The sequence below is a fragment of the Enterococcus sp. MSG3290 genome, from assembly GCF_050555565.1.
Classification (GTDB): domain Bacteria; phylum Bacillota; class Bacilli; order Lactobacillales; family Enterococcaceae; genus Enterococcus_B; species Enterococcus_B faecium.
The window spans coordinates 2642844-2692500 of sequence record NZ_CP187862.1 but is presented as its reverse complement, the minus strand read 5'-3'; the positions used below and the strand labels follow the sequence as shown (position 1 = coordinate 2692500).

The following is a 49657-nucleotide window of genomic DNA, read 5'->3' as shown; positions in this document are numbered from 1 at the left end:
AAAAACAATTACTTGAGCAGATAAATCAGTTATTTGATGATACAATCAGTGAGAAAAATGCTTTTGCTATTATTCAAAAACTTTATGAAGACCAAATAATTACAAAAAAAGAAGGAAACTTGATGTTGAGTGCAATTGCAAAAAACACATTGAATTTCAATGAATATGAAGATCATACACGTGCTCGGATTCTCCGAGCATTTCTGGAACGTTTAAGTTATGAAGATGGGAAGTGAGATTAGATGGAAGAACTTTTTACTGAAAGAGCCCAAGCAGTATTAGAAATTGCACAAGAAGAAGCAAAACGATTGAAACATCAATCAGTTAGTTCAGAACATGTTTTACTAGCCTTAGTGGTCGAGCAAAATGGAATTGCTGGAAAAGTATTACGTGAAATGGATTTGAATGAAACGGAAATTTATGAAGAAATTGAACATCTGATTGGTTATGGTGGTATCCGTTCTTACCCTAAAGGAGTCTTTCTTCCATATTCACCAAGAATGAAACAAGTTTTTGCTTTAGCTAGCAGCGAAGTGAAGAAAACTGGTTCTCAAAAAGTTGGAACAGAACATATTTTGATGAGCTTATTAAAAGATGAAAGTATCATGGCTACTCGAATCATGATCAACTTAGGTATCAGCCTTTCAAAAGCCCGTCAAGTTCTGAAACAAAAAATGGGGCTAGCTGGTGATTCTGCTGGAAAAGGAATGAATCGTCGTAGAAATGTAAATGTACAAGATAAACGGCAAACACCGCAAGGAACACCTACGCTAGATTCATTAGCACGTGATTTGACGAAATTAGCAAAAGAAAACAAGCTGGACCCAGTTGTTGGTCGTTCGAGAGAAGTGAAACGGCTTATCCAGATTCTTAGCCGACGGACAAAGAATAACCCTGTACTGGTGGGTGAACCTGGTGTAGGCAAAACAGCCATTGCTGAAGGATTAGCTCAAAAAATCATTTTAGGTGAAGTGCCAGAAGACATGCAAGAAAAGCGCCTGATGATGCTTGATATGGGATCTTTGGTTGCTGGTACGAAATATCGCGGTGAATTTGAAGATCGAATGAAAAAGGTCATCGACGAAATCTATAATGATGGTCAAGTAATCTTATTCATTGATGAATTGCATACCTTAATTGGTGCAGGTGGAGCAGAAGGAGCAATTGATGCTTCGAATATCTTGAAACCGGCGTTAGCTCGAGGAGAATTACAAACGATCGGAGCAACGACCCTAGATGAATATCAAAAATATATCGAAAAAGATTCTGCATTAGAGCGACGTTTTGCTCGCATTCAAGTAGATGAGCCAACTCCTGAAGAAGCAGAAGTGATTCTTCAAGGATTGCGTACAAGATATGAAGAGCACCATGGAGTGGAGATCACAGATGAAGCTGTACGAGCAGCAGTCAATCTTTCTGTTCGTTATATCACTTCTCGTCAACTACCCGATAAAGCAATTGATTTGATCGATGAATCAGCAGCGAAAGTCCGTTTGGATCAAACCGATCACTTAACAAAATCAACTGTGATCAAACTAGAAATCGATGAACTAGTACAAGAAAAGGAAGCAGCGATCCAAAAACAAGACTTTGAAAATGCTGCTCAATTACGCAGACAAGAAAAAGCACTACGTAAAAAGCTGCAAAAAGTTTCTGCAATTGAAGCAAAACAGGAGCAAGGTTATTCTGATCGTGTAACAGAAGAAGATGTTGCTATAGTTGTATCGGAGTGGACTGGTGTCCCTCTACAGCAGTTGGAGAAAAAAGAAAGCGAACGCTTGTTAGAACTGGAAGGACTTCTGCATGAACGTGTCGTTGGTCAAGATGAGGCTGTCAAAGCAGTTTCACGTGCGATCCGCCGTGCACGAAGCGGATTGAAAGATCCTGATCGTCCAATTGGTTCATTCATGTTCCTTGGACCAACTGGTGTCGGAAAAACAGAATTGGCCAAAGCACTTTCAGAAGTCATGTTTGGGAGCGAAGATGCCCTGATCCGTGTTGATATGTCAGAATTTATGGAAAAATACAGTACAAGCCGATTAATCGGGTCTCCTCCAGGATACGTAGGGTATGATGAAGGTGGACAGTTGACAGAAAAAATTCGTCAAAAACCATATTCAGTGATTCTCTTAGATGAAGTGGAGAAAGCACATCCAGACGTTTTCAATTTACTTTTGCAAGTATTGGATGATGGTCATTTAACAGATTCTAAAGGTAGAAAAGTGGACTTTAGAAATACAATCATGATTATGACTTCAAATATCGGAGCGACACAAATTCGAGAAGAAAAAAATGTCGGATTCAATGTCCAAGATGTTACTAAAGATCACAAAGCCATGCAAAAACGTATCTTAGAAGAGTTAAAGAAAGCTTTCCGACCTGAATTCTTGAATCGAATCGATGAGACTGTCGTCTTCCATTCATTGAGTAAAGATGAAATCCATACAATCGTCCAAATCATGAGCAAAGCGATTATCAAACGATTGAAAGAACAAGATATTCAAGTGAAAATCACACCATCTGCAATCGATGTGATCGGGAAAGCTGGATTTGATCCTGAATATGGTGCACGTCCAATCCGTCGCGCACTTCAAAAAGAAATTGAAGATCGATTGAGCGAGGCTTTGCTTGGCGGAGAAATTCGTTTAGGTGACCACGTAACAGTAGGTGCTTCAAAAGGTAAGATCACATTGAATGTTCGCGGACCTAAAAAGGAAACAGTAGGTTCCCTATAGTTACTTGGCCTGTGTAGCTGAATTTTTATAATAGTAAGACTTGATTAAGAGGTTGTGACAAGATTTTTGTCACAATCTCTTTTTATATTTGGACAGAATATATCGAACTTTATTTTGATTTTTTGTGAAATAATTTTCAAAAATCCGACTTTAAATAGAAGAAGTATTGGAAAGTTTTTAGAGCTATGCTACTATTATGAAGTTGTAGGAGGAGAAAATTATGATCGAACTCATAACCACAGTAGAAACTATTGAACAAGCAGAACAGTTGCTTGCTGCAGGTGCAGATACACTATATTTCGGTGAAGAGCAATTTGGATTGCGTCTGCCTGCTTCATTTACACGAGAAGAACAGCGACAATTGGTAGAATTAGCACACAAGTATGGTAAAAAAGCGAATATTGCTGTAAATGGGATCATTCATCCTGAAAAAATGAAAAATGTACCTGAATATTTGGCTTTTTTAAAAGAAATAAACGTAGATGTGATCACAGTTGGTGATACAGGTATTATTTATACGATGAAAAAAAATCCTGAATTGCGTATACCGTATATTTATGATGCTGAAACATTAGTAACGAGCGCACGTCAAATCAATTTCTGGGCGAAAAAAGGCGCAGTTGGAGCAGTACTTGCTCGTGAAGTTCCTTTTGAAGAGATGAAGGCGATGGAAGAAAAACTCGATATTCCTGTAGAAACCCTTGTGTATGGTGCTACATGCATCCATCAATCCAAACGTCCACTGCTACAGAATTACTATAACTATACGAAACAAGACGAACAAAAAGATCGTGAAAGAGGTCTTTTTATCTCGGAACCTAAAAAAGAAGAGACACATTATTCTATTTATGAAGATAGTCATGGCACACATATTTTTGCCAGCAATGATCTGAATCTCTCGAATGAATTGAATGAACTTTATCAGCATCATTACTGTACATGGAAATTGGACGGATTATTTACTCCAGGCGAAAAATTCGTAAACATCACTCAACTATTCGCCGAAGCAAAAAAACAAATTTTAGAAGGTAGCTGGGATCAAGAAAAAGCGGAAAAAATGACTAGCGAAATCAGTAAATTGCATCCTGAAAACCGTGAATTAGATACAGGATTCTTTTATATTGATCCTTCTGCTATCAAATAAGGAGTATGATGAAAGAAATGACAGTAAAAAGAAAATTGAAACGACCAGAAATCCTAGCGCCAGCAGGAACACTGGAAAAGTTAAAAACCGCGATCCATTATGGAGCAGATGCAGTATATATTGGCGGGAATGCATATGGTTTAAGAAGCCGTGCAGGTAATTTTACTTATGAAGAAATGGCTGAAGGAGTTGCTTTTGCAAAAGAACATGATGCGAAGGTATACGTTGCTGCTAATATGGTCACCCATGAAGGAAATGAAGATGGAGCAGGGGAATTTTTCCGCAGTTTGCGTGATGTCGGTATTTCTGCAGTAATTGTTTCTGATCCAGCTTTGATCGAAATTTGTGCGACAGAAGCACCAGGTCTGCCGATCCATTTATCCACTCAAGCTTCAGCAACTAATTTTGAGACATTGGAATTCTGGAAAGAAGAAGGGTTGGAACGTGTCGTTTTAGCTCGTGAAGTTTCAATGGAGGAAGTGGCAGAGATTCGTAAAAATACGGATATCGAAATCGAAGCATTTATCCATGGTGCCATGTGTATCTCTTATTCTGGTCGATGCACATTGTCCAACCATATGTCGATGCGGGATGCAAACCGTGGCGGATGTTCTCAATCTTGTCGCTGGAAGTATGGATTGTTCGATATGCCTTTTGGTCAAGAACGAAACAGTTTAACTGATACAGGCGAAGTGGAAGAAGAATTCTCGATGAGTGCAGTGGATATGTCAATGATCGAACATATTCCAGAATTGATTGAAAACGGCGTAGACAGCTTCAAGATCGAAGGAAGAATGAAATCGATCCATTATGTATCTACGGTGTCAAATGTCTATAAAGCGGCTGTAGACAGTTATATGGAAGATCCTGAAAACTATGTCTGCAAGCAAGAATGGATCGACGAGTTATGGAAAGTAGCACAACGAGAATTAGCTACAGGTTTTTACTACAATACACCAACTGAAAACGAACAATTATTCGGTGAACGGCGTAAAATCCCAGTATATAAATTTGTCGGTGAAGTATTATCTTATGATGAGGCAACACAGATTGCTACGATACGTCAGAGAAACTTGTTTTCTGTAGGAGATGAAATCGAATTTTATGGTCCAGGATTCAGTCATTTCAGTCAAACCGTTGAAGTTATGCATAATGAAGAAGGCGAATCCATTGACCGAGCACCAAATCCAATGATGATTTTAACTATGCCAGTCGCACAGCCGGTGAAACCTGGAGATATGATCCGAAAACGTAAATAAGGAAAAAGCTGATATATCCCTGTTTTAAGCATCTTCGCATACAAAATCCAAGAAAAGTGTTACACTTGTTTTCTGTAGAAAAAGGATCGTTAAATAAAGGTTTTGATTGATCTCTTCAATAAGGAGGAACAAAATGCAAATATATGATTACATCGTAATTGGTGGCGGCTCTGGCGGTATTGCTTCAGCAAACAGAGCAGGGATGCATGGCGCAAAAGTTTTGCTGATTGAAGCGAATGAATTGGGCGGAACATGTGTCAACGTCGGTTGTGTACCTAAAAAAGTTATGTGGCAAGCAAGTACGATTTTGGAAACAATTGAACGAGATGCCTCAAGTTACGGTATCCAAGCAGATTTAAAAAATGTTGATTTCGCCGGTCTAGTAGAAAGACGAGAAAAATATATTGATTTTCTACACGGTGCTTATCAAAGAGGATTAGATAGCAATCATGTCGAGGCTATAAAAGGTTACGCTACTTTTATCGATAGTCAAACGATCGAAGTAAACGGTGAAACCTATCGTGCTCCTAAAATCTTGATCGCTACTGGAGGCCGTGCAAGTAAAATGACCATTCCTGGTGGAGAATACGCAATTGATTCAAATGGATTTTTTGAATTAACAGAGTTACCTAAGAGAGCAATCGTTTTAGGTGCTGGATACATTGCGGCTGAACTTTCAGGTGTGTTTCGTGGTTTAGGTAGTGAAGTCATGTGGGCATATCGAAAAGAAAGACCACTTAGAACGTTTGATAAAATGCTTTCGGACAATTTGATCCAAATGTACCAAGAAGCTGGAATAAAAACTTACGCACATCATATTGCTAAAGAAATTACTAAAAACAATGACGAATATACGGTGCTATTTGAAAATGGTGAAACCTTAACTGGTGATTGTGTACTTTTTGCCGGTGGACGTGTACCGAATACCGAAAAATTAGGTCTGGAAAATACAAATGTGGAATTGGACAAAAAAGGGTTTATCAAAGTAGATAAATACCAAAATACAACGGATGAACATATTTTTGCTGTTGGTGATGTGATCGGTAAATTAGATCTGACTCCTGTTGCAATCGCAGCTGGTAGACGTTTATCAGAACGTTTATTTAATGGAAAGAAAGATTCTTATCTTGACTATAAACTTGTTCCGACAGTCGTCTTTACGCATCCACCAATTGCAACAATTGGTTTGACAGAAGAAGAAGCATTGGAAAAATATGGCGAAAATGAATTGAAAGTTTATCGTTCACGCTTTACCCCAATGTACTTTGCATTAAATGATTATCGCCAAAAATGCGAAATGAAATTGATCTGTGTCGGAAAAGAAGAAAGAATCGTCGGCTTACATGCTATTGGTGTTGGTGTCGATGAGATGCTGCAAGGTTTTGCTGTGGCTATCAAGATGGGTGCAACTAAAGAAGACTTTGACAATACAGTAGCCATCCATCCAACAGGAGCGGAAGAATTCGTAACGATGCGATAATTTAATATTAACAGTTCCAACAGCTTTTTATTGAACAAACCATGTAAAACCAGAAAATCAGTATACTGATTTTCTGGTTTTTTGTTTTTTAGTTATTTATGTAAGATTGCTTCGATAATTCTCAAAACGAAATAAGTAGGGAAGTTGGAGATTTTGATTATCTTCGTAACTGACGAAGAGTAAATGAATCCATTTGGTATGCACTCTTAAGTTCAAAATTTTAAAAGAAATAGAAATGTATCGAAGAACAGATGATTAAAAAAGTGTGACTTTGTATAAATAAATTAGAAGAAGCAAACGAGGATGTTAAAAGAATACCATATAGTTACCAAACCAAGAAAGTTCTCGTCAAGTTCGCTGGTACGAATCAAATCAAGTGAAAAAAGGGACTGTGAAAAAAGTTGTGTCATAGTTAGTCACTTTTTCCGAACAAATGGTGTTCTCCTGCCAACTCCCAATCACAAGACACAATATTCATAAAACATGAGAAACTGTTTTTTGAACTTGTTCCTTGCGACTCGGAGCTAAACGGCAGACTCACGACCTCTTTCTTAAATGGTGTTCAATCAGCTGTCCTTCGGTATTAGCTCAAAAAACGGCAAAATATGAGGAACTATTTTTCCGTTTGTTTCTCTAATACTCAGGACAAAACGCTGATTTTACAACCTCCTGATAAACGGTGTTCAATCAGCTGTCCTTCGGTATTAGCTTAAAAAACGGCAAAATATGAGGGACTATTTTTCCGTTTGTTTCTCTAATACTCAGGACAAAACGCTGATTTTACAACCTCCTGATAAACGGTGTTCAAAAGCCAGTTTCTCGGTATTAAGCCAAATTTATGCAAAAATGTGGAAAGCCATTTTCACAAAATTTTTCTTAATACTCGAAACTAAGCGACTTTTTCACAACCTCTGATAAACGGTGTTCAAAAGCCAGTTTCTCGGTATTAAGCCAAATTTATGCAAAAATGTGGAAAGCCATTTTCACAAAATTTTTCTTAATACTCGAAACTAAGCGACTTTTTCACAACCTCCTGATAAACGGTGTTCAAAAGCTTGCATCTGCGGTAATAAGCCCAACCAAACGAAAAATATAAGGAGCTATTTTTATTTGGCTGTTCTTATTACTTGATGCAGGGCAGCTTTTTCACAACCTCTTCATGCTGTTAAATGGCTTGCATAATGATTGTTAGTAATAGCCCCAATACATAACTGGCATTGAATAAGACCATATTTTTGATGGAATAGCTGAAACTGATAGGCTGGGGTAACGTTTGCTTGAATTGATCCAAATGCTTCTTCACAATTGGCAAAGTCAAGAAGGTGACTAAGATCGGCCATTCATAGATACCACTCAACAGTCCCATCAAAATCACAAAATAACAAGCATACATCAATAGTTGGAATAACACTGTCCCTGCAGGGCGTCCGATATAAAAAACTAGTGTATAGCGATGATTTTCAATATCACGGTCAAGATCCCGCAAATTATTAGCCAACATGATATTGGCAATCGTAAACACCAAGGGTAAGGAAGCTAATACGATTGCTGCTATAGCCCAAAGATTTCCTACCAAAGCAAATTGTCCAGATGAAAAGTTGACTGTCAGATCATAGACATCTGAACCGAATGTATTGACATAAACGACCATGGCAAAAATTCCAAGGCCCATAGTCACCCCACTGAAAATTTCCCCTAAAGGCATTCGAGATAAAGGAATCGGTCCGAATGTATAGAATACTCCAATAAAACAACAGATAAATCCCATCAAAAGTAAAAGCCAACCCGTATTGAACGTTAAAATAACGCCGATAACAAAAACAAATGCAATCATAGCTAAAATCATGTTTCGAATCAATACAGGAGATAGATTTCTGCGGCCAATGACATTTTCTTCATACTTATATATTTCAGAATGAGCCTTTTCATAATCCATGTAATTATTGATAGCGGTAGTCGCTAAATCAAAAACTAGCATTCCAATAAAAAATAAAAAAGTGTTTAGCCAATGTATCTCATGAAAAAAAGCGATAGAGAATAATACCCCTACCGCAAAAGGAAATACACTAGCCACCTTTGTTCGTATTTCAACTACTTCTAAAAAGATTTTTAGTGTCATGGTTCGTACTCCTTATTTTAGTTCAGAACGGTCACCCATCGTGTAATGGGAGTCCTCCGATAATTTGAAGGTGTCTTTGATTGGATCGGTCACATATACTTTATCGTCTTTTGTCACGAAGATCGCTTCCGTCCCGTTATTCAATTCGCTTTCGACGTATTCCAGTCCTTTTTTCACACCCATTGAAAAGACTGCTGTAGACAACCCGTCACCATCAATTGATTTATCTGTTATGATCGTGACACTTGCGATATCATTGTCGAACGGATAACCCGTTTTTGGATCAAACAAATGATGGTATTTTTTGCCATCTACTTCTAAATAACGCTCGTAAATTCCAGAGGTAACTAATGTTTTGTTCCGTTCTTTAATAGAACCTAAAACAGATCCGCGAGCCATGTTCGGATCTTGGATGCCGACTGTCCAGTCTTGGTTTTCGCCTCTTGGGCTGTGGCCTAAGACATAGACATTACCGCCCAAGTCAACGATGGCAGTGGTCACTCCTTGTTTTTTCAAGACTTTCACTACTTCGTCCGTAATGTAACCTTTGGCGATTGCACCTAAATCGATGATCATTCCTTTTTCTTTTAGATAAACAGTTTTTTCTTTGTCATTTAGTTCGATCTTATGATAATCCACTAATTTCAATGCCTGATCGATTTCTTCTTGGGAAGGTTTTCTGGCGTCATCAAAACCGATTCGCCATAATTGTGTGATTGCACCAATCGCCATATCGAATCCGCCTTGAGAATCTTGACTATATTCGTAGGCCCGCTTGACTAACGTGTAGACATCATCAGAAACTTTTACTGGTTTGATTCCAGCTTGCTCATTCACTTCATCGATCTCAGAACCTTTTTGATTGATCGTGATTTTATCACCAAGTTCTTTTACTCGATCGAAGGCAGGTTTCAATGCTGATTCTTTGCCTTCATCATACACACGGATACGAACGTAAGTCCCTAACAAGAACTGTTCATCAGAATATGGATCTTTCAATATCTTGGTAGCTGCTGAACTTTCAGTGGTTGTATTTTTTGCTGAATCAGTGCAGCCAGTTAGCACCATAAAAGAGATGCCCAGTGTGATTAAGGAAAATAGTAGTTTTTTCCGCATTTTTTTCCTCTCTTCATTTTGAAAGGTGAGACGACTGCCTAATCTGGCTATCGTCCCACCCTCCAACTTTTATTAGTATGATTATGTGATTATTTTTCTGTTACGATATTATCTACTTCGATTGTTTGAGTGTCGCCTTTTTCAGCTGCATTCACTAATTGTTGTGCGTACATGATGAATGAATGTGAGCTGTGTGTAGCACCTGTAACAACTTCTACATTAGCAGGTGAGCCATCTTCTTCGCCCATTGCTTTGACGAATTCGTCGTTCAGAGTAGGGATGTAAGTTTTTGGTTCTGTACCGCTTTTTGCTTTCATATTTTCATTATATTCTGTATCATCTTGTTTTGATTTACCGTCTTTGTCGATATAATCAAAGTTTGATTCAGTTACTTTGCCGCCAGCAACTGTCATTTCGAATTGCACACGGTAGCCGTTAGAGTAGTTCTTTTCTTCAAGCTTGTAAGTGCCGTCTTTCAAATCAGCACCATTGTCGATTTCGATTGTATCTGTGTTACCAGCTTGAGCAGCTTGGATCAATTGTTGTGCGTAGTTTTGGAAGCTTTCAGATGAGTGAGTAGCTCCAGTTACGACTTCCACACCGCTTGCGCTTTGTGCTTTTAAGAATTGGTCATTCAACTCAGGAATGTATTTTTCTGGGTTTGTGCCAGATTTTGCTTCCATGTTTTTGTTGTATTCTGCATCTTTTGTTTTTGATTCGCCGTTTTCATTGACGTTATCATATTTTGATTCAGTGATTTTGCCGTCTTTTACAACCATTTCAAAGACTGCACGGTAACCATTTGAATAATTTTTTTCTTCTAATTTATATGTGCCGTCTTGCAAATCTCCGCCAGCTACAACTTTTGCAGATGATTCTGTTGTGCTTTTTGCAGTCGAAGATTGTGCTGTAGATGATTCAGAAGAAGAGTTTGAGCTTCCGTTGTCATCTGCGCCGCAAGCGCCTAACACTAGAGCTGAAAATGCTAATACGGCAAATCCAGTTACAAAACGTTTTTTCTTCATTTTAATACCCCACCATTCCATTTTTAGTCCACAATTTTTCTTTGTGATTCATTATACATTCTAATCTTTTTAGCCTATAAGTCAACTATTTTTGATAAATAACCCATGTAATATTTCAAACGTTTTCTTTCAGCAAATTTCGTGAAAAAACGCTTTATTTTAAAATTTGAAAAAAATCCAAAAGGAGTTAGACAAAAGAACAGAACATCTATATAATATATGGAGATTGTGTAATAAGTATCAAACTAAAAGAATTATCATATATTCATTATATAGATAGTCTATAAGGAGCGGATGATCAATGGCAAAGCAAAATATTGTCGTTGTAGGAGCAGGATATGCCGGTGTTTCAGCTACAAAATACTTGGCAAAGAAACTGAAAAAAGAAGATGTAGCAATTACTCTGATCGATCGTCATTCGTACCATACTATGATGACCGAGTTGCATGAAGTAGCTGGCGGACGTGTAGAACCAGAAGCAATCCAATACGATCTGCAGCATTTGTTTGCTCGTCAAAAGAATGTACAACTTGTCACAGACACTGTAATCGGTATCGATAAAGAACGAAAAATCGTCAAGACCAAATTAGGTTCCTATCCTTTTGATCAGCTGATCCTTGGAATGGGCGGAGAGCCGAATGACTTTGGTACACCTGGTGTCAAAGCACACGGATTCACCCTTTGGTCATTTGAAGATTCTGTAAGGATTCGGGAACATATTGAGAAGACAGTAGCAAAAGCTGCATTGGAACCAGATGATGAACTGCGTAAAGCCATGCTGACTTTCGTTGTCTGTGGTTCTGGATTTACCGGTATTGAAATGATTGGGGAACTGATCGACTGGAAAAATCGCCTAGCCAAAGATTATAAATTAGATCCAAACGAAATCACACTGATGGTCGTAGAGGCAATGCCGACGATCTTGAATATGTTGGATCGAAATGATGCTGCAAAAGCTGAACGCTATTTGCGTAAGCACAACGTGGAATTATTATTGAATGCACCAATCGTAGAAGTGGCTGCTGATCATATCAAATTGAAAGACGGACGCAACATTCCGACTCACACACTGATTTGGACAGCTGGTGTCAAAGGAACTTCTGACGCTGCTGACTTTGGATTAGAATCAGCACGCGGACAGCGGTTGATCGCCAATGAATATATGCAGGCAAAAGGCTACGAAGATAAAAACATCTATATCATTGGTGATTTAGTCTTTTATGAAGAATTCCCAGGAACACCGACACCGCAGATCGTTCAAGCTGCTGAACAAACAGGACACACAGCCGCAGCGAATATCGTGGCTTCGATCAAAGGCGGAGAAAAGCATAAATTTAAAGGAAACTATCAAGGATTTATGGTTTCTATTGGTGCCAAATGGGGGGTAGCTAACCTATTTGATAAGATCCATTTAAGCGGATTTTTAGCTATCGTAATGAAACATATCGTGAATTTGAAATACTTCTTTGATATTCGTTCTGGTTATTATATGTTCCAATATTTAATGCATGAGTTTTTCCATATCAAAGATGATCGCAACGTGACTCGAGGACATTCTTCTCGTTACGGCAACGTCTTATGGAGTGTGCCACTTCGTATTTTCTATGGTTTAGTTTGGTTCGTTGAAGCCTCCAAAAAAATCATTGGGAATGGTGAAGTGTTCAAACCAAGTACTTGGTTTGGTGAAGGATCATGGTTCACTGGAAACAGTGTGTTCCCTTGGACATGGGAATACAATGTAACAGATGTTGCCAGTGGTGCTTCTGCTGCTGGTGATGCAACCACAGCTGCCAGCGGAGCAGGGGCAAGTGCCGGAGAAGCAGCGACTCAAGCTGCACATTTTGGTTTGAGTTATGCATACGGTGAAGAACCAATGGCTGTGATTGAGAAGTCACCAGACTGGTTCACAAAGATCATGCAAGTGATCATGCCAAACAATGATGTAGCAATGTTCTTCCAAAAATTCATGGTATTCTTTGAAATTGCCTTGGCATTAGCATTGATTGCTGGATTATTCACATGGCTATGCAGTGCGACAACGATTGTATTGGTGATCACGTTCTGCTTATCAGGCATGTTTTACTGGGTAAACATTTGGTTCATTTTTGTTGCTTTCGCATTGATGAACGGTTCCGGACGTGCGATTGGGTTGGATCGCTGGGTAATTCCATGGCTACAACGTACACTAGGTAATTGGTGGTACGGTAGACCAAGTTCCCAGTACGGCAAGAAATAAATAGATAAAGAACGTTATTTGAATGCAAGATTTCAATAGAAAGGGGCTGAGACAAACCGTCACAGCCTCCTTTTTATGTAAAATTAAAGGAATAAGATGCCCGAGATAAGCCTCCATGAGCAAGACACAGGTGTCACAACCTCTGTTACAACCTCTTGTTATAAACGGTGTTCCAGAAGTAGCTTCTTCGAAAAATAAGCCGAAATTTCACAAAAACTTGAAAAGTAATTTTCGTAAATTCCTTCTTATTTCTTGAAGTTGCCCACTTCTGTCACAACCTCTTGTTATAAACGGTGTTCCACCTGCTGCTTCTCGGTAATAAGCCCAAAGAATTAGAAAACATGGAAAGCTGTTTTCTATTCTTCGTTCTTATTACTCAAAGCAAGACACAGGTGTCACAACCTCTTGTTTTTATGCTAAAATTGGGTGAGTTAATCTGGAAAAAGGAGAACAAAAATGAGCCTTAAAGAATTTGCTGAAAAAAGTCTGCTCAAACCTTGGGATGTTTTTATTATTTTGCTTTTGACTGTTCTTTCTTTTTTACCAGTCATGATTTTTGGTCTTCAGCAAAACACCGCAACAGCAGAAAAAGAAGCGGTACTGCGTGTGGATGGCACAGAAATCAAAACATTCCCTTTGATGGCTGGAGAAGAGAGCTACACATATACTTACAAAGATGAACACGGAGATTATAACTTGATCGAGATAGATGGCGATCGAGTACGGATAAAAGAAGCAGATTGCGATGACCAGATCTGCGTACGTCGAGGCTGGGCAACGAAAAATGGCGAAACCATCGTCTGTTTGCCACATAAATTAGTGATCGAAGTCCGTTCAACAGATGGAGGTGACGAAGACAGTCTGATTTATTAGACCTTCACACACCATGAGTAAATTACAAAAAATGATTTATATTTCGCTACTTGTTGCACAAGGAGTGATCATTGGTTTATTGGAAAATATGATCCCTTATCCTTTTTCTTTTGCGCCTGGTGCAAAACTAGGCTTAGCCAATCTAATCACGATCGTTGCCATTTTTACCATGAAAAAACGAGACAGCTTCTTACTACTTTGGCTACGACTATTCCTGACTACTTTGCTAGGCGGAACGATTTCCACATTCCTTTATAGTATGAGTGGTGCTTTGCTTAGTTATTTTGGAATGTTATTGGTCAAGCAATTAGGACCAAAACGTGTCAGTATCATCGGAATTAGTGCGGCCGGCGGTTTCATGCATAATGTCGGACAGCTTTTGATGGCTTCTTTCATTGCACAATCATGGACAGTCATGTTGTACTTGCCAGTCCTTTCAGTTTTAGGGATTTTATCAGGGATTGCAATCGGGATCGCAGCGAATTATCTTTTACGACATGTGCAGACACTTCAACGATTCCAAAAAGATTATGAGCAGGGAACCAAACAAAAATGGAGCCCAATGTTTACCAAAAAATAATCGTCACACAAGGAGTTTTTTTATGAAGCTACATCCAATGTGGGAAAACTATCCTGCTTTAAGTAAAGAATTGACAGAAACACTAAAACGGATGGAAGAAACTGTCCGCCTGAAAAACAAACCTGTCGAACAAGCAATCAAAGAAACGATCCATGCCGGCGGAAAGCTGTTGCGTCCTGCCTATCAGCTATTGTTCTCACAATTTGGACCAGAGCAAGATCGAGACAAAGCCATCGCTTTGGCAGCTTCTATCGAAATGCTCCATACGGCCACACTGATCCATGATGATATCGTTGATGAAGCGGATCTGCGACGTGGTCAGCCTAATATCCGTAGTCAGTTTGGTAATGTCGTTTCTGTCTATGCAGGAGACTATTTATTTGTCTGCTGTTTTAAACTATTGTCTGATTACTCCACTTCCTTGAAAAGTCTCCAATTGAATTCTCGCAGTATGGAAAAAGTATTGAATGGCGAATTAGGGCAGATGGATGATCGCTATAATTATGAACTTTCTGTAAAAGAATATTTGGAAAATATTTCAGGTAAGACAGCTGAACTGTTCCAATTAAGTTGTTCTGTTGGCGCTTTTGAAAGTGGAACAAGCGAGCGCTTCGCAAAAAAAGCAGGAGATATCGGACTTTCTATCGGGATGGCCTTTCAGATTATCGATGATATTTTAGATTATACAAAAGAGAGCCAGGAAATCGGCAAACCTGTACTAGAAGACATGCGTCAAGGGGTCTATTCTTTACCGTTGATCTACTCTTTGCAAAAAAACAAACCAAAGCTACTACCTTATTTAGAGAAGAAAGCGGCAATGACAGAAGAAGATGTCGACGCCGTACGCAAAATCGTTGAACATACAGGAGGCGTGGAAGAAGCTAGGAAGTTAGCGGCCTCTTACACAGAAAAGGCTTTGAAGGAAATAAAGAAATTACCTGCCACCTCTCTTCGAACAAAAGAGAATCTCTTTTCCCTTACCCAACTGATTTTGGATCGCAAAGACTGAATAGGGAAAGGTTCGATACGTAAATAAATTTCTCAGAAGGAAATCTACGTGTTTTTTGACAAATTGAATTGTAGTTCTTGTATTTATGATAAAAAGCAAAAATAAAGAGCAACGTCCGTTAGCGACGTTGCTCTTTTTTATCTTGAATATTTTTTTACCTTTTCGATTTCTTATAACTCATAAAAGTGATTCTTAAACCGATTACAAGTAATATAACGCCTGCGAGTGTTATCCAATTATTCGATTGACTTCCAGTTTTAGGAAGTGCTCTTTTTGATTTGTTTCCATTGTCATTGCTTGTTTTATTAGTTAAGTTAAAGTTCGTCCTGTTATCCGAACTTGTTTTTGAGAAGGAGACACTTGCATGACGTGTATCGCTTGTGGTAGACGACGTGTCTGTACTATCGCTTGAAGTTGATGAATCTGAGCTATCACTTGTGGTAGAGATTGTATCTGTACTGTCGCTTGAAGCTGACGTGTCCGTGCTATCACTTGTAGTGGTAGATGAATCTGAGCTGTCGCTTGTGGTTTTAGTACCTGTACTGTCACTTGAAGCTGATGAATCTGAGCTATCACTTGTGGTAGAGGATGTATCTGTACTGTCACTTGAAGCTGACGTGTCCGTGCTATCACTTGTAGTGGTAGATGAATCTGAGCTGTCGCTTGTGGTTTTAGTACCTGTACTGTCACTTGAAGCTGATGTGTCCGTGCTATCACTTGTAGTGGTAGATGAATCTGTACTGTCACTTGAAGCTGATGTGTCCGTGCTATCACTTGTGGTAGAGGTAGTATCTGTACTATCGCTTGAAGTTGATGAATCTGAGCTATCACTTGTGGTAGAGGTAGTATCTGTACTGTCGCTTGAAGCTGACGTGTCCGTGCTATCACTTGTGGTAGAGGATGTATCTGTACTGTCGCTTGAAGTTGATGAATCTGAGCTATCACTTGTGGTAGAGGTAGTATCTGTACTGTCGCTTGAAGCTGACGTGTCCGTGCTATCACTTGTAGTAGTAGTTGAATCTGAGCTGTCGCTTGAAGCTGACGTGTCCGTGCTATCACTTGTAGTGGTAGTTGAATCTGAGCTGTCGCTTGAAGCTGACGTGTCCGTGCTATCACTTGTAGTGGTAGTTGAATCTGAGCTGTCGCTTGAAGTTGATGAATCTGAGCTATCACTTGTGGTAGAGGTAGTATCTGTACTGTCGCTTGAAGCTGACGTGTCCGTGCTATCACTTGTGGTAGAGGTAGTATCTGTACTATCGCTTGAAGCTGATGAATCTGAGCTATCACTTGTGGTAGATGTATCTGTACTGTCGCTTGTGTCTGTCGTATCTGTACCATTGTCGCTGATAAATATTTCGTTAGGATCCCAACGATTGGTAGCTGCATCTAAAATCACATTTGTCCCTATAATCGTTCCGTCTTGGTTTTGAGTAATGCGGATAGTAGCATTAGGCGCAAGGATTGTTCCTTGAAAAGGAGCACTGATTGTCAAATCAGTCATCTCATTTCCAAAATTCCAAGAGATATTCGCATCCGAAAAATCTTCTGTTTCATGATTTGAACGATCATTGTATTTGATTGGTGACTGTACGTTCAATGCAGAAGAACTGTTGATGACATTAAATACAACTACTTGATCATTTGGATTGATGATTTGAAGTGGCGTATTCATCGTTAACACTTCTGCATCGATATTTACCAATAAAAACCCGGTATCTGATAAACCAGTTAAATCGATTGTCCGATTGTTCATGTCTGGAAAATCTGCAACAGTATATGTTTTAGCTGGAGTGATGGTTGCAAGATCATTTGCTGCTACATTCAATTTAGCAAATTCCTGCTCGAAATCAATATATTCATGCCCAGCACGATCTTTATAAAAATCATCTGGAGTTAAGTGATCAAGCCTGGATCCATTGACTGTAGGATGACCATCTTGAAGTGCTACATCCACGTTACTGCCAACGACAAATTTATTCATTCTTGTGCCACCTGTAGGTATGCCTGAAGAATTAGCGAAAGAATCAGTTTTTTGTATATAATTTATTTCTTGGTTCAATAAACCTTCATGAAGCTCTGTACCAAAATTATTTTTTGCATCAAGTTCATGTGTTGCTATATTTCCGTCTGTATGTGCATTCACAGTTGTCTTATTTTTAGCAAATACGTGGAATTGACTAGCAATTCCTAACAAGCCATAGTTACCAGTTAGATCATTATAAATATTCCCAGGGTCTTTAGGAATGTATGTTTCCGCTGAAACGGCCACACCATACGAAAAGATATTGAACAACAAAGCAACTAGGACTAGTAAACTTGCCCTTTTTTTCATTTTTCCCCTTCCTTTCCTTTCAAACATTTTCCTATTATACTCTTTTTCTCCTAGTCTTAAACTGTTCGTTTGAAAAATCATTGTTTATTTAAAGAATATTAATGAAACGTTCATATTGTTGCTTCTTGTTCAATTGATAGTTCGACACTATCTTTTTCTTTCAATCTCCAAACTATTGATGATGGTGACTGTTAAAGTGTAAAAAATAAGGGTGTGTAGTAACATATAAGTAGGTATCCTAGAATTAGGAAAAAGTAAGTAGGATAAATAAAAAGGAGGAAAATAAATGGATTATTTAGATATGCTATGCGAGAGTGTGGATCGGGCATACGATCGGTTTGAACGTTTGTTTGAAGGCGTCTCTATTGAGGAGGCCAATCGTTTTCCAGTGGAAGATAGAGCCCCGCAGATCAAATCAATGACTTGGCTGGCTTGGCATACCGCTCGAGAATTAGATTTCCAGATTGCTGATTTAGCAGGAACTTCTCCAATTTGGCATAGTCAAGACTGGGAAAGCCGGTTTCCGATGACGATAGCAGATAACGAACAAGATTGGAAGCATAGTCTGGAACAAGCAAAGCAGATCCAAGCTAATCAAATAGAAGATCTGCTAGGATACTTGCGAGGAGCTGCTGATTTTGCTATTTCTTACTTAAGAAGGCTGGAACCTTCCGAGCTAGATGAAGTAATTGACGAGAACTGGACACCACCAGTCACACGAGGAATGCGTCTCGTTTCTATTATTGATGATGCTGCTATGCACTCTGGTCAGGTGATCTATGCGAGACGTTTGTTGGGATTAAGAGATTAAGGCACTAGCTAAAAAAGAACTTACGGCAAAATAAGTCGCAAGTTCTTTTTTGTTTTTATCGTTACCCATGGTCTATCTATAAGATTGAAAAAGGAAGCGGCCTGCTATCTCTTTTGATCGTGTAAACTGATGACTCTCTTGTTTTTTGCATTGATTCATTTAAAGAAAGTGTACCATGCTTTATAGATATTTTTAGAATACCTTTTTCTAGAGGATAGAGAAACTGTCAGCTGATAGAATAAGGAGAGTCTTTTGAAGAGAATTCAGAAAAAAGGACACTGTATGAGATCAGGTGTCCTTTTGTGAAATCTGATAATTATTGCGTACGGATAGATGTGAGACTGATTTCGCCAGAAGACAAACTCATCTTCTGTTCATTTGTTTGGACGATCAGTTCGCCATGATCACCGATTTCTTTTGCAAGACCGACATAAGTCGTTCCTTTTTGATTGAACGACACGGTTTTTCCCAATACGAATGATTTTTCTTTATAGAAGTCCAACGCTTTTTCTGGGTGAGAAAGATAAGTGAACAATTCTTGCCAGATTTTGCTGATTAGCTGATTCCTTGTGACACTAGCTTGTCCGTCGGGAAATACAGAGATGGCTTTTTCTTGGAGATCAGCTGGAAAATGATTTTGAGGAACAGAAAAATTAAGCCCGATCCCAATGATGATATGACTGATCCTGCCGCTTTCCATATCACTGACTGCTTCAGATAAAATCCCACAGACTTTTTTTCCATCCATGTAGATATCATTGACCCATTTGATCGAAGCAGAACGACCGGTTACAGATTCAATGGCTTTCACACAGGCACTGGCTGCGATGATCGTATATTGAGGCAATTCATCAAACCGTTTGTCTGGATGGAGCAAGAGACTCATGTAGATTCCTCGTCCAGGTTCAGCGAAAAAAGGCCGTCCAAAACGTCCACGAGCTTGTTCTTGTGTATCAGCAACAAATAACTTCGAAACAGAATCTCCTTGAGCTGCTGCCAGTTTGGCATCTTTCATCGTAGATTCAGAAGTCAACATCGTTTGTACTTTCAAATCAGGAATAAACGACCGTAGCTCTTGCTGGATTTCTTTTGCATCTAGTACGTCAGAGGGCAGGTAATGATACCCTGTAGGCCCGTGCTCAAAACGATAGCCTGCCTTTTCCAATTCTTTGATGGCTTTCCAAATACTTGTCCGGGAAACTTCCAGTTGCTGTGCCAACTTTTCTCCGGAAAGAAAATCTGGTGTCTTTTTCAATAATTGAAGTACCTTGTCTTTCGTTGTCATGGCATCAAGCTCCTTTCTCATCCATTCTATCAGGAAGAAGGAGAGAACAAAATAGTTTTCGAAGAAACAACGGTTGATACATAAAGCAAAAACGAAAGAAGGAAAGAGAAAAAAGAAGAGGGTGGGCGTTCATTTTTTTGTCCCAGCCTCTTTCTGATTATGAAGATAAAAGTACTTGATCGTCTTTTAATGCCGTGCCGCTGTTTTGTTTGAACAACGCTAATAATTGGGGCACTGTGAGCTGCTGTTTTTCCTCTTGCTGGATATCTACGACGATCCTTCCTTGGTGCAGCATGATCAGTCGATTCCCATAGCGGATCGCGTCTTCCATGTCATGAGTGACCATAAAAGCAGTGAGATTCTGCTCAGTGATCAGCTTTTCTGTCAATTCCATCACCGTTTTGGAAGTAGCAGGGTCAAGCGCTGCAGTGTGTTCATCTAATAAGATCAGTTCTGGACGCTGTAATGTGGCCATCAATAACGTAATAGCTTGACGTTGTCCTCCAGACAGCAAACCGATTTCTGAGGATAAACGATTTTCCAACCCCAAATTTAGCCGAGCCAGCTGGTCTTTGAAAAATGTTCGGTCTTGTGGTTTGACACCACGGAAGAAGCCGCGTTTTTTTCCTCGTTTCATAGCAAGAGCAAGATTTTCTTCTACCGTTAAACGAACGGCTGTCCCTAGTTTAGGATCTTGGAATACGCGACTGATGGATTTCGAACGTTCGACAACAGATTTTTTCGTGATATTTTTTCCATTCAATAAAATTTGTCCCTGATCGACAGAAAATGTACCGGCGATGCTGTTCAGCAAAGTAGATTTACCAGCCCCATTTCCACCGATGATCGTCACGAAGTCGCCGGGATCTAAGGAAAGATTAATGCCTTTCAGGACATGATTTTCGTTGATCGTTCCTTTTTCAAAGGTATGATGGAGATTTTCCAATGTTAAGACGTCATTCATTTGACACTACCGCCTTTCTTTTTTTGAGGTAAATGGAATTTTTGCTGGATCTGCGGGAAAGAAAGACAGATCACTAGCACGAAAGCAGAAGCAAGTTTCGAATCACTTGGTTCAACATTCAGTTCGAAGACTAACGCTAAAATAAAACGATAAATGACCGCACCTAAAACGACAGTCAAGAGACGGAGAAATAGTGGCTGGTTACGTAACAAAACTTCTGCGATGATAATAGAAGCAAGTCCAATTACGATCGTTCCAATACCAGAATTCAAATCAGCAAAGCCGTTGTTTTGCGCAAGCAAGGAGCCAGAAAGAGCAATGCATCCATTAGAGATCATATAACCGATGATCTTCATATTATCTGTGTTGATCCCGTTCGCTTCGCTCATTGCCAGATTATCGCCAGTTGCACGAATAGCAAGTCCTGTTTCTGTACGTAAGAACAAAACAAGTAAACATACAACGATCAAAGCAAAAAGCAGGCCAACAATCAGTACAGCGTTGTCTTTTGCTATGCCGAATGACTCGACCCAATGAAAGATCGTTGGCTGACCCAATAAAGAGATGTTCGGCGCACCCATCACACGGGACGTGACAGAATATAAACCAGTCATGGTGATGATCCCTGCAAGAAGGGCGGGAATTTTCAATTTTGTGTGAAGCAGTCCGGAAACAAGCCCTGCTGCCGCACCCCCTAAAAAGCCTAGAAGACAAGCTGTCAATGGATGATAGCCATTTGTAATACTTACTGCCGCGATCCCTGCACCTAAAGGGAAGCTTCCTTCAGCAGTCAAGTCGGCAATGTCCAAGATACGGAAAGTGACGTATACACCAATCGCAAGTAGGGCCCATAAGACCCCTTGCGATGCAGATGATAAGAAAAGAGAGAGCAAATTTGTCATGAGAATCCTCCTGTGTTTTATTCAGCTTCTTTGATGCTTTCTGGATTGATGCCTAATGCTTTGGCCATGTCTTTATTGACATACAGTTCCAAATCATTCGCTGTTTCGACAGGAAGTTCACTTGGCTTCTTGCCGTCTAAGATTTTTGCTGCCATGATCCCTGTTTGTTTGCCCAAGCTTTCGTAGTCGATTCCTACTGTTGCTAGACCGCCGTCTTTGACTTGATCAACTGCGCCAGCAACGACAGGTGTTTTTGTTTCTTTTGCGACTTCACCGACAACACTTGCCGCACTTGCGAACGTGTTATCAGTAGGAATATAGATTCCATCTACATCTTTAGCTAGACTTTTCGTCACTTGTTGGACATCATTTGTGGAATTTGCTGTCAGTACTTTGACTTTGACTCCCGCTTTTTTCAATTCTTTTTCTGCCAAATCAGCTTGGATCTTAGAGTTTGCTTCACCGTTGTTATACATGATGCCGATTTTTTTGGCGTCTGGCACGATATTTAACAGTAAGCCGATTTGTTTTTCGATTGGCACCATATCTGTCGTGCCAGTCACATTGCCGCCAGGTTTTTCATTGGATGTGACTAAATGGGCTTGTTCCAAGTCTGTGACCGCTGTGACAGTCATCGGGATAGTGGTTGTTTCATTTAATAAAGATTGTGCTGCTGGAGTGGCGATCCCGAGTAGCAAATCAGGATCTTCTTTGACGAGTTTCTCACTCATACTTTTCAGGTTGTCTTGATTGTTTTGGGCATTTTGATAATCGATTGTTAGATTATCGCCTTCTTTATACCCTTCTTCTGCTAATCCTTCTTTGAATCCTTTATAGGCAGCGTCTAACGAGTTATGTTGTACAAGTTGCAATACGCCAATTGTTTTTTGTCCATCTGATGCCTCTGCGGAATTGTCTTTTTGTGCGCAACCTCCTAAAGCTAGTAGCAGGGCAGCGCCTAATCCGATGATTATATTTTTTTTCATTTCTTTTTCCTCCTTAATTTTGGGAAACAAAAAATCCATTCAGACAAAATGTCCAAATGGATTGAAAAGTCGGAAAATAAATTGAAAAAGTAGAATGCTTGATACTTTTACTTTGTATTTTCACTGCTCAGCCACTTAGCATTTTGTCTACGTGGCTTTTTGCTGCAATACAAAGTTCTTTAGCCATCATAGATACAAACTGTCGTTTAACGTTTGTATCCATCATGATGAATACAAACCTATCTAAAGTAGCTAAAGTAAAAGTTATTCAGTTGTGTTGGTGCGATTTGGTTGATGTTGGTTCGCATAGAAGTTCCTCCACAAGATGAATTTTCTAAAGTATAACCGAGATAAAAAGGTCTGTCAATTAAGAATTGTCAGATAATTGAAAACATAAAATTGAAAACATTAAGAAAATATTGCGAAAAAGCAGAAGAAACGCCAGGAAGTGTTGACTTTTATAGAAAATAAGTGTAGTATATGAAGTTGCAAAAACTATCTGATGAAGAAAAGGCAGAAACGAAATATTGTCCGTTTCGGCTTTAATATAAGGAAACAAAAGTAGAAGCTCACGAAGTAAGGTTTCAAGAGAATGTTCTATTTTTGGTTTTTTTTTGCCTAAAAGCCGCAAAAAATGTCTGTTGTTACCTAAAAATAATATTTGAAATATTATTGTAACAATTGATCGGGTAGTCTTTTTGAATGACATTTTAGAGGGGTGAAGAGCTTGGCTGGACACGTAGTAAAATACGGAAAACATCGCGAACGTAGAAGTTTCGCAAGAATCAGTGAAGTGTTGGAATTACCAAATTTGATCGAAATTCAAACAGACTCTTACCAATGGTTCTTAGATGAGGGACTTAGAGAAATGTTTGAAGACATTTTGCCAATCGATGACTTCAATGGCAATCTATCTTTGGAATTTGTAGATTATGAATTGAAAGAACCAAAGTATACAGTAGCAGAAGCTCGTGCGCATGATGCAAACTACTCTGCACCATTACATGTAACATTGCGTTTGACAAACCGCGAGACTGGCGAAATCAAAGCACAAGAAGTATTCTTCGGTGATTTCCCATTAATGACAGAACAAGGAACATTCATCATCAACGGGGCAGAGCGAGTAATCGTTTCTCAGTTAGTCCGTTCACCAGGTGTCTATTTCCATGGAAAAGTCGACAAAAACGGAAAAGAAGGATTCGGTTCTACTGTTATCCCTAACCGTGGCGCTTGGCTAGAAATGGAAACTGATGCAAAAGACATCTCTTATGTACGTATCGACCGTACACGTAAGATTCCTTTAACCGTATTAGTTCGTGCGTTAGGATTTGGTTCCGATGATACGATCTTTGAAATCTTCGGTGACAGCGAAACATTACGCAATACAGTCGAAAAAGACTTGCATAAAAACGCAAGCGACTCAAGAACAGAAGAAGGTTTGAAAGACGTTTACGAACGTTTGCGTCCAGGCGAACCTAAAACAGCAGATAGCTCACGTAACTTGCTGAATGCTCGTTTCTTCGATCCAAAACGTTACGACTTAGCAAACGTTGGTCGTTACAAAGTAAACAAAAAATTAGATTTGAAAACACGTCTATTGAATCTGACATTAGCTGAAACATTAGTTGATCCAGAAACAGGCGAGATCATCGTTGAAAAAGGAACAGTTCTGACTCACCAAGTCATGGAAACACTAGCTCCTTTCATTGATAATGGCCTAAATTCAGTGACTTACTATCCATCAGAAGACGGTGTGGTCACAGATCCAATGACTGTCCAAGTCATCAAAGTATTTTCACCAAGAGACCCTGAACGTGAAGTAAACGTGATCGGAAACGGCTATCCAGAAGCAGCTGTAAAAACGGTTCGTCCAGCCGACATCATTGCTTCAATGAGCTATTTCTTGAACTTGATGGAAGGTATCGGCAATGTCGATGATATCGACCACTTAGGAAACCGTCGTATCCGTTCAGTCGGTGAACTTTTACAAAACCAATTCCGTATCGGTCTAGCACGTATGGAACGTGTGGTTCGTGAAAGAATGTCGATCCAAGATACTGAAACATTGACACCTCAACAATTGATCAATATCCGTCCAGTTGTGGCAAGTATCAAAGAATTCTTTGGTTCTTCTCAGTTGTCTCAGTTCATGGACCAAACAAATCCTCTTGGCGAATTGACACACAAACGTCGTCTTTCAGCCTTAGGACCTGGCGGATTGACTCGTGACCGTGCCGGTTATGAAGTTCGTGACGTTCACTACTCCCACTATGGCCGTATGTGTCCGATCGAAACTCCTGAAGGCCCAAACATCGGGTTGATCAATAGTTTGTCCAGTTATGCGAAAGTAAATAAATTCGGATTTATCGAAACACCTTATCGTCGTGTAGACCGCGAAACAGGTCGTGTAACCGACCAAATCGACTACTTGACAGCAGACATCGAAGACCATTACATCGTAGCCCAAGCAAACAGCCCATTGAATGAAGATGGAACATTTGCTCAAGACGTTGTTATGGCTCGTGCTCAAAGTGAAAACTTAGAAGTATCTATTGATAAAGTAGACTACATGGACGTATCACCTAAACAAGTAGTTGCCGTTGCGACAGCATGTATTCCTTTCTTGGAAAACGATGACTCCAACCGTGCCTTGATGGGTGCCAACATGCAGCGTCAAGCAGTGCCGTTGATCAATCCTCAAGCACCATGGGTTGGTACTGGTATGGAATACAAATCAGCGCATGACTCAGGAGCTGCTTTGTTATGTAAACATGATGGTGTCGTTGAATACGTTGATGCTTCTGAAATCCGCGTACGCCGCGACAACGGTGCATTAGATAAATACGATGTAACGAAATTCCGTCGTTCAAACTCCGGAACAAGCTACAACCAACGTCCAATCGTTCATTTAGGTGAAAAAGTCGAAAAAGGGGATACTCTGGCAGACGGACCATCTATGGAACAAGGCGAAATGGCTCTAGGCCAAAACGTTTTAGTTGGTTTCATGACTTGGGAAGGGTACAACTATGAAGATGCGATCATCATGAGCCGTCGTTTGGTAAAAGATGACGTATACACTTCTATCCATATTGAAGAATATGAATCAGAAGCCCGCGATACAAAATTAGGACCTGAAGAAATCACACGCGAAATCCCTAATGTCGGGGAAGACGCATTGAAAGATTTAGACGAAATGGGCATCATCCGTATTGGTGCAGAAGTCCAAGATGGCGATTTGCTTGTAGGGAAAGTCACGCCAAAAGGGGTAACAGAATTATCTGCAGAAGAACGTCTATTGCATGCGATCTTTGGCGAAAAAGCTCGTGAAGTCCGCGATACATCATTACGTGTACCACATGGCGGCGGCGGGATCGTTCACGATGTGAAAATCTTTACTCGTGAAGCTGGAGATGAATTGTCACCAGGCGTAAACATGTTAGTTCGTGTTTATATCGTTCAAAAACGTAAAATCCATGAAGGGGATAAAATGGCCGGTCGTCACGGAAATAAAGGGGTTGTATCCCGTATTATGCCGGAAGAAGATATGCCATTCCTACCTGATGGAACACCAATCGATATCATGCTGAATCCTTTAGGGGTGCCTTCACGTATGAACATCGGGCAAGTATTGGAATTACACTTGGGTATGGCTGCACGTCAGTTAGGTATCCACGTAGCAACGCCAGTATTTGATGGTGCAAGTGATGAAGACGTATGGGAAACAGTTCGTGAAGCCGGTATGGCCAGCGATGCGAAAACTGTTCTGTACGACGGACGTACAGGTGAACCATTTGATGGACGTGTGTCTGTCGGTGTGATGTACATGATCAAACTTGCTCACATGGTCGATGACAAATTGCATGCACGTTCAATCGGACCTTACTCATTGGTTACACAACAACCATTGGGAGGTAAAGCTCAATTTGGTGGACAACGTTTTGGTGAAATGGAAGTATGGGCACTGGAAGCTTACGGTGCGGCTTATACTTTACAAGAAATCTTGACATACAAATCAGATGACGTAGTCGGACGTGTGAAAACATACGAAGCAATCGTCAAGGGTGAACCAATTCCAAAACCAGGTGTACCGGAATCATTCCGCGTATTGGTGAAAGAATTGCAATCACTAGGTCTGGACATGCGTGTCTTGGATATCGAAGAAACAGAGATCGAACTTCGCGACATGGACGATGAAGACGACGATTTGATCACTGTTGATGCTTTGACAAAATTTGCCGAACAGCAAACTGCCAAAGAATTAGAAAAGAAAGCTGCTGAACAAGTGGAAGATGAAAAAGACGATGTCATCCAAAACTTTGAAACCGCAGAAGATAATTTAGACTAATCCGGTCTATGAGCTGCAAGGCGGTCGAAGATCAGCCGTCTTGCGGTTTGCCATTAAATGAAATGGAGGGAACCCCTTTTGATCGATGTAAATAAATTCGAAAGTATGCAAATAGGTTTGGCTTCTCCCGAAAAAATCAGAAGCTGGTCTTACGGTGAAGTAAAAAAACCTGAGACGATTAACTATCGTACCTTAAAACCTGAACGCGAAGGGTTGTTCTGTGAGCGGATTTTTGGTCCTACAAAAGACTGGGAATGTGCCTGCGGAAAATACAAACGTATCCGTTATAAAGGAATCGTTTGTGATCGATGCGGAGTGGAAGTTACTCGTTCGAAAGTTCGCCGTGAACGCATGGGACATATTGAATTAGCAGCTCCTGTTTCACATATCTGGTACTTTAAAGGGATTCCTTCACGTATGGGTCTTGTATTAGACATGAGCCCACGCGCTTTGGAAGAAATCATTTATTTTGCTTCATATGTAGTCATCGAACCAGGAAATACGAATTTAGAGAAAAAACAATTGTTGACAGAACGCGAATATCGCGAAAAACGTGAACAATATGGACAAGAATTCCAAGCTGCTATGGGTGCAGAAGCGATCAAACAATTACTTGATAATGTTGATCTAGATGCAGAAGCAGCCGAATTGAAAGAAGAATTGAAATCTGCACAAGGACAAAAACGTACACGTGCAATCCGCCGTTTGGATATTTTAGAAGCATTCCGCGCTTCAGGAAATCAACCAAGCTGGATGGTTATGGACGTTATCCCTGTTATTCCACCAGATTTACGCCCAATGGTTCAATTAGAAGGTGGACGTTTTGCAACAAGTGACTTGAATGATCTTTACCGTCGTGTAATCAACCGTAATAACCGTTTGAAACGTTTGTTAGACTTGAATGCACCTGGAATCATCGTTCAAAATGAAAAACGTATGCTGCAAGAAGCAGTAGATGCATTGATCGATAACGGTCGTCGCGGACGTCCAGTTACTGGACCAGGTAACCGCCCATTGAAATCTCTTTCTCATATGTTGAAAGGGAAACAAGGTCGTTTCCGTCAAAACTTGCTAGGTAAACGTGTCGACTACTCCGGTCGTTCCGTTATCGTTGTTGGACCTTTCTTGAAGATGTACCAATGTGGACTTCCAAAAGAAATGGCTATCGAATTATTCAAACCATTCGTGATGCGTGAGCTTGTTCAACGCGAACTAGCTTCAAACATCAAAAACGCTAAACGTAAAATCGAACGTCAAGAAGACGAAGTATGGGATGTCTTAGAAGACGTAATCAAGGAACACCCAGTATTGCTGAACCGGGCACCTACGCTTCACCGACTTGGTATCCAAGCATTCGAACCAGTTTTAGTACAAGGACGCGCAATCCGTTTGCATCCACTTGTATGTGAAGCTTATAATGCCGATTTCGATGGAGACCAAATGGCTGTCCACGTGCCATTGAATGAAGAAGCACAAGCAGAAGCACGTATGTTGATGTTAGCTGCTCAAAACATCTTGAACCCTAAAGATGGTAAACCAGTTGTTACTCCTTCTCAAGATATGGTTCTAGGTAACTACTACTTGACAATGGAAGAAGAAGGACGCGAAGGCGAAGGAATGGTCTTCAGAGATCAAAACGAAGCCGTTATCGCATGGCGCAACGGATATGTTCATTTACATTCACGTATCGGTGTGAACCCTAACTCATTAGGTGAAAAACCATTTACTGAATGGCAAAAAGAACGTACGATGATCACAACAGTTGGTAAGATCATCTTCAACGAGATCATGCCTCCTGAATTCCCTTATCTGAATGAACCAACAGACTTCAACTTGACCGTCCAAACACCGGACAAATACTTTGTTGAAGCTGGTACTGATATTCCTGCACATATCAAAGAGCAAGAATTAGTATTACCGTTCAAGAAGAAAAACTTAGGAAACATCATCGCAGAAGTCTTCAAACGATTCAAAGTAACAGAAACTTCTAAGATGCTTGACCGTATGAAAGACTTAGGGTATAAACATTCGACACATGCCGGTATCACAGTAGGGATCGCTGACATCAGTGTACTGAATGAAAAACAAGAAATCATTGAAAATGCCCATAAACAAGTTGAAACTATTACAAAACAATTCCGTCGTGGTCTGATCACAGATGATGAACGTTATGAACGTGTCATTGCTGTTTGGAATGCTGCAAAAGACAGCATCCAACAAAAACTGATGGAAGGTTTGGAAGCGAAAAATCCAATCTTCATGATGTCTGATTCTGGAGCTCGTGGGAACATTTCCAACTTTACACAGCTTGCCGGAATGCGTGGTTTGATGGCCGCTCCTAATGGTCGAATCATGGAATTGCCAATCATTTCGAACTTCCGTGAAGGACTATCCGTCTTGGAAATGTTTATCTCAACTCACGGGGCTCGTAAAGGGATGACCGATACAGCCTTGAAGACTGCCGATTCAGGTTACTTGACTCGTCGTCTGGTTGATGTGGCCCAAGATGTAATCATCCGTGAAGAAGATTGCGGTACTGACCGAGGTCTTGAAATCCAAGCCATCCGCGAAGGAAATGAAATCATCGAATCATTAGAAGATCGTTTAGTGGGACGTTACACTCGTAAAGAAGTACGTCATCCTGAAACAAATGAATTGATTATCGCAGGAAACCAATTGATTTCCGAAGACATCGCAAAACAAATCGTTGATGCAGGTGTCGAAACAGTGACAATTCGTTCTGTCTTCACATGTAATACAAAACATGGTGTCTGCAAACATTGTTACGGACGCAACCTTGCAACTGGCTCTGACGTTGAAGTCGGAGAAGCAGTTGGTACGATCGCCGCTCAATCAATCGGTGAACCTGGTACTCAGTTGACGATGCGTACATTCCATACGGGTGGGGTTGCCGGAGACGATATCACTCAAGGTCTTCCTCGTGTCCAAGAAATCTTTGAAGCACGTAATCCGAAAGGGCAAGCAGTGATCACAGAAGTAACAGGGGATGTCATCGATATCTCAGAAGATCCTGCAACACGTACCAAAGAAGTAACAATCAAAGGAAAAACAGATACACGTACGTATACTGTTCCTTATACAGCACGTATGAAAGTAGCAGAAGGCGATATGATCCACCGTGGTGCACCATTGACAGAAGGATCAATCGATCCAAAACAATTGTTGCAAGTTCGCGATGTATTATCTGTTGAAAACTACTTGCTTCGTGAAGTACAACGTGTTTACCGTATGCAAGGGGTAGAAATCGGCGACAAGCATATCGAAGTAATGGTTCGTCAAATGCTGCGTAAAGTTCGTGTAATGGATCCAGGTGATACAGATATCTTACCAGGTACATTATTAGACATCGCAGACTTTAAAGATCAAAACTACAATACGCTAGTCTCAGGAGGCGTTCCTGCAACTTCTCGACCAGTCTTGCTAGGTATTACAAAAGCATCATTAGAAACAAATAGTTTCTTATCTGCTGCATCATTCCAAGAAACAACTCGTGTCTTGACGGATGCTGCGATCCGCGGTAAGAAAGATCCTCTTCTTGGTTTGAAAGAAAATGTTATTATCGGTAAGATCATCCCAGCTGGTACTGGTATGCAACGTTACCGTGACATGGAACCAAAAGAAGTCGGTGTAGCAAGCGAAAATGTCTACAGTATTTCAGATATTGAAGCGCAAATGGCTGCAGAAGACGCAATGAACAATCAAACAAAATAGATATTTTACAAAAGAGGTTGTGACAAATTATTGTCACAACCTCTTTTTTGGTTTTTCTAAAATAATTTGTCTAACTAGAAGAAAAGTGGGAAAGGATCTTAACAACATCGATTCGTATCCCATTAAGGTATCGGAACGATCATCTTCCAAGAGAAGTCAATCAACAAAAGTAAAGATAGATCATTTTTTGAATGCAAAATAAATTGATGGGAAGATAGAGCGGTTATTTTTAATATTTTGCTAGCTATTAGTGAATAGTTCCTCGAATACAACAAAACCAGTAGACATGTCTAGTTATTCTATTTATGTTTTAGAGATAAGTATCCCCAAATAACATGGATTGAAATAAGGGTAAATAAGTTTGAAAAAATGAACTTTAAAAACTTATACACAACGTGGCTGAAAAGACAACTTTTTCTTGCCTGTGGAAAAAATAGTTTAACACAAACATTATAGTTATCCACAGCTATCTAAAACAGATGGAAAATAAAGAAAAATCCGCTAAAATACCGGGAGGGGGTAATGGAGGATGAGTGATTGAAAAAAGAACAGAGTAACTGACTTATCCTCAGTGTTTCTGTTCTTTTATAAATCTGCCCTATATTTCTTGTTGTTGGATCGAATCTGTGAGAGTAATTTCGGTTGAAAGAATGATTCTTTTTTCTTCTGGGTATTGGTGATGGATCAATTGGAATAAAAGTTCTGTGGCTTTGATTCCTAACTGATTTGTTGGAATGTCTATCCGAGTCAGCTGTGGCGAAAATAGGGAGGACAATAAGGGATCACTGAATCCTGCGATCGAAAGATCATCAGGTATCTGCTTTCCAGTTTGTTCTGCCACTTTGTAAATACTCAATGATTTTAATGCATCGGTAGAAAAAATCGCAGTTGGTCTTTCTCGCAGCTTCATTAAATCATTCATTGCTGCCATGCTGTCTTCTAAGCGAAAGCCGCCGTCTATGATCCATTCATTACGGATATCTAGGTGATGATCAAATAAGCATTGACGGTAACCATTGAGACGATCATTGGATACATAAACTTCTGTCGGAGCATGGAGACAGCCGATATGACGGTGTCCATTCTTGATCAGTGTTTCCACCAAATCGTAACTATCCTGGAAATTATCCGTGTCCACTGAGTAGATGTTCGTGTAGTCGTTTCCGACTTTTCCGATTACCACAATAGGAATATTGTATTGATCCAATTCAAAAAGAAGTGTTTCATCCATCGTAGAGCTTAAAATAATAATTCCTCGAATCATTTTTTCTTGGATCTTTTTCGCGCATTTTTCTAGCTCTTCTTCTGGTGTTTTTGCCGTTTGTAGAATCAAGTCGAAGTTATTTTGTTCAGAAACGGCAGAAATGGATTGAATAACATCTGAAAAAAAAGGATTGCCATAGGTCGTATGAGAAGTACGATGAGATAATGCTAGAATCGCGTCAAAACCATTTCCTGACAGTCCTCTTGCAATTTTGCTCGGTTCATAATTCAATTCTTTGATTGCTTGAAGTACACTTGCTTTTGCTTTATCAGAGATATTTGGCTGGTTATTTAATACTCTGGAGACAGTTGATTTGGAGACATTGGCTTTGTTCGCAATGTCATAAATAGTAGGTTTCAATTTTATATGCACCTCCTTTTTGGGAGCGTTTTAGAATAATTCCATAGTACAATAGACATTCTTTTTTGTCTATGATTTTGAAAATTTAGGAATAGCTTGCATGATCATGAGAGATCATATTTTTTTAAGAATCCACTAACTATTGATACATAAGCTTTCTTATTTGTATTTTTGCGTATATCAAAATTATTTAAAAAAAACGCTATTGACAGTAAGCGTTTTCCATAATATGATCGAGTTGCTGGGAACGCTCCCATAAAAAGAAAGGGGAATTCGATGTATACAAAACTTTTACAAGCAATTTATCGCGACTCAGATTTAGCTGAAAAAATCGCCTCTATGATTGAACAAAAAGTCAGTGATTATCAGCAGAAGAAAGGCCAGGCAGGCAAACTGCATTGGGACGAAGAAGATATTTTCTTGATTACTTATGGAGATCAATTTTTTGAAGAGCAGCAACCAACTTTGCGTACATTTAAGAAATTTTATCAAAAGTATTTGGCAGATACATTTAGTGTTGTTCATTTCTTGCCATTTTTTCCATATACATCTGATGATGGTTTCTCCGTTTTAGATTATCAGGCAATCAACGACCATTTGGGCACATGGGACGATGTAGAAGAAATGAGAAGCGAAACAAGGTTGATGTTCGACTTTGTCTGCAATCATATGTCTGCCGAAAGTACTTGGTTTCAGGAATATTTAAACTTGAATGATACGTACAAAGATTTTTTTATTGATTTGCCACTGGATACAGATACAAGCAGCGTGACTAGACCAAGGACTAGTCCACTACTTACAACTTTCATCGACAAAAACGGGAAAGAAAAACATGTATGGACGACTTTTAGCGAAGATCAAGTAGATTTGAATTTTAAAAACCCAGAAGTTTTATTGAAAATGATCGATATTCTTTTGTTTTACCTAGAAAAAGGCGCTTCATTTATTCGTTTGGATGCTGTGGGGTTTTTATGGAAAGAACTAGGAACTTCTTGTATACACCTGCCAGAAACGCATAAGATTATTCAGTTATTCCGTGCAATCGTTGATGAAGCAGCTCCAGGAACGGTATTGATCACCGAGACAAATGTGCCACATAAAGATAATATTAGTTATTTTGGCGATGGCAGGAATGAAGCACAGATGGTCTATCAGTTTTCACTGCCACCTTTGACTCTTCACGCGATACGCTCGGGAAATACAAGTAAGTTGAAAGAATGGTTAGAAACAATCAATTTTACATCGAAAAAAACGACCTTTTTTAATTTTTTAGCTTCCCATGACGGAATCGGATTAAACCCGATAAGAGGTATTCTGCCGGAAAAAACGATCCTTGAATTAGTGGAACAGCTGAAGAAAGAGGGTGCCCGAGTAAACTACAAGAAAAACCCAGATGGAACGACCAGTCCATATGAGATAAACGCTACGTATCTAGATGCGTTAAGTTCTCCAACAGATACGACGGAATGGAGAAGCAAACGCTTTTTAGCAGCACATTCATTTTTGGTAACGTTACCAGGCGTGCCGGCAATTTATATTCAAAGTGTGCTGGGAAGTCGAAATGATTACAAAGGCGTAGAAAAAACAGGAGAGAATCGAAAAATCAATCGGCAAAAATTTTTGTTAGCTGATATTGAGAAAGAGTTGCAGACAGATCCATTAAGAACAGCAGTATATGGTGAATTGACCCAGATGCTATCTATTCGAAAAAAAGAAAAAGCTTTCCATCCGAATAGTTTGATTTACTTACTGGACTCAGCAGATTCTTTTATCAGTTTTATTCGCGAAGCGAAGGAAGAGAAAGTCTTAGTTATCCATAATTTTTCCAATCAATCAGCAGGTTATCTTTTACCAAAAGGAGATTACCTAGACCTGTTTTCTGGACAAATTATCCATTGCAGTCAAGAACGAAAGTTGATATTCCAGCCGTATGAATATATGTGGCTGAAAATAATAAAATAAGAGGTGGAAAAAATGAAAAAAATTATTGTTACTACCTGTCTGCTAGCTACTGGATTTCTTCTTACTGCTTGTGGTGAAAGTCAAAGCTCTAACGAATCACAACAGACAACGATTCAATTCATGCACTCTTCTGTCGAACAGGAACGATTAAGTGTGATCAATGAACTGGTTGCTGATTTTGAAAAAGAAAATCCAGACATCAAAATCAAGCAAGTGCCGGTAGAAGAATCAGCGTTCAATACGAAAATCGTTACGTTAGCTCGTTCCGGTAAATTACCAGAAGTAATGGAAGTCAGTCAGGATTTTGCTAAAGTGATGGATAAAGATGAACTGATTGATCAGACGGCAGTCCAAAACGTTATCGAGGAAGCTGGAGAAGATAATTATTATGACGGAGCCAAAAACCTTGTTCGTTCAGAAGATGGAAAAAGCTATATTGCTGCACCAATTAGCGGCTGGGTTCAAGGTATTTGGTATGACAAAGAAAAATTATCAGAAGCTGGTTTTTCAGAACCAGAAAATTGGGATGATATTTTAAAAATTGCTCAACATTTCACAGATAAAGAGAATAAACAATATGGAATTGCTATGCCTACTGCTGAAGGAACAATGAGTGAGCAAGCGTTTTCTCAATTTGCTTTGTCAAATGGAGCAAATGTTTTGGATGATGAAGGCGAGGTAACGATCGATACGGAAAAGATGAGAGAAGCATTGTCGTTTTATCAAAACTTATCCCAATACACGATGCCAGGCTCTAATGATGTGACAGAAATCAAAGATGCTTTCATGAATGGAACAGCACCAATGGCAATCTATTCAACTTACATTTTGCCTTCTGTTTATGAAGCGGGGAACTCAGAAAATATCGGTTTTGCTATCCCAACACAAAAAGATCAAGCTGTCTATGGCACAGTATCTGGATTGACGATTTCTTCTGGTCTAGACGAGAAACAAAAAGAGGCTGCTGAAGCATTCACAGCTTTCTTATCTCAACCGAAAAACATGGAAAAGTGGGTCTTGATGTCTCCTGGTGGTGCTCAACCAGTGAATAAACAAGTAGTCGAACTGGATGGTTACAAAGAAAATGAAGTCATCAAGTCTTTTGGCGAGCTGCCATCTGAGATTGCTAGTGCTTTTGATGAAGTACAAGTCTTTGGACTAGTCGGGGAAAAGAATTTCACGAAAATGGGAGATATCACAAGCTCAGGTGTGATCGGAAAAGCAGTGAACCAAGTAACTGTCGGAAACGAAGATGTCGATCAAGCTTTAGCTGACGCACAAAAAAATACGAAATAACAAGAAGTTCTGCCAATGGTGTTCGAAAAAAGTAGATAGCTATTGGCAGATTATCAGGGGGAGGTTTCAATGAATCGTCCAAGGAAACATTCTGACTTAAAATTAGCCATGGGACTTTTAGCACCAAGCATGCTTTTATTAGCTGTTTTAGTGCTGATTCCAATGCTTTCCAATATTCAGATCAGTTTTTTCGATATGCCGCTGAATCCTAACTTAGACGCCGTTTTTATCGGATTAAGCAATTATCTTGAAATTTTAAGTGATAGTGAATTTTATCGTTCTTTAGGTTTAACAGTTGCTTACACATTCTTAGTTGTAGCAGGCAGTACAGCTTTAGGATTAGCCGTAGCTATTTTGCTTAACCGCAAGTTCAGATTTAGGAAAACGGTGCGTTCACTGATTTTATTAAGTTATGTTACGCCATCTATTTCTTTGATTTTTGCTTGGAAATATATGTTCAATAATAGTTATGGAATCGTCAATGATCTGTTAGTAGATAGGTTGCAGCTTTTCAACGAAGCACCGCTGTGGTTCGACCAGCCAGTTGCTAGCTTCTTTATGGTCGTTTTGTTTGCTATCTGGAGATACTATCCGTATGCGTTTATTTCATTTTTGGCTATTTTGCAAACAGTCGACAAAACGCTTTATGAAGCAGCTGAAATGGACGGTGCAAATGCTTGGCAGAAGTTCAAGATCGTGACACTGCCGGCAATCAAACCAGTACTAGCAACTGTGATTGTTTTACGATCTATCTGGATGTTCTATATGTTTACAGATGTCTATCTACTGACGAATAAAGTCAATATCTTAGGCGTTTATTTGTATCAGACAGCCTTTGCGTTCAATGATCTTGGAAAAGCAGCAGCTATATCGATTCTATTGTTCATCATTATTGCAGCGGTCGTCTTGCTCTCACGAAAGAAGGTGGACTTGAAATGAAAAATAAAAAGAGCAGGAAAATCTTATTTTACGCGACGATTTTGTTGCTATTAGCTGTCAATTTGTTTCCATTTTTGATCATGCTGATGACATCATTCAAGGATTCACAAGAAGCAATTGCAACGACACAAACTATTTTTCCGAAAGAATGGACTTTTGAACATTATCAGGATATTTTCAATGCTGAGATTTTTCCATTCATCATGTATTTCAAAAATAGTTTAGTGATCTCCTTGATAGCCTCCGTAACTGCAGTAGTGATTGGGATCAGCGGGGCATACGCTTTGTCAAAACTACGCTTCAAAGCTCGCTCGAAAATCAATGCTAGCTTTTACACCGTTTATATGTTTTCCGGTATTTTGATCGTTGTTCCATTATTTAAAATCATTTCCGGTCTAGGTTTGTATGATACCAATGCAGCACTGATTATCACGATGGTCGTTCAAACACTTCCTACTGCGATATTCATGCTAAAAAGTTATTTTGACACGATTCCGACTGATATTGAAGAAGCAGCAATGATCGATGGTCTTAGCCGGATCCAGATCATTATTCGGATCATTATACCATTGGCTATTTCTGGAATCATTTCTGTCTTCGTTTATTGCTTTATGGTTTCGTGGAATGATTATTTATTTGCTTCGATTTTCCTGTCGACCTCCGAAAAATTTACTTTACCAATCGGTTTGAACACATTATTCAGTACACCAGACTACATTTGGGGACGAATGATGGCCGCTTCATTGGTGACCGCTTTACCAGTCATCATTATGTATGCGTTATCTGAACGATTCATTAAAGGTGATTTAGTCGAAGGCGGCGTAAAAGGATAAAAAGAAAAGAAAGAGGAAAGAAAAGATGAAAAAATTAGTTGCATTAGAACCAAGAATAGCCGGATTCAAAGATTACGAAGACCGTGAGATCGAAAAGAACGAAGTACGTATCCGAGTAATTTTCGCTACTCCAAAACCAGGAACAGAAATTGTCGACTTTAGAGGATTAAGTCCATTTATCGATGAAGAATTTTCAGAAGAATGGCGCCTATTCTTGCCAAGAGAAGAAGGAAGCCAACGCGGTGTGGTATTTGGCGAATTTCAATTAGGAAATATGATTGTCGGTACGATCGAAGAAACGGGCAGTTTGGTGACAGAGTATCAAAAAGGAGAGTTAGTCTGCACTTATGGACCCATTCGTGAAACACTGATTACAAACGGTGTTGATAATTATAAACTACGTAAACTTGATCGGTTGAATCAATGGAAAAATGCAGTATGTTACGATCCTGCTCAATTCGCTTTAGGTGGTATCCGAGAAGCACATGTTCGAGCAGGTGATGCTGTAGCAATTTTCGGTTTAGGCGCTATCGGACAAATTGCGATTCAATTAGCTAAAAAAGCAGGTGCTACTACCATCGTTGGGATCGATCCCATAGCGCAGCGTAGAGAATTAGCAGAAAAATACGGTGCTGATTACACGCTAGATCCTATGAAAGCAGATGTCGGTTTTCGTCTAAAGGAATTGACAGATAAACGTGGAGTAGATTCAGTTATTGAAACGAGTGGCAGTGCTGCCGCATTACAAGCTTCTTTAAGAGGGATCGGCTATGGCGGGATCATTTCTTATGTTGCCTTTGCTAAACCTTTTCCAGCTGGGTTTAATCTTGGTCGCGAAGCACATTTCAATAATGCAAAAATCGTCTTTGCTCGAGCATCTAGTGAACCAAACCCAGATTACCCAAGATGGAACCGTAAACGAATCGAGGACACATGTTGGGAATTATTGATGAACGGTTACTTGGATTGTGAAGAAATCATTGATCCAGTTGTGCCATTTGCAGAAAGCGCAGAAGCTTACATGCGTTATGTAGACCAGCACCCAGAAGAAAGTATCAAAATGGGCGTTCAAGTCCGAGGAGGAGAACAATGAAATTCGGTACGCAAGATCAAGCATTTTTCCCAAGAGACATTTTAGAAAAATTTAGATTTATCAAAGACTGTGGATTTGAAGAATACGAAATCGACGGTAAGTTGTTAATAGAAAATATCGATACAGTCAAACAGGCAATCAAAGAAACAGGGATCCCAGTAGTGACAGCTTGTAACGGATACGATGGGTGGATCGGTGACTTCATCGAAGAACGGCGTCTTAATGGTGTACGTCAAATTGCTGAGATTTTGCGTGCACTAAGCGAGGTTGGCGGCAAAGGAATCGTTATCCCAGCAGCTTGGGGAATGTTCACTTATCGATTACCGCCGATGGTTTCACCCCGAAGCAAAGAAGGAGACTATAAAGCAGTCAGCGAATCACTTCGTTATTTAGATAAAGTAGCCGAAGAAACAGGTACGGTTATTTATTTGGAGCCTTTGAACCGATACCAAGACCATATGATCAATTTGTTAGCGGATGCGCGTCATTATATTGACTCTAATCAATTGAAACATGTGCAGATCATCGCTGATTTTTATCATATGAATATTGAAGAAGATGATATTTCAAAAGCATTGACTACGCAAAAAGAGTATGTGGGTCATATCCATTTAGCAGATAATCATCGCTACCAACCAGGATCTGGCGCAATTGATTTTACTCGCCATTTTCAAACGCTACTTCAAAATGAGTATGAAGGTTATATGGTATATGAATGTCGTTTGCGAGGAGAAAATGAAGTGAAAATTTATCAGGAATCATTGCAATACTTGAAAAACTGTCTGGAAACAGCGCGTCATTTAAATGATTTAGAGAAAGAATAGAGAAAGAAAAACAATAAGTAAATAAGCAAAGGAGGGAGAAATAAATGAAGAAAGTAGCAATCATAGGCGCTGGACAAGTAGCAGAAAAAGTACATGCTGCTTATTATCAAAAAAGATCAGATGTCTTAGAATTGGCCGCTGTGGTTGATCCAGTCAGCCAGCGGGCAGAAGACTTTTGCCGACGTACAGGATTTTCTCATGTGTATACATCAGTTACACAAATGCTGAATGAGATTTCTCCCGATATCGTGAGTGTCTGTACACCCAATCGCTTTCACTTCGAACATGTATTGGCTGCCCTCGAAGCTAATGCTTCAGTGATGTGCGAGAAACCACCAGCTATGACAGCTGATCAAGCAAGAAAGATGGCAGAGACAGCCGATAAAAACGGGCAGATTTTGGCTTATGGATTCCAGCATCGTTTTTCTGACGAAGCAACAATGATCAAGAATCATCTTGATGTTCTCGGGGATATTTATTACGTAGAAGCGAATGCGCTTCGTCGGTCTGGTGTTCCAGGCTGGGGAACGTTTATCGACAAAGAACTTCAAGGAGGCGGGCCTTTGATCGATTATGGCATTCACATGCTTGATACAGCGATGTATATTACTGGATTTCCTAAAGTAAAAAGCGTTCGGGCGTACAGCTTCCAAAAAATTGGTACGAAAAAAAATTCAGGGAAATTCGGGAAATGGGATCCAAGCAAATTCACAGTAGAAGATGCAATTTTTGGCACACTGGAATTAGAAAACGGCAAGATCATCCAACTGAATACTTCGTTTGCTTTGAATATCAGAGAAGACAAACTGAATGTGGCTTTTTGTGGCGATCAGGCAGGTGCTAATCTGTATCCAGGCGAACTATTCGAAGATGTAGATGGAAAGCTGGTTTCCTTACAAAAGACCACGCCAGTTAATGACCCACATGAACAAAGTATGGCTCATTTTGTGAATAGGGCGCTCGGTGACCAGGCTCAGATGATTGCAGATGGCTGGCAAGGATATGTCATCCAGAATCTGGTGGAAAATTTATATCGTTCGGCAGAAACAGGAGAAGTTATTACCTTATGAAAGTAGAAGAAAAACAATTTGATTTAGAGTATATCAATAAGTATGCGAGTCAGATGACCATTGGAAATGGATTTTTTGGTATCAGAGGAAGCCAGGAGGAAGACTATCGGAATCAAGTAAGGGGAATGTTTGCAGCTGGTGTATATAACCGACCTTTAGGAGCAGAATCAGCCGAGTTAGTGAATCTTCCAGATGTCATCAGATGGGAAATAAAAATCGACGGTGAACATTTTTCTCTTGAAACGATGAAAGTTCTTGCATATGAACGGGCACTAGATTTAGAAACGGGAGAGCTTAAACGCTATGCGCTTATTGAAACTGCTCAAGGAAAAAAAGTGGAAGTCATCACTTGCCGTGTGGCTGATCAAAATAATCTCCATCAGGCAGCCCTGAAAGTCGTCATCAAGCCGTTGACCGAAGACTGCCGAGTAGATGTGAAAACGGGTATCGATGGACAGCAAACTAATTTTGGTACACAGCAGTTGGTTGAAAAAGAACTGCGAGTATTTGGTGACGATTTGATCAGTGCTTCCTACCAGACAACAGAAAGTAAAATTGATATCGGGATTGCAGCTAAGTTCAATAAAGCAGGTGTGTTCCAAGCAAAAAATCGCCGGATCACCGCTTCCTTTTCAGAAAAGGTCAGAAAAAATACGTTCTTTACGCTAGAGAAGACCATCGTGCTCTCTACCTCTCTTCAGCAAACAGACCCATTTGAGAAAAGCATTGTCCAAGCACAGAAAAGCGTTAGTTATACAGAAATTTTAGAGCAGTCGATGGCTTATTGGGCAGATTTTTGGCATCAGCATCGGATAACGATCCAAGGCGATTCTTCTTTCGATCAGTTAGCGATGGACTTCTCTGCTTACCATTTACAGATTATGACTCCCCGCAATGATCCAAGTGTTAGTGTAGGGGCGAAGGGACTAACTGGCGAAGGTTATAAAGGGCATGTTTTCTGGGATACGGAAATTTTTATCCTGCCTTTCTTTTTATATCAGTTTCCTGAAGTAGCAAAGAATTTGCTGCTGTACCGTTATGATCGATTAGAAGGCGCACGGCAAAAAGCAAGAGATTATCACTATCAAGGTGCACTTTTCCCATGGGAGAGCGCACACACTGGTCAGGAAGAGACACCCAAATTTGCTGCATTGAATATCAAAACCGGAACAAGACAAGAAGTTACTTCAGCTGCCGCAGAACACCATATCAGTGCAGACCTTGCTTATGCCGTTCAAGAGTATGTCCAAGCAACAGAGGATCAATCGTTTTTAGAAACAAAGGGAAAAACTCTCATTCATGAAACAGCAGCTTTTTGGCTGAGCAGAGCTGTAAAAGTCGATGATCATTTAGAGATACACAGAGTCATTGGTCCAGATGAATACACAGAATATATCGACAATAATGCATATACGAACTATCTGGCGCATTATAATGTGGCCTTAGCTGTTAAATATCAAGCTGGCGATCCGCTTTTTTTGAAAGAATGTCAAAATTTTTTAGATAAGTTATATTTGCCAGTGCCTAACAAAGAACAGCTGATTCCGCAAGATGACACGTATCTCAGTAAGCCAGTTATTGATTTGACCACTTACAAAGAACGTCCTGGCAGCCAGTCTATTTTACTTGATTATGCCCGTAGCGAAGTAAATGAACTCCAAGTCAGCAAGCAAGCAGATCTTGTCATGCTGTTATACTTATTACCTGAGTATTTTTCTCAACCAATCGTTTCTAAGAATTTGCATTACTATGAAAACAAAACAATCCACGACTCATCGTTGAGTAAAGCGATTCACGCCATAGAGGCTTGCCGTATCCAAGAAATGGAATGGGCGTATCATTTATTCCAAGAAGCGTGCCTGATTGATTTAGGACCAGATCCGCATTCATCAGATGACGGAATTCATGCTGCTTCATTAGGAGCACTATGGCTAGCAGTTATATTTGGTTTTTCAGGTATTACAGTAACGAATGGAACTCTTTCTATTTCTCCAAGACTTCCTTCAGCATGGGAAAAAATTTCTTTTCCTTTTATTTGGAAAAATCACAGGTTGCTATTTGTTTTGACAAAAAAACAAATAGTAATAAAAAAAGAGACGAAAGAAACATTACCTATTTTTGTCAATGAAGACCAATACCAGCTGGAAAAAGAACTGATCTTGGAACGGAGGGAAAAATAATGCGTATTCTGATTGCGCCAGATTCTTTCAAAGAAAGTCTGACAGCCATAGAGGCAGCACAAGCCATTCAATCAGGTTTTCAAGAAGTTTTTGTTCAGGCTGAATATGATCTGCTACCTATAGGCGATGGAGGAGAAGGAACGGTTTCATCATTAGCAGACAGTTTAAGGTTGAAGCGGCAAACAGCAGTCGTTACTAATTCATTTGGCAAAAACAAAGAAATCCAGTACGCTTCAGACGGTCAAACTGCGATTTTTGAAATGGCAGAAATCGTCGGATTGAAAGATGTCCCACTAAACCAACGACAGCCACTTAGGTTATCCACGCGAGGAGTAGGAGAACTGATACGACAATTGTTGCAACAAGGTGTTCGACACATCATCATCGGCGTTGGCGGAAGTAGTACCAACGATGGCGGCATCGGCATGGCAGAAGGTCTAGGTTATGCTTTTTACGATCAAGATAATCAAAAAGTAGAAGCACTGGGAGAAAATCTAGGTAAAATTGCTACAGTTGATAAAACGAACGTGCCTATTGAGCTGATTAAAGCCAAAATCACTGTCATTACTGATGTTACTAATCTTTTATGCGGAAAAGAAGGCGCTTCTTTTGTTTTCGGACCACAAAAAGGCTTGAAAGAAAATGAATTAGCAGTGGCTGACCAAGCCATGCATGATTTTTATATGAGATTTGCCCCTCAAGTAATCGAGGCATCGGGCAGTGGTGCTGGTGGTGGAATGGGTGCAGGACTGTTAGCATTTGCTTCAGGGAAAATAGTCTCTGGCATCGACTACGTATTGGATTTACTGGAGTTCGATAAACGGGTACAGCAAGCAGACCTCGTAATCGTAGGCGAAGGACGTCTAGATGGACAAAGTCTAAAAGGAAAAGCGCCAGTTGGGATTGCTAGAAGAGTACCAGAGGGCGTTCCTGTGATAGCTATTTGCGGAAGTGTTGGTAAAGGAAGCGAAAAAGCAGCAGATGTTGGCATTTCGGCCGTTTTTCCGATCCTTCCTGCAGCTGTGCCTTTACAAGAAGCTTTACAGCAAGCCACTGATAATCTTCATCGCACAGCTAAAAACATCGCATCTTTACTTCAAGTCGTTCATTTTCAAGGAGGTAATCGATGAAAATCAAAGCAGCACTATTCGATTTAGATGGCGTTCTTGTAGACACAGCTCGTTATCATTACGAAGCGTGGCTGGTTTTAGCTAACCAGCTGTCCATTCCATTCACTGAGAAAGAAAACGAGCAACTGAAAGGAATATCCAGAACCGAGTCACTAGAGCGATTGCTGTCATTTGGAAAAATGGAACAGAAATTCTCAGAAAAAGAGAAATCAGCCTTTGCTGAGCAAAAAAACAATCTATATCTTCAAGCGATTCAAAAAATGGATGAAACATCCGTTTTGCCTGGTGCAATAGCTGTTCTTGAGTACTTGAAAAAAACAAACATCAAGATCGGATTGGGATCAGCAAGCAAAAATGCACGCCTCATTTTAGAAAAAACGAATTTGACAAGTTATTTTGATGTCCTTATTGACGGCACGCAAGTATCAAAAGCAAAACCTGATCCAGAAGTTTTTCTCAAAGGAGCACAGCAATTGAATGTACCGCCAAATGCATGCTTGGTCATTGAAGATTCAGAAGCTGGTTGTCAAGCAGCTTTGGCTGGTAACATGCATGTATTGGGAATAGGTGAAAACATAAATCTTCCTTCTGCTGAATATGTGATTCCTGATTTAACCGTTTTTGATCAAGTACGTTCGTTTTGGCAGTTATCAGAAGCCGTATCACGTATATAATAGTTTCCGTTTTTTTTGTCACAAGCAAAACGTTATCCTCCTTTTGGAAATCAAGGTATGATGAGAAAAAAGGGGGATTTTATATGACAAAAAAAGCAGTTTTCGCAGGCGGATGCTTTTGGTGTATGGTCAAACCATTTGAAGAGCAGCCAGGGATCATTTCTGTGACATCCGGTTATACTGGCGGGCATGTACCAAATCCAACTTATGAACAAGTAACAACAGGCACAACAGGGCATACAGAAGCAGTAGAGATCGAATATGATCCAGAAGTTATTTCTTATGATCAGTTGGTGGAAATCTATTGGCAGCAAACCGATCCGACTGACGCATTAGGACAGTTCGCTGATCGCGGTGATTCTTATCGTCCAGTGATCTACTATAATGATGAAGAAGAACGAAATATTGCAGAGCGTTCAAAACAAGCATTGCAAGACAGCGGACGATTTGATAAGCCAATCGTGACAAAAATCGAACCGAGAAGCGAGTTCTATCCTGCAGAAGATTACCATCAGGATTATTACAAGAAAAACAAGCTCCATTACAATCTTTATCGAGAAGGTTCTGGACGTGCCGGTTTCCTTCGTCGACATTGGGGCGGCAAGAAATAAGAAGCCGAAAAAGCTACTTTTGGAACACCGTATATCAGAGGTTGTGACAAGTCGTTTGTCACAACCTTTTTTCAATACCTAAGATGAAGGACAATCAGCAACGCACTGCTCAAAAAAGGAATGAAAGGCAGTTTTTCCATCTTTTTTTATGACAGATAAAGTAAACAGAAAAAACGGATATTCCAAACAGACTAGCAAGAAACAAGATCTGAAGCAACTCTTCCAGAGACAAGCCACCACTCCAAGAAAGCATCAACAGAGTATCACCAGCTCCGAGATAGGATTGACCATAGCGAAGGCACACACCGCCTACGATAAACGTTAACAGCACACTTTGCCATTGGAAGACGCCGGCCTGCAACCAAAAAATCCATAAAATTGCCCAAGAACAGAATAGCGTGTGAGAATGGACCATGAAGTAAAATAAATCCATCAACGAAAATAGCAAAGCCGAAAGCATCCATATGAACGTCGAATAATTTCTTGCAGAAGAAAAAGTAAAGAACCAGACAAAAAGACCACCACATAAGGCTTCTGCCAACAAATAGTAGAAGGGCAACCGACACCGGCAATAGCGGCAGCGAAATCGTTGGACGATGATCGAGAGAATCGGAATCAATTCATACCAAGAAAGCGAACGACAGCATTTGACACAATGAGATCTAGGATAAATAATAGAGTGACCTAACGGAATCCGCTGGGCGGTTAAACATAAAAATGATCCGATACAGCAACCAATGATAAAATAAAGTAACACGCCATCTCCCCCTTTTCAAAACCAAGATACGCAAGCTTAAACTAAATTTTTGTACATACATAAAATTTGAGGTGAAAAAATGAACGTTTCAATCGGATTAGATATCGGAACCACACAAACCAAAGCAGTTGCTTTCACAGATGAAGCCCAAGAAGTAGCATCCGCTTATTTTCGCTACCCTTTGATCCAAGAAACACAAGGGATGGCAGAACAAGATCAGGAATTGATCTTTCAAGGTGTCTGCACCGTTATAAAAGAAGTAATTAAACAGTTGCCTTCAGACACAATCATTCAATTTGTCTCCTTCTCCTCTGCGATGCATGGCCTGATATTGTTGGATGAAGAGAAAACACCGTTATCTCGAATGATCACTTGGGCAGATAACCGAGCAGCGGACGAAGCAGAAAAACTGAAATATACCGTGCTTGGCAAAGAATTTTATCGGCAGACTGGGACGCCGATTCATCCAATGACACCATTGAACAAAATCAAGTGGCTGCAAAACAGCCAACCTGAATTATTCAAAAAAACTGCTTATTTTGTCGGTATCAAAGACTATATCTTTTATAGATTGTTTGGCGAACTGATCAGCGACTACGGAACAGCTTCAGGAACTGGATATTTTGATATCCATGAATTCCAATGGGCAGAAGAAGTGCTTGACTACTTGAACATTCGAATAGAGCAATTGCCGCAAGTCTTTCCTTCCACCTATCAAGTAACAGGTCTACCATCAAAAACAGCAGCAGAACTAGGTTTGCCAAATGATATATCATTTGTTTTGGGAGGGGCAGACGGGCCGCTTTCTAATCTAGGGTTAGGTGCTTTTGGTGATACGATCGCCGCTTTGACCGTAGGAACGAGCGGAGCACTTCGTTTTATTACTACTCAGCCTCAGTTCCATCCAGAAATGGAGACGTTTTGTTATGTTCTGGATCAGAAACATTGGGTAGTGGGAGGAGCGACTAGCAATGGTGCTGGCATCTTTGATTGGGCAGGGCATACATTTTTACAGGAAGTCGTTCAATCTGCTAAAGAAAAAGGAGAAAATCCATATGATGCACTGCTTTCGGCTATCGCTTTTGTGCCAGCGGGTGCCAATGGTCTGATTTTTCATCCCTATTTGCTTGGTGAGCGAGCACCGCTTTGGGACGCAGATGCGTTTGGCAGTTTTATCGGCTTACAGCGGCAACATACAGAAAAAGAAATGATGAAGGCGATTCTAGAAGGGATCTGTCTCAATCTTTATCGGATTTTAAAAGGAGTTTGCCAGGAAAATCAGCTCACAGAGATCCGTGCTACAGGCGGGTTTGCTCAATCTCCGATTTTTCGTCAGATGATGGCTGATGTACTGGGTTACCCACTTGTTTTCCCTACTGTCACAGAAGCATCCGCATTAGGAGCTGTGATTTTAGGCTGGAGAAGCATCGGAAAGATCCAAAGTATTAGTGAAGCACAGGAATTGATAGAATTGAAAGAGCAAGTTGGAGTACAAGAAACTGATCATAAAAAATATCAGAAAATCTATCCATTATTTGTTTCGACACAAAAGCATTTAGCACAGACTTATCAGCAATTTGCTCAACTGCGAGAAGAATTAGCTGATTCTGAAAAATGATTGGCTTTACGGATAAAAAAGCGAACTGAAAATCGTTCTCAGGTAAATGATTTTGTTGTACTTTTCATTGAAAGTCTACTATTATTTTAAGTGTAAGAAAATGTTAGGAGGCAAGAAAGATGAAATTCCAACAAACCAAAGAAGTATTAAATCAATTAGTTGCAGATCTAAGCCAAATGTCTGTTGTTGTTCACCAAACACATTGGTACATGAGAGGACCAGGTTTCCTTACATTGCACCCAATGATGGATGAGTTCATGGATGATTTGAACGCTCAGTTAGATGAAGTATCCGAACGCTTGATCACATTAGACGGTTCACCTTATTCTACATTGCGTGAATTTGCAGATAACACAAAAATCCCTGATGAAATTGGCCGCTGGGATCGTACTATTCCAGAACGTTTGGAAACACTTGTTGCAGGCTATCGTTATCTAGCAGATCTTTACCAAAAAGGAATCGAAGTTTCTGGAGAAGAAGGCGACGATCCAACACAAGATATCTTTATCGAATTCAAAACAGCCACAGAAAAACGTATCTGGATGATCCAAGCTCATTTGGGCAAAGCGCCAGAGATCGACGCGTAAGAACTGTTGTTGAACTTGACCGAAAAAGAGGTTGTGAAATCAGCGTTTTGACCTGAGTATTAGAGAAACAAACGTCAAAATAGTTCCTCATATTTTGCCGTTTTTTGAGCTAATACCGAGGGTCAGCTGATTGAACACCGTTTACCAAGAGGTCGTAAGCCTGCCGTTCAGCTCCGAGTCACAAGAAACAATTTCAAAAAACAGCTTCTTATGTTTTATGGATATTGTGACTTGTGACCGAGGAGTTGGCAGGAGAACACCGTTTATTCAAAATAAGGGGTTGTGACAAGACTTTTGTCACAGCCTCTTTTTGTTTTTCATTTTGACAGGAAACGACCCTTTTATATAAAAGAAAGAAAAGAAGTAAAGTTTCATATAAATTTTTCAATCAAGCAGAAAAACGTTGACATTGACTAGATTAGCGGGTAATATGTTAAATGGTATTGTTTGCCCCACAAAGAGCCCCGGAAACTCGAAGTGTATGTCAAACATCAGAACTTAAATTGGAGGAAAATAACGTGCGTACAACATATATGGCCAAACCAGGCGAAGTAGAACGTAAATGGTATGTAGTAGACGCAACTGATGTTCCATTGGGACGTCTTTCAACAGTTGTTGCATCTGTACTACGTGGTAAAAATAAACCAACTTTCACACCTCATTTGGATACTGGCGATTTCGTCATCGTCATCAATGCAGACAAAGTGAAATTAACAGGTAAAAAAGCGACTGACAAAATTTATTACCGTCACAGCAACTACCCAGGAGGATTGAAATCAATCACTGCTGGCGAATTGCGTGCTAAAAATTCTCGTCGTTTGATCGAAACTTCTGTAAAAGGTATGCTTCCTAAAAACACTTTAGGCCGCAAACAATTTACAAAATTGAACGTATACGGTGGAGCAGAACATCCACATGCAGCACAACAACCAGAAGTTTTAGACATCACAAACTTAATCTAATAGGAGGGAATTTCATTGGCACAAGTTCAATATATCGGCACAGGCCGTCGTAAAAACGCAGTTGCTCGCGTACGTCTAGTACCAGGAACTGGCAAAATTACTGTAAATAAAAAAGATGTTGAAGAATACATTCCACATGCTGACTTGCGTGAAGTAATCAATCAACCTTTCGCTGTTACTGAAACAAAAGGCGCATATGACGTATTTGTTAACGTAAACGGCGGAGGATACGCTGGACAATCAGGAGCTATCCGTCATGGTATCGCTCGTGCATTGCTAGAAGTTGATCCTGACTTCCGTTTAGCGCTTAAACGTGCTGGCTTGCTTACACGTGACGCACGTATGGTCGAACGTAAAAAACCAGGTCTTAAGAAAGCTCGTAAAGCTTCACAGTTCTCAAAACGTTAATTGCGATTATCGTTCGAGTTCACGAGTTACGAGAATCGTACTGGGCGAAGCAATGCTGAGCGCAGTTACCTTAATCCTAACTTTTCTGGCACTTTCCACAATTTGGAAAGTGCCTTTTTTGTGTTTTTAGCTATGTTAATAGGTAGGATTCTTGGT

Annotated in this window: 36 protein-coding genes and 1 pseudogene (1 of these 37 running past the window's edge); 27 read left to right on the top strand and 10 right to left on the bottom strand. The window is 40.0% G+C overall.

The features are described from left to right. The 5 genes from IGL31_RS12980 to gor all read left to right on the top strand — a co-directional run. Nucleotides 1-236: the 3' portion of a CtsR family transcriptional regulator gene (locus IGL31_RS12980; RefSeq protein WP_002289036.1), read on the top strand. Its footprint begins 232 nt before the window's first position; 236 of the gene's 468 nt are visible here — the last part of the coding sequence; its start codon lies off the left edge, out of view; it ends in the stop codon at nt 234-236. Between the two features lie 6 nt (nt 237-242). Continuing rightward, nucleotides 243-2735: an ATP-dependent Clp protease ATP-binding subunit gene (locus IGL31_RS12975; protein ID WP_086299956.1), complete on the top strand. Its 2493-nt coding sequence runs from the start codon at nt 243-245 to the stop codon at nt 2733-2735. 220 nt (nt 2736-2955) lie between these two features. Beyond that, complete coding sequence (locus tag IGL31_RS12970) at nt 2956-3879, top strand: peptidase U32 family protein (RefSeq protein ID WP_086299957.1); 924 nt, start codon at nt 2956-2958, stop codon at nt 3877-3879. Between the two features lie 5 nt (nt 3880-3884). Further along, on the top strand, nt 3885-5138 hold the full coding sequence (locus tag IGL31_RS12965; RefSeq protein ID WP_002318037.1) for a peptidase U32 family protein: 1254 nt from the start codon (nt 3885-3887) through the stop codon (nt 5136-5138). 133 nt (nt 5139-5271) lie between these two features. Continuing rightward, the gene (gene gor, locus IGL31_RS12960) at nt 5272-6618 is read left to right on the top strand and encodes a glutathione-disulfide reductase (protein WP_002289031.1); all 1347 of its coding nucleotides are present in this window, start codon (nt 5272-5274) and stop codon (nt 6616-6618) included. A 1165-nt stretch (nt 6619-7783) separates the two neighbouring features. Here gor and menA read toward each other — a convergent pair. From menA to pplA, 3 genes are all read right to left on the bottom strand, one after another. Continuing rightward, nucleotides 7784-8737: a 1,4-dihydroxy-2-naphthoate polyprenyltransferase gene (gene menA / locus IGL31_RS12955; RefSeq protein ID WP_010728547.1), complete on the bottom strand. Its 954-nt coding sequence runs from the start codon at nt 8735-8737 to the stop codon at nt 7784-7786. 12 nt (nt 8738-8749) lie between these two features. Then, nucleotides 8750-9853, bottom strand: a complete 1104-nt coding sequence (locus tag IGL31_RS12950) for an FAD:protein FMN transferase (RefSeq protein WP_010728546.1) — start codon at nt 9851-9853, stop codon at nt 8750-8752. A gap of 89 nt (nt 9854-9942) precedes the next feature. After that, nucleotides 9943-10878 (bottom strand): extracellular electron transfer flavoprotein PplA, encoded by a 936-nt coding sequence (pplA, locus tag IGL31_RS12945; protein WP_002289025.1) that lies wholly within the window; start codon nt 10876-10878, stop codon nt 9943-9945. Nucleotides 10879-11179: 301 nt separating this feature from the next. On the opposite strand from pplA, the gene IGL31_RS12940 reads away from it, so the two are divergent. The 4 genes from IGL31_RS12940 to IGL31_RS12925 all read left to right on the top strand — a co-directional run bounded on the left by IGL31_RS12940 (nt 11180) and on the right by IGL31_RS12925 (nt 15576). Then, complete coding sequence (locus IGL31_RS12940; protein ID WP_002289023.1) at nt 11180-13114, top strand: NAD(P)/FAD-dependent oxidoreductase; 1935 nt, start codon at nt 11180-11182, stop codon at nt 13112-13114. A gap of 456 nt (nt 13115-13570) precedes the next feature. Further along, on the top strand, nt 13571-13987 hold the full coding sequence (locus IGL31_RS12935) for a NusG domain II-containing protein (RefSeq protein WP_002298268.1): 417 nt from the start codon (nt 13571-13573) through the stop codon (nt 13985-13987). A 13-nt stretch (nt 13988-14000) separates the two neighbouring features. Next, a complete protein-coding gene (locus tag IGL31_RS12930) occupies nt 14001-14567 on the top strand; it encodes a Gx transporter family protein (RefSeq protein ID WP_002289378.1) in 567 nt (188 codons plus the stop codon). A gap of 22 nt (nt 14568-14589) precedes the next feature. Beyond that, the gene (locus IGL31_RS12925) at nt 14590-15576 is read left to right on the top strand and encodes a polyprenyl synthetase family protein (protein ID WP_002289380.1); all 987 of its coding nucleotides are present in this window, start codon (nt 14590-14592) and stop codon (nt 15574-15576) included. A 154-nt stretch (nt 15577-15730) separates the two neighbouring features. Here IGL31_RS12925 and scm read toward each other — a convergent pair whose 3' ends face one another. After that, on the bottom strand, nt 15731-17908 hold the full coding sequence (gene scm / locus IGL31_RS12920; RefSeq protein ID WP_430619559.1) for a collagen-binding MSCRAMM adhesin Scm: 2178 nt from the start codon (nt 17906-17908) through the stop codon (nt 15731-15733). A gap of 286 nt (nt 17909-18194) precedes the next feature. Here scm and IGL31_RS12915 point away from each other — a divergent pair, with 286 nt between their 5' ends. Continuing rightward, the gene (locus IGL31_RS12915) at nt 18195-18719 is read left to right on the top strand and encodes a DinB family protein (protein ID WP_002289384.1); all 525 of its coding nucleotides are present in this window, start codon (nt 18195-18197) and stop codon (nt 18717-18719) included. A gap of 316 nt (nt 18720-19035) precedes the next feature. On the opposite strand, the gene IGL31_RS12910 is transcribed toward IGL31_RS12915, so the two are convergent. From IGL31_RS12910 to IGL31_RS12895, 4 genes are all read right to left on the bottom strand, one after another. Continuing rightward, on the bottom strand, nt 19036-20004 hold the full coding sequence (locus tag IGL31_RS12910) for a biotin--[acetyl-CoA-carboxylase] ligase (RefSeq protein WP_086299959.1): 969 nt from the start codon (nt 20002-20004) through the stop codon (nt 19036-19038). Between the two features lie 157 nt (nt 20005-20161). Continuing rightward, nucleotides 20162-20968 carry an ABC transporter ATP-binding protein gene (locus IGL31_RS12905; protein WP_002328805.1) on the bottom strand — a complete coding sequence of 269 codons (807 nt, stop codon included), beginning with the start codon at nt 20966-20968 and terminating at the stop codon, nt 20162-20164. Next, entirely contained in the window at nt 20965-21870 is a 906-nt protein-coding gene (locus tag IGL31_RS12900; RefSeq protein WP_086299961.1) for an ABC transporter permease, read from the bottom strand. The genes IGL31_RS12905 and IGL31_RS12900 overlap by 4 nt, the downstream gene beginning before the upstream one ends. A 17-nt stretch (nt 21871-21887) precedes the next feature. Beyond that, nucleotides 21888-22856, bottom strand: coding sequence for an ABC transporter substrate-binding protein (locus IGL31_RS12895; protein WP_086299962.1), 969 nt, complete (start codon nt 22854-22856; stop codon nt 21888-21890). A gap of 727 nt (nt 22857-23583) precedes the next feature. On the opposite strand from IGL31_RS12895, the gene rpoB reads away from it, so the two are divergent. Beyond that, a complete protein-coding gene (rpoB, locus tag IGL31_RS12890; RefSeq protein WP_002295964.1) occupies nt 23584-27201 on the top strand; it encodes a DNA-directed RNA polymerase subunit beta in 3618 nt (1205 codons plus the stop codon). A 78-nt stretch (nt 27202-27279) separates the two neighbouring features. Beyond that, a complete protein-coding gene (gene rpoC / locus IGL31_RS12885; RefSeq protein ID WP_002295965.1) occupies nt 27280-30933 on the top strand; it encodes a DNA-directed RNA polymerase subunit beta' in 3654 nt (1217 codons plus the stop codon). 598 nt (nt 30934-31531) lie between these two features. Here rpoC and IGL31_RS12880 read toward each other — a convergent pair. Further along, nucleotides 31532-32557 (bottom strand): LacI family DNA-binding transcriptional regulator, encoded by a 1026-nt coding sequence (locus IGL31_RS12880; RefSeq protein WP_010727380.1) that lies wholly within the window; start codon nt 32555-32557, stop codon nt 31532-31534. A gap of 276 nt (nt 32558-32833) precedes the next feature. On the opposite strand from IGL31_RS12880, the gene IGL31_RS12875 reads away from it, so the two are divergent. From IGL31_RS12875 to msrA, 11 genes are all read left to right on the top strand, one after another. Beyond that, complete coding sequence (locus IGL31_RS12875) at nt 32834-34519, top strand: alpha-amylase family glycosyl hydrolase (RefSeq protein ID WP_086299963.1); 1686 nt, start codon at nt 32834-32836, stop codon at nt 34517-34519. Nucleotides 34520-34531: 12 nt separating this feature from the next. Next, a complete protein-coding gene (locus IGL31_RS12870) occupies nt 34532-35815 on the top strand; it encodes an ABC transporter substrate-binding protein (RefSeq protein ID WP_002288135.1) in 1284 nt (427 codons plus the stop codon). A 69-nt stretch (nt 35816-35884) separates the two neighbouring features. Then, nucleotides 35885-36754 carry a carbohydrate ABC transporter permease gene (locus IGL31_RS12865; RefSeq protein ID WP_002302347.1) on the top strand — a complete coding sequence of 290 codons (870 nt, stop codon included), beginning with the start codon at nt 35885-35887 and terminating at the stop codon, nt 36752-36754. Next, nucleotides 36751-37587 (top strand): carbohydrate ABC transporter permease, encoded by an 837-nt coding sequence (locus tag IGL31_RS12860; RefSeq protein ID WP_086299964.1) that lies wholly within the window; start codon nt 36751-36753, stop codon nt 37585-37587. The genes IGL31_RS12865 and IGL31_RS12860 overlap by 4 nt, the downstream gene beginning before the upstream one ends. 25 nt (nt 37588-37612) lie before the next feature. Further along, entirely contained in the window at nt 37613-38680 is a 1068-nt protein-coding gene (locus IGL31_RS12855) for a zinc-dependent alcohol dehydrogenase (protein WP_086299965.1), read from the top strand. Further along, nucleotides 38677-39504: a sugar phosphate isomerase/epimerase family protein gene (locus IGL31_RS12850; protein WP_002288129.1), complete on the top strand. Its 828-nt coding sequence runs from the start codon at nt 38677-38679 to the stop codon at nt 39502-39504. Before IGL31_RS12855 ends, IGL31_RS12850 begins: the two co-directional genes overlap by 4 nt. Before the next feature lie 44 nt (nt 39505-39548). Beyond that, complete coding sequence (locus IGL31_RS12845; RefSeq protein WP_086299966.1) at nt 39549-40574, top strand: Gfo/Idh/MocA family protein; 1026 nt, start codon at nt 39549-39551, stop codon at nt 40572-40574. Beyond that, nucleotides 40571-42754, top strand: coding sequence for a glycoside hydrolase family 65 protein (locus IGL31_RS12840; protein WP_086299967.1), 2184 nt, complete (start codon nt 40571-40573; stop codon nt 42752-42754). Before IGL31_RS12845 ends, IGL31_RS12840 begins: the two co-directional genes overlap by 4 nt. Beyond that, complete coding sequence (locus IGL31_RS12835) at nt 42754-43884, top strand: glycerate kinase (RefSeq protein WP_086299968.1); 1131 nt, start codon at nt 42754-42756, stop codon at nt 43882-43884. The genes IGL31_RS12840 and IGL31_RS12835 overlap by 1 nt, the downstream gene beginning before the upstream one ends. After that, nucleotides 43881-44558 carry a beta-phosphoglucomutase gene (pgmB, locus tag IGL31_RS12830; protein WP_081156785.1) on the top strand — a complete coding sequence of 226 codons (678 nt, stop codon included), beginning with the start codon at nt 43881-43883 and terminating at the stop codon, nt 44556-44558. Before IGL31_RS12835 ends, pgmB begins: the two co-directional genes overlap by 4 nt. Nucleotides 44559-44641: 83 nt before the next feature. Continuing rightward, nucleotides 44642-45169, top strand: a complete 528-nt coding sequence (gene msrA / locus IGL31_RS12825) for a peptide-methionine (S)-S-oxide reductase MsrA (protein WP_002332238.1) — start codon at nt 44642-44644, stop codon at nt 45167-45169. Between the two features lie 71 nt (nt 45170-45240). Here msrA and IGL31_RS12820 read toward each other — a convergent pair. After that, nucleotides 45241-45926: pseudogene (locus tag IGL31_RS12820) on the bottom strand (prepilin peptidase). A 79-nt stretch (nt 45927-46005) separates the two neighbouring features. Between IGL31_RS12820 and IGL31_RS12815 the strand changes: the two are divergent. The 4 genes from IGL31_RS12815 (at nt 46006) to rpsI (ending at nt 49501) form a co-directional block, all read left to right on the top strand. Then, on the top strand, nt 46006-47544 hold the full coding sequence (locus IGL31_RS12815) for a gluconokinase (protein ID WP_002307792.1): 1539 nt from the start codon (nt 46006-46008) through the stop codon (nt 47542-47544). A 119-nt stretch (nt 47545-47663) separates the two neighbouring features. Continuing rightward, complete coding sequence (locus IGL31_RS12810) at nt 47664-48131, top strand: Dps family protein (RefSeq protein WP_002297290.1); 468 nt, start codon at nt 47664-47666, stop codon at nt 48129-48131. A 533-nt stretch (nt 48132-48664) separates the two neighbouring features. Continuing rightward, nucleotides 48665-49093, top strand: a complete 429-nt coding sequence (gene rplM, locus IGL31_RS12805; RefSeq protein ID WP_002323724.1) for a 50S ribosomal protein L13 — start codon at nt 48665-48667, stop codon at nt 49091-49093. A gap of 15 nt (nt 49094-49108) precedes the next feature. Beyond that, nucleotides 49109-49501, top strand: coding sequence for a 30S ribosomal protein S9 (gene rpsI / locus IGL31_RS12800; RefSeq protein ID WP_002287505.1), 393 nt, complete (start codon nt 49109-49111; stop codon nt 49499-49501). Nucleotides 49502-49657: the final 156 nt, after the last annotated feature.

What these genes read in the sequence shown, in the direction of transcription:
- IGL31_RS12975 (WP_086299956.1), top strand. Translation starts at nt 243, where the DNA reads ATGGAAGAACTTTTTACTGAAAGAGCCCAAGCAGTATTAGAAATTGCA.
- IGL31_RS12970 (WP_086299957.1), top strand. Translation starts at nt 2,956, where the DNA reads ATGATCGAACTCATAACCACAGTAGAAACTATTGAACAAGCAGAACAG.
- IGL31_RS12965 (WP_002318037.1), top strand. Translation starts at nt 3,885, where the DNA reads ATGATGAAAGAAATGACAGTAAAAAGAAAATTGAAACGACCAGAAATC.
- gor (WP_002289031.1), top strand. Translation starts at nt 5,272, where the DNA reads ATGCAAATATATGATTACATCGTAATTGGTGGCGGCTCTGGCGGTATT.
- menA (WP_010728547.1), bottom strand. Translation starts at nt 8,737, where the DNA reads ATGACACTAAAAATCTTTTTAGAAGTAGTTGAAATACGAACAAAGGTG.
- IGL31_RS12950 (WP_010728546.1), bottom strand. Translation starts at nt 9,853, where the DNA reads ATGCGGAAAAAACTACTATTTTCCTTAATCACACTGGGCATCTCTTTT.
- pplA (WP_002289025.1), bottom strand. Translation starts at nt 10,878, where the DNA reads ATGAAGAAAAAACGTTTTGTAACTGGATTTGCCGTATTAGCATTTTCA.
- IGL31_RS12940 (WP_002289023.1), top strand. Translation starts at nt 11,180, where the DNA reads ATGGCAAAGCAAAATATTGTCGTTGTAGGAGCAGGATATGCCGGTGTT.
- IGL31_RS12935 (WP_002298268.1), top strand. Translation starts at nt 13,571, where the DNA reads ATGAGCCTTAAAGAATTTGCTGAAAAAAGTCTGCTCAAACCTTGGGAT.
- IGL31_RS12930 (WP_002289378.1), top strand. Translation starts at nt 14,001, where the DNA reads ATGAGTAAATTACAAAAAATGATTTATATTTCGCTACTTGTTGCACAA.
- IGL31_RS12925 (WP_002289380.1), top strand. Translation starts at nt 14,590, where the DNA reads ATGAAGCTACATCCAATGTGGGAAAACTATCCTGCTTTAAGTAAAGAA.
- scm (WP_430619559.1), bottom strand. Translation starts at nt 17,908, where the DNA reads ATGAAAAAAAGGGCAAGTTTACTAGTCCTAGTTGCTTTGTTGTTCAAT.
- IGL31_RS12915 (WP_002289384.1), top strand. Translation starts at nt 18,195, where the DNA reads ATGGATTATTTAGATATGCTATGCGAGAGTGTGGATCGGGCATACGAT.
- IGL31_RS12910 (WP_086299959.1), bottom strand. Translation starts at nt 20,004, where the DNA reads ATGACAACGAAAGACAAGGTACTTCAATTATTGAAAAAGACACCAGAT.
- IGL31_RS12905 (WP_002328805.1), bottom strand. Translation starts at nt 20,968, where the DNA reads ATGAATGACGTCTTAACATTGGAAAATCTCCATCATACCTTTGAAAAA.
- IGL31_RS12900 (WP_086299961.1), bottom strand. Translation starts at nt 21,870, where the DNA reads ATGACAAATTTGCTCTCTCTTTTCTTATCATCTGCATCGCAAGGGGTC.
- IGL31_RS12895 (WP_086299962.1), bottom strand. Translation starts at nt 22,856, where the DNA reads ATGAAAAAAAATATAATCATCGGATTAGGCGCTGCCCTGCTACTAGCT.
- IGL31_RS12875 (WP_086299963.1), top strand. Translation starts at nt 32,834, where the DNA reads ATGTATACAAAACTTTTACAAGCAATTTATCGCGACTCAGATTTAGCT.
- IGL31_RS12870 (WP_002288135.1), top strand. Translation starts at nt 34,532, where the DNA reads ATGAAAAAAATTATTGTTACTACCTGTCTGCTAGCTACTGGATTTCTT.
- IGL31_RS12865 (WP_002302347.1), top strand. Translation starts at nt 35,885, where the DNA reads ATGAATCGTCCAAGGAAACATTCTGACTTAAAATTAGCCATGGGACTT.
- IGL31_RS12860 (WP_086299964.1), top strand. Translation starts at nt 36,751, where the DNA reads ATGAAAAATAAAAAGAGCAGGAAAATCTTATTTTACGCGACGATTTTG.
- IGL31_RS12855 (WP_086299965.1), top strand. Translation starts at nt 37,613, where the DNA reads ATGAAAAAATTAGTTGCATTAGAACCAAGAATAGCCGGATTCAAAGAT.
- IGL31_RS12850 (WP_002288129.1), top strand. Translation starts at nt 38,677, where the DNA reads ATGAAATTCGGTACGCAAGATCAAGCATTTTTCCCAAGAGACATTTTA.
- IGL31_RS12845 (WP_086299966.1), top strand. Translation starts at nt 39,549, where the DNA reads ATGAAGAAAGTAGCAATCATAGGCGCTGGACAAGTAGCAGAAAAAGTA.
- IGL31_RS12840 (WP_086299967.1), top strand. Translation starts at nt 40,571, where the DNA reads ATGAAAGTAGAAGAAAAACAATTTGATTTAGAGTATATCAATAAGTAT.
- IGL31_RS12835 (WP_086299968.1), top strand. Translation starts at nt 42,754, where the DNA reads ATGCGTATTCTGATTGCGCCAGATTCTTTCAAAGAAAGTCTGACAGCC.
- pgmB (WP_081156785.1), top strand. Translation starts at nt 43,881, where the DNA reads ATGAAAATCAAAGCAGCACTATTCGATTTAGATGGCGTTCTTGTAGAC.
- msrA (WP_002332238.1), top strand. Translation starts at nt 44,642, where the DNA reads ATGACAAAAAAAGCAGTTTTCGCAGGCGGATGCTTTTGGTGTATGGTC.
- IGL31_RS12815 (WP_002307792.1), top strand. Translation starts at nt 46,006, where the DNA reads ATGAACGTTTCAATCGGATTAGATATCGGAACCACACAAACCAAAGCA.
- IGL31_RS12810 (WP_002297290.1), top strand. Translation starts at nt 47,664, where the DNA reads ATGAAATTCCAACAAACCAAAGAAGTATTAAATCAATTAGTTGCAGAT.
- rplM (WP_002323724.1), top strand. Translation starts at nt 48,665, where the DNA reads ATGGCCAAACCAGGCGAAGTAGAACGTAAATGGTATGTAGTAGACGCA.